Annotated in this window: 52 protein-coding genes and 6 tRNA genes (2 of these 58 cut by a window edge); 10 read left to right on the forward strand and 48 right to left on the reverse strand. The window is 45.8% G+C overall.

The genetic code is table 11. The annotated features are described in order from the left end of the window. Both KFE96_RS11400 and trpE read left to right on the forward strand, forming a co-directional pair. Positions 1-1328, forward strand: partial view of a SurA N-terminal domain-containing protein gene (locus tag KFE96_RS11400; RefSeq protein ID WP_255832714.1) — the 3' portion only. The gene continues 601 nt to the left of window position 1, outside the view; the window shows 1328 of its 1929 coding nt (coding positions 602-1929); the start codon falls outside the window, past its left edge; it ends in the stop codon at positions 1326-1328. A gap of 10 nt (positions 1329-1338) precedes the next feature. Further along, positions 1339-2829: an anthranilate synthase component I gene (gene trpE / locus KFE96_RS11405; protein WP_255832715.1), complete on the forward strand. Its 1491-nt coding sequence runs from the start codon at positions 1339-1341 to the stop codon at positions 2827-2829. Positions 2830-2838: 9 nt separating this feature from the next. On the opposite strand, the gene KFE96_RS11410 is transcribed toward trpE, so the two are convergent. Next, positions 2839-3882 (reverse strand): divergent polysaccharide deacetylase family protein, encoded by a 1044-nt coding sequence (locus KFE96_RS11410; protein ID WP_255832716.1) that lies wholly within the window; start codon positions 3880-3882, stop codon positions 2839-2841. Between the two features lie 112 nt (positions 3883-3994). On the opposite strand from KFE96_RS11410, the gene KFE96_RS11415 reads away from it, so the two are divergent. The 6 genes from KFE96_RS11415 (at position 3995) to lexA (ending at position 8819) form a co-directional block, all read left to right on the forward strand. Beyond that, complete coding sequence (locus KFE96_RS11415; RefSeq protein ID WP_255832717.1) at positions 3995-4573, forward strand: aminodeoxychorismate/anthranilate synthase component II; 579 nt, start codon at positions 3995-3997, stop codon at positions 4571-4573. A 5-nt stretch (positions 4574-4578) separates the two neighbouring features. After that, positions 4579-5616: an anthranilate phosphoribosyltransferase gene (gene trpD / locus KFE96_RS11420; protein WP_255832718.1), complete on the forward strand. Its 1038-nt coding sequence runs from the start codon at positions 4579-4581 to the stop codon at positions 5614-5616. Continuing rightward, the gene (gene trpC, locus KFE96_RS11425; RefSeq protein WP_255832719.1) at positions 5609-6409 is read left to right on the forward strand and encodes an indole-3-glycerol phosphate synthase TrpC; all 801 of its coding nucleotides are present in this window, start codon (positions 5609-5611) and stop codon (positions 6407-6409) included. Before trpD ends, trpC begins: the two co-directional genes overlap by 8 nt. After that, complete coding sequence (moaC, locus tag KFE96_RS11430; protein ID WP_255832720.1) at positions 6406-6882, forward strand: cyclic pyranopterin monophosphate synthase MoaC; 477 nt, start codon at positions 6406-6408, stop codon at positions 6880-6882. The genes trpC and moaC overlap by 4 nt, the downstream gene beginning before the upstream one ends. Continuing rightward, positions 6879-8072, forward strand: a complete 1194-nt coding sequence (glp, locus tag KFE96_RS11435; RefSeq protein WP_255832721.1) for a gephyrin-like molybdotransferase Glp — start codon at positions 6879-6881, stop codon at positions 8070-8072. The genes moaC and glp overlap by 4 nt, the downstream gene beginning before the upstream one ends. Before the next feature lie 75 nt (positions 8073-8147). Further along, positions 8148-8819 carry a transcriptional repressor LexA gene (lexA, locus tag KFE96_RS11440; protein ID WP_255832722.1) on the forward strand — a complete coding sequence of 224 codons (672 nt, stop codon included), beginning with the start codon at positions 8148-8150 and terminating at the stop codon, positions 8817-8819. Here the strand turns inward: lexA and KFE96_RS11445 are convergent, their stop codons facing one another. After that, entirely contained in the window at positions 8820-10814 is a 1995-nt protein-coding gene (locus KFE96_RS11445; RefSeq protein ID WP_255832723.1) for a ComEC/Rec2 family competence protein, read from the reverse strand. 223 nt (positions 10815-11037) lie between these two features. Between KFE96_RS11445 and gltX the strand changes: the two genes are divergently transcribed. Further along, the gene (gene gltX, locus KFE96_RS11450) at positions 11038-12441 is read left to right on the forward strand and encodes a glutamate--tRNA ligase (RefSeq protein ID WP_370650586.1); all 1404 of its coding nucleotides are present in this window, start codon (positions 11038-11040) and stop codon (positions 12439-12441) included. Positions 12442-12492: 51 nt separating this feature from the next. Then, entirely contained in the window at positions 12493-13779 is a 1287-nt protein-coding gene (locus tag KFE96_RS11455) for a citrate synthase (RefSeq protein ID WP_247021425.1), read from the forward strand. A gap of 149 nt (positions 13780-13928) precedes the next feature. On the opposite strand, the gene fabZ is transcribed toward KFE96_RS11455, so the two are convergent. From fabZ to clpX, 46 genes are all read right to left on the reverse strand, one after another. After that, positions 13929-14372, reverse strand: a complete 444-nt coding sequence (gene fabZ / locus KFE96_RS11460; protein WP_255832725.1) for a 3-hydroxyacyl-ACP dehydratase FabZ — start codon at positions 14370-14372, stop codon at positions 13929-13931. A 27-nt stretch (positions 14373-14399) separates the two neighbouring features. Then, on the reverse strand, positions 14400-14987 hold the full coding sequence (locus KFE96_RS11465) for an OmpH family outer membrane protein (protein ID WP_255832726.1): 588 nt from the start codon (positions 14985-14987) through the stop codon (positions 14400-14402). Between the two features lie 30 nt (positions 14988-15017). Next, the gene (gene bamA / locus KFE96_RS11470; RefSeq protein ID WP_255832727.1) at positions 15018-17636 is read right to left on the reverse strand and encodes an outer membrane protein assembly factor BamA; all 2619 of its coding nucleotides are present in this window, start codon (positions 17634-17636) and stop codon (positions 15018-15020) included. Positions 17637-17703: 67 nt separating this feature from the next. Beyond that, entirely contained in the window at positions 17704-18813 is a 1110-nt protein-coding gene (gene rseP / locus KFE96_RS11475; protein ID WP_255832728.1) for an RIP metalloprotease RseP, read from the reverse strand. Between the two features lie 12 nt (positions 18814-18825). Then, a complete protein-coding gene (locus tag KFE96_RS11480) occupies positions 18826-19986 on the reverse strand; it encodes a 1-deoxy-D-xylulose-5-phosphate reductoisomerase (protein WP_255832729.1) in 1161 nt (386 codons plus the stop codon). A gap of 11 nt (positions 19987-19997) precedes the next feature. Next, positions 19998-20810, reverse strand: coding sequence for a phosphatidate cytidylyltransferase (locus tag KFE96_RS11485; protein ID WP_255832730.1), 813 nt, complete (start codon positions 20808-20810; stop codon positions 19998-20000). Positions 20811-20822: 12 nt separating this feature from the next. Next, on the reverse strand, positions 20823-21563 hold the full coding sequence (locus tag KFE96_RS11490; RefSeq protein WP_255832731.1) for an isoprenyl transferase: 741 nt from the start codon (positions 21561-21563) through the stop codon (positions 20823-20825). Position 21564: 1 nt separating this feature from the next. After that, entirely contained in the window at positions 21565-22122 is a 558-nt protein-coding gene (gene frr / locus KFE96_RS11495; RefSeq protein WP_255832732.1) for a ribosome recycling factor, read from the reverse strand. Between the two features lie 6 nt (positions 22123-22128). Further along, positions 22129-22851, reverse strand: a complete 723-nt coding sequence (gene pyrH / locus KFE96_RS11500; protein ID WP_247021408.1) for a UMP kinase — start codon at positions 22849-22851, stop codon at positions 22129-22131. A 174-nt stretch (positions 22852-23025) separates the two neighbouring features. After that, positions 23026-23955 carry a translation elongation factor Ts gene (gene tsf / locus KFE96_RS11505; protein ID WP_255832733.1) on the reverse strand — a complete coding sequence of 310 codons (930 nt, stop codon included), beginning with the start codon at positions 23953-23955 and terminating at the stop codon, positions 23026-23028. 98 nt (positions 23956-24053) lie between these two features. Beyond that, complete coding sequence (gene rpsB, locus KFE96_RS11510) at positions 24054-24848, reverse strand: 30S ribosomal protein S2 (RefSeq protein ID WP_370650516.1); 795 nt, start codon at positions 24846-24848, stop codon at positions 24054-24056. 154 nt (positions 24849-25002) lie between these two features. Next, on the reverse strand, positions 25003-25755 hold the full coding sequence (locus tag KFE96_RS11515) for an NUDIX hydrolase (protein WP_255832734.1): 753 nt from the start codon (positions 25753-25755) through the stop codon (positions 25003-25005). After that, on the reverse strand, positions 25755-29267 hold the full coding sequence (dnaE, locus tag KFE96_RS11520) for a DNA polymerase III subunit alpha (RefSeq protein WP_255832735.1): 3513 nt from the start codon (positions 29265-29267) through the stop codon (positions 25755-25757). The genes KFE96_RS11515 and dnaE overlap by 1 nt, the downstream gene beginning before the upstream one ends. A gap of 22 nt (positions 29268-29289) precedes the next feature. Beyond that, on the reverse strand, positions 29290-29715 hold the full coding sequence (locus KFE96_RS11525) for a DUF1761 domain-containing protein (protein WP_255832736.1): 426 nt from the start codon (positions 29713-29715) through the stop codon (positions 29290-29292). A gap of 50 nt (positions 29716-29765) precedes the next feature. After that, positions 29766-30443, reverse strand: a complete 678-nt coding sequence (locus KFE96_RS11530; protein WP_255832737.1) for an ABC transporter ATP-binding protein — start codon at positions 30441-30443, stop codon at positions 29766-29768. Positions 30444-30447: 4 nt separating this feature from the next. Then, complete coding sequence (locus KFE96_RS11535) at positions 30448-31695, reverse strand: lipoprotein-releasing ABC transporter permease subunit (RefSeq protein WP_255832738.1); 1248 nt, start codon at positions 31693-31695, stop codon at positions 30448-30450. 14 nt (positions 31696-31709) lie between these two features. Further along, positions 31710-33023, reverse strand: a complete 1314-nt coding sequence (gene proS, locus KFE96_RS11540; protein WP_255832739.1) for a proline--tRNA ligase — start codon at positions 33021-33023, stop codon at positions 31710-31712. A 402-nt stretch (positions 33024-33425) separates the two neighbouring features. Continuing rightward, positions 33426-33683 carry a DUF1467 family protein gene (locus KFE96_RS11545; RefSeq protein ID WP_255832740.1) on the reverse strand — a complete coding sequence of 86 codons (258 nt, stop codon included), beginning with the start codon at positions 33681-33683 and terminating at the stop codon, positions 33426-33428. A 6-nt stretch (positions 33684-33689) separates the two neighbouring features. Beyond that, complete coding sequence (gene mce, locus KFE96_RS11550; RefSeq protein WP_255832741.1) at positions 33690-34094, reverse strand: methylmalonyl-CoA epimerase; 405 nt, start codon at positions 34092-34094, stop codon at positions 33690-33692. An 11-nt stretch (positions 34095-34105) separates the two neighbouring features. Further along, positions 34106-35785, reverse strand: coding sequence for a ribonuclease J (locus KFE96_RS11555; RefSeq protein ID WP_255832742.1), 1680 nt, complete (start codon positions 35783-35785; stop codon positions 34106-34108). Positions 35786-35791: 6 nt separating this feature from the next. Continuing rightward, the gene (locus KFE96_RS11560; protein ID WP_255832743.1) at positions 35792-36568 is read right to left on the reverse strand and encodes a type III pantothenate kinase; all 777 of its coding nucleotides are present in this window, start codon (positions 36566-36568) and stop codon (positions 35792-35794) included. A gap of 11 nt (positions 36569-36579) precedes the next feature. Further along, positions 36580-37329, reverse strand: a complete 750-nt coding sequence (locus tag KFE96_RS11565) for a biotin--[acetyl-CoA-carboxylase] ligase (protein ID WP_255832744.1) — start codon at positions 37327-37329, stop codon at positions 36580-36582. 35 nt (positions 37330-37364) lie between these two features. Continuing rightward, positions 37365-38816: an NADH-quinone oxidoreductase subunit NuoN gene (gene nuoN, locus KFE96_RS11570; RefSeq protein WP_255832745.1), complete on the reverse strand. Its 1452-nt coding sequence runs from the start codon at positions 38814-38816 to the stop codon at positions 37365-37367. 14 nt (positions 38817-38830) lie between these two features. After that, positions 38831-40360, reverse strand: a complete 1530-nt coding sequence (locus tag KFE96_RS11575; RefSeq protein WP_255832746.1) for an NADH-quinone oxidoreductase subunit M — start codon at positions 40358-40360, stop codon at positions 38831-38833. An 18-nt stretch (positions 40361-40378) separates the two neighbouring features. Then, the gene (gene nuoL, locus KFE96_RS11580) at positions 40379-42358 is read right to left on the reverse strand and encodes an NADH-quinone oxidoreductase subunit L (RefSeq protein WP_255832747.1); all 1980 of its coding nucleotides are present in this window, start codon (positions 42356-42358) and stop codon (positions 40379-40381) included. A 6-nt stretch (positions 42359-42364) separates the two neighbouring features. Continuing rightward, complete coding sequence (gene nuoK, locus KFE96_RS11585; protein ID WP_247021377.1) at positions 42365-42673, reverse strand: NADH-quinone oxidoreductase subunit NuoK; 309 nt, start codon at positions 42671-42673, stop codon at positions 42365-42367. Between the two features lie 12 nt (positions 42674-42685). Further along, entirely contained in the window at positions 42686-43330 is a 645-nt protein-coding gene (locus KFE96_RS11590) for an NADH-quinone oxidoreductase subunit J (RefSeq protein ID WP_247021374.1), read from the reverse strand. A 15-nt stretch (positions 43331-43345) separates the two neighbouring features. Beyond that, positions 43346-43834, reverse strand: a complete 489-nt coding sequence (gene nuoI, locus KFE96_RS11595; RefSeq protein WP_247021372.1) for an NADH-quinone oxidoreductase subunit NuoI — start codon at positions 43832-43834, stop codon at positions 43346-43348. 13 nt (positions 43835-43847) lie between these two features. Next, positions 43848-44867 carry an NADH-quinone oxidoreductase subunit NuoH gene (gene nuoH, locus KFE96_RS11600; RefSeq protein ID WP_370650587.1) on the reverse strand — a complete coding sequence of 340 codons (1020 nt, stop codon included), beginning with the start codon at positions 44865-44867 and terminating at the stop codon, positions 43848-43850. Between the two features lie 51 nt (positions 44868-44918). Beyond that, complete coding sequence (gene nuoG, locus KFE96_RS11605; RefSeq protein WP_255832749.1) at positions 44919-46943, reverse strand: NADH-quinone oxidoreductase subunit NuoG; 2025 nt, start codon at positions 46941-46943, stop codon at positions 44919-44921. A gap of 23 nt (positions 46944-46966) precedes the next feature. Continuing rightward, positions 46967-48247 carry an NADH-quinone oxidoreductase subunit NuoF gene (gene nuoF, locus KFE96_RS11610; RefSeq protein WP_247021366.1) on the reverse strand — a complete coding sequence of 427 codons (1281 nt, stop codon included), beginning with the start codon at positions 48245-48247 and terminating at the stop codon, positions 46967-46969. After that, positions 48247-48843, reverse strand: coding sequence for an NADH-quinone oxidoreductase subunit NuoE (nuoE, locus tag KFE96_RS11615; RefSeq protein WP_255832750.1), 597 nt, complete (start codon positions 48841-48843; stop codon positions 48247-48249). Before nuoE ends, nuoF begins: the two co-directional genes overlap by 1 nt. Then, positions 48840-50018: an NADH-quinone oxidoreductase subunit D gene (locus KFE96_RS11620; protein ID WP_247021363.1), complete on the reverse strand. Its 1179-nt coding sequence runs from the start codon at positions 50016-50018 to the stop codon at positions 48840-48842. Before KFE96_RS11620 ends, nuoE begins: the two co-directional genes overlap by 4 nt. Next, positions 50018-50632 carry an NADH-quinone oxidoreductase subunit C gene (locus KFE96_RS11625; RefSeq protein ID WP_247021361.1) on the reverse strand — a complete coding sequence of 205 codons (615 nt, stop codon included), beginning with the start codon at positions 50630-50632 and terminating at the stop codon, positions 50018-50020. The genes KFE96_RS11620 and KFE96_RS11625 overlap by 1 nt, the downstream gene beginning before the upstream one ends. Positions 50633-50718: 86 nt before the next feature. Next, positions 50719-51270 carry an NADH-quinone oxidoreductase subunit B family protein gene (locus tag KFE96_RS11630; protein WP_247021359.1) on the reverse strand — a complete coding sequence of 184 codons (552 nt, stop codon included), beginning with the start codon at positions 51268-51270 and terminating at the stop codon, positions 50719-50721. Further along, positions 51261-51626 (reverse strand): NADH-quinone oxidoreductase subunit A, encoded by a 366-nt coding sequence (locus KFE96_RS11635; RefSeq protein WP_247021357.1) that lies wholly within the window; start codon positions 51624-51626, stop codon positions 51261-51263. Before KFE96_RS11635 ends, KFE96_RS11630 begins: the two co-directional genes overlap by 10 nt. A 242-nt stretch (positions 51627-51868) precedes the next feature. Next, positions 51869-51945: transfer RNA gene (locus KFE96_RS11640), tRNA-Asp, on the reverse strand. Positions 51946-52098: 153 nt separating this feature from the next. Then, positions 52099-52175 (reverse strand) — tRNA-Asp (locus KFE96_RS11645). Positions 52176-52498: 323 nt separating this feature from the next. Continuing rightward, a tRNA-Asp gene (locus KFE96_RS11650) sits at positions 52499-52575 on the reverse strand. A gap of 86 nt (positions 52576-52661) precedes the next feature. Beyond that, positions 52662-52928 (reverse strand): hypothetical protein, encoded by a 267-nt coding sequence (locus KFE96_RS11655; RefSeq protein WP_255832751.1) that lies wholly within the window; start codon positions 52926-52928, stop codon positions 52662-52664. A gap of 96 nt (positions 52929-53024) precedes the next feature. Further along, positions 53025-53100 (reverse strand) — tRNA-Val (locus KFE96_RS11660). Positions 53101-53121: 21 nt separating this feature from the next. Continuing rightward, positions 53122-53197 (reverse strand) — tRNA-Val (locus tag KFE96_RS11665). Positions 53198-53222: 25 nt separating this feature from the next. Continuing rightward, positions 53223-53298, reverse strand: a tRNA-Val gene (locus tag KFE96_RS11670). Between the two features lie 155 nt (positions 53299-53453). After that, complete coding sequence (locus tag KFE96_RS11675; RefSeq protein WP_247021850.1) at positions 53454-53729, reverse strand: HU family DNA-binding protein; 276 nt, start codon at positions 53727-53729, stop codon at positions 53454-53456. 159 nt (positions 53730-53888) lie between these two features. Continuing rightward, positions 53889-56306 carry an endopeptidase La gene (gene lon, locus KFE96_RS11680; protein WP_255832752.1) on the reverse strand — a complete coding sequence of 806 codons (2418 nt, stop codon included), beginning with the start codon at positions 56304-56306 and terminating at the stop codon, positions 53889-53891. A 176-nt stretch (positions 56307-56482) separates the two neighbouring features. Next, positions 56483-57671, reverse strand: the 3' portion of a protein-coding gene (clpX, locus tag KFE96_RS11685) for an ATP-dependent Clp protease ATP-binding subunit ClpX (protein ID WP_247021847.1). Its footprint extends 80 nt past the window's final position; 1189 of the gene's 1269 nt are visible here — the last part of the coding sequence; its start codon lies off the right edge, out of view; its stop codon occupies positions 56483-56485.

The following is a 57671-nucleotide window of genomic DNA, read 5'->3' on the forward strand; positions in this document are numbered from 1 at the left end:
ATATCACTGACTTTTCAGCGCCGACAGATGAAGAGCTTCAGCAATATTATGAAGATAATAAAGCAGGATATATGACACCGGAGCGCCGCTCTTATCGTTATATCCTTGCAACACCAAATACATTTGCTGACCGTGTAGAAGTTGATGATGAGGCTCTTCAACAAGATTATAATGCCCGCATTAATGAATTCGTGCAGCCTGAGAAGCGCAAACTTCAACAGGTAACTTTTAGTGATAAAGCAGCAGCTGATGCATTTCTCGCTGTTGTAAACGCAGGTACAGACTTTGTTGAGGCTGGAGCCTCTGTTACAGAGTTTACTGCCGAAGAAATTAACCTTGGTGAATTTACCAAAGAAGACCTTGCTTCATTCTATAACCCAACAACCGCAGAAGAAGTATTCACTTTGTCAGACCAAGGCGTAAGCCGCCCTCTTCAGGGCATTGGTGGCTATAGCATTTATAAAGTTTCAGAAGTTGTTCCTGCTAACTCCCGTTCTTTTGAAGACGTAAAAGCAGAACTCGCTGAGACTTACCAAAAAGAACGTGCGATTGATTTGATGTATGATTTCCAGAAAGATCTGGATATCGAACTGGACGAAGAACCAAACCTTGATGCCCTCGCAGAAAAATTTGGCCTTAACTTGGCTCAAGTAACAAACATTGACGCTCGTGGTTTGGGAGAAAACGGCTTGGCAGCTGTAACAACCGCTGAAGAATATGCTGTTCTTTCAGACATTACCAAACGCGAACTTGGCGATGAGCCAGAAATCATGGATATTGATCCACGTGATAGTGACAAAGGTATTTTCCTTGCTGAACTAACTGAGATAAAAGCTCCTGAGCAGCGCTCGTTTGAAGATATGAAAGCTGAAATCAACACAACAATGATTGCGGCTCGTAAACTGGAAAAGGCTGGTGAACTAGCAGAACAGGCGAAAGCCCGCCTTGAACAAGGTGATGATGCGATCAAGGTTGCTGAAGAGCTTAACGGTATTTCTTTTGACGCTAAGAATGTAGCTCGTACCGCTGACGCTAATTCTAATCTCTCACAAAATATCCGTACGCTAATCTTTGACCTACCAAAGGGTCAGATTGATTTTGAACGCTCTGCGGGTAACGCAGGCTATGTTGTGGTTCGCGTTGATGAAGTGCGTCCAGGAAACCCTGAGGAACGCCCTACACAAGTAGCAGCTATTGTTACTGAGCTGAACGCTGCGATGACAAATGAGATTTTTGCACAGTATCAAGCTTATCTTCTCAACGAATATAAACCAACTGTGAACAATCAACTGAAACAACAGCTGTTCAACGACCAACCAATTCAGTAAATATTCAGGCATGTCTGATTTTAAAAAACGATACAATGATGGCCAGCCACAAGTAGTGTTCAACACTCTTGTGGCTGATCTCGATACACCGGTTTCTGCTTATATTAAGCTTTCCCAAAATGAAAAACACAGCTTCCTTCTTGAATCCGTAGAGGGCGGCGAAACACGTGGCCGTTATTCTATTATCGGCCTTAAACCCGATCTTATCTGGCGAAACGATGGCTCAGATACTGAGGTTTGTAGAAATGCAGACGAACCGGGTGAAAACACGTTTGAATCAATGCAAGGGCACCCCCTTCAATGCCTACGTGAAATTTTGGCAGAAAGCCTTATTGACCTACCACATCCCCTGCCCCCAATGGCCGCTGGCCTCGTTGGCCATATGGGATATGACATGGTACGCCAGATGGAAGATATCGGCACCGCCAAACCCGATCCACTTGGTATGTCTACCTCAATCTTTGTTCGCCCAACGGTTATGGCGGTGTTTGATAGTGTTACAAACCTTGTAACGTTAGTAACACCAGTACGCCCTAAAAATGGTATTTCCGCGGATGAAGCATTGGCACAAGCGGAAGCACGTATTGATGCAATGTTGGACCGCCTTGATGCACCACTTCCTCTCATGGCAAATGGTGCTGACATTTCGGAACAAGATGCTGTTTCTAATACCAGCCGAGATCAATTCCATGAAATGGTAACGAAGGCTCAGGAATATATTCTAGCAGGTGATATTTTTCAGGTAGTTCTCAGCCAGCGTTTTACCATGCCATTTGAACTGCCTCCATTTGCACTATACCGTGCGCTTCGCCGAACAAATCCATCACCATTTATGTATCATCTGGCTTTTGATGATTTTGCGATTGTTGGCTCAAGCCCAGAAATCCTCGTGCGACTACGGGATGAGGACGTAACCATTCGGCCAATTGCAGGCACACGAAAACGTGGTCTGACACCGGAAGAAGATGAAGCACTAGCCGCGGACCTGTTAGCAGATCAGAAAGAACTTTCAGAGCATTTGATGCTTCTTGATTTAGGCCGGAATGACGTTGGCCGCGTTTCTAAGCCAGGTTCAGTAGAGGTAACTGCCCGCAACACTATCGAACTCTATTCTCACGTTATGCATATTGTTTCCAATGTGGTGGGTGTACTTGATCCAAAATATGATGCAATTGATGCCCTATCTGCCGGCTTCCCAGCCGGTACGGTTTCAGGTGCTCCAAAAGTACGTGCAATGGAAATCATTGACGAGCTTGAAGTTGATGCTCGAGGCCCGTACGCCGGTAGCGTTGGTTACTTTAGCGCCAATGGCATGATGGACACATGTATTGTTCTCAGAACGGCAGTTGTAAAGGACGGCAAAATGCATGTGCAAGCAGGCGCTGGTGTTGTAGCAGACAGTGATCCTGAATCTGAATATCAAGAATGCCATAATAAAGCGCGTGCACTGGTAGTAGCTGCAAAAGAAGCTATCAGGTTTGCTCGCTCCAATCGCGGCTAAAAATAAACACTAATTAAATTTTGTAGAGGTGTCCGCTAGATGCGCGACACCTTCTTTTTCAGCTATCAACTGGCTGACTGGCACCAGCGCAATTCCTCGCTGATCCATATCTGCCGTCCACCGTTTTAATACAGTCATGGTTTCAGGATACGGGTGACCAATAACCACAGCATATCCTCTATGTTTAGCGATACGTTCAGCTCTCAGCGCCTGTTCCCAGATTAACTGTTCATCTCTATCGTTATCCAGAAAAATATCACGGGCAATCGTAGGTACGCCACTCGCTTTTGCAGCTCTTTCTGCTACTGTTTTTGGTGATGTGAGGCTGTCCAAAAACACCCAACCACCATTTTGCAGATGTGCCATAACCCGAACCATAAGAGCCGGGTCTTCAGTAAGCTTACTACCCATATGGTTATTCACCCCCACAAACCCTTCGAATTGATGCAAATTCCAATCTATTCGACGTTCAAATTCCTGTAATACCAAACCATCAATCAAGGCGTTTGGGCCCGGATCTGCGGCTGCATTATGAGGCTGCATAGGTAAGTGCACCATAAGCTCATGCCCTGCGTTTTTAACCGCTTCCGTTTGCCATTTTAACCCTTCTGCGTACGGCAAATAAGCAAGGGTCAGTGGGCCTTTAAGTTCAGCAAGTTTTATGCTGGCTTCTTCATCTAGACCCAAATCATCAATAACAATGGCAATTTTGGGTAAATTGGTTTCTGTCCAAACTGCTGCATTCTGCTGCCAAGCAGATTTTGAGGACACCTCTCGCGTCTCCGGCAAGCTTGGTTCGGATTTAACCTCAGGTAATGAAGGAACTGTAATTTGAATGGAGCTGCTGGCTTGCTCGGTAATTGATTGAGTAGGTTCCTCTTCAATTTCAATGGCCTCTTGCCCATTTTGAAGAATATCAACCATCGCATAAACAATAGCGAGCACCACACAGGCATAAAAAAAACCAGCAATCATGCCAAGTTTTCTGCGTTTTTCTGTATCCGTGAAAACAGAAGTAATTTTGGCTATATATGAAAAACTCTCTAACTTCACGGAAACTCACTTCTTTGTTTAGTATTTTTATGCCTTATAGTGTTCTCTGGCATTGACTTTCCAGATTAAAAAAGCATTGTCCAACTTTGTTATGAATCAGCGGACTATCCTAATGTATATCTTGATCGATAATTACGACAGCTTTACTTACAATTTGTATCATTATCTAACCGATCTTGGTGCTGAAATTGAAGTGTATCGTAATGATCAGATAACCGTAGAAGAAGTTCTGGAGAAAGAGCCAGAAGGCATCATCCTCAGCCCTGGTCCATGCACACCGAATGAAGCAGGTATATGCATGGCTCTGATAGATGCTGTTAAAGGCAAAACTCCATTGTTAGGGGTCTGCCTTGGTCATCAATCGCTTGGACAGATCTTTGGAGGTGAAGTGAAACGCGCTCCTTATGTTATGCACGGCAAAACAAGCCCTATTTCTCATGACGGTACAGGCATCTTCAAGGATATCCCATCTCCTTACACTGCAACACGCTATCACTCCCTACTTGTAGAAAGAGAAACGCTTCCAGATTGCCTTCAAATCACTGCCGAAACTGAAGATGGTTTGATTATGGGGCTTCAGCACAAAGAATATTCTCTTCACGGTGTACAGTTCCACCCGGAAAGTATAGCGTCTGAACACGGGCATACACTACTCAAGAACTTCCTTGATATCTGTAAAGCAGAGGCTTGATCCTTATGGCAGATCTTCGTCCCATACTCGCCCAACTCGCTGATGGCCACAGGTTATCAGTAGAAGAAAGCACGGCTGCATTCGATATAATCATGTCTGGCAACGCCGATCTTGCGCAGATGGCAGCTTTCATTATGGCTCTACGCGTGCGCGGCGAGACCGTAGACGAAATCGTTGGCGGAGCAAAAGTACTCAGAGCCAAAGCTGAAAAGCTGGATGCCCCTCTATTATCCGTTGATACATGCGGCACCGGTGGTGACGGCCACGGTACTTATAATATCTCAACGGCTTCCGCGTTTGTTGCAGCTGCAGCAGGCGCCACCGTCGCTAAACACGGGAACCGTTCAGTTTCTTCAAAGTCCGGCTCAGCTGATGTTCTCATGTCACTCGGTGCTTATCTGGAACTTGATAAAGCAGCTAATGAGCAAAGCCTTGAAGAAAATAACTATGCCTTCATGTTTGCCCCTGCCCATCACAAGGCAATGCGACATGTGGCACCTGCTCGTGGTTCATTACAGCTCAGAACGATCTTTAATCTTCTCGGCCCATTGGCCAACCCAGCACAAACAAAGCGCCAGATACTTGGTGTGTTTGATCGCAAGTGGTTACGCCCGATGGCTGAAGTACTATTAAAGCTTGGAAGTGAGCATGTTTGGGTGGTTCACGGTCATGATGGCCTTGATGAAATCACTAACACAACAACCACATCAGTAGCTGAGCTTAAAGGTGGTGTAATTACTGAATTTGATATGCACCCAGGTGATTATGGTTTAGAGACAGCTTCAATTGAAGACCTGAAAGGCGGCGATGCTGATGTAAACGCCGCAGCGATCAAAGATTTGCTTGCAGGCCAGAAATCAGCGTACCGGGACATTGTGTTGATGAACACTGCCGCTGCACTTGTGGTATCTGATGTAGCGCCTGATTTTGCCTCGGGCTTAAAACTCGCCGCTGATGCAGTTGATTCAAGTAAAGCTTTACAAACCCTTGAACAGTGGGTTGCCTACACTAATAAATTCCGCCCAGAGGACAATAATGGCTGATATTCTCGCAGAAATTTGTGACCGTAAACGCGAGCATGTTGCTTCGGTTAAATCTAAACTAAGCTTAGCTGAACAAGAAGCGCGCGCAAAAGAAGCTTCTGCGCCACGTGGTTTTATCAAAGCACTAGAGGCCAAGAAAACAGCTGGCGAATACGGTTTTATTTGTGAAATCAAAAAAGCAAGTCCTTCCAAAGGCCTTATCCGCCCTAATGATTTTGACCCGGCAACACTTGCAAAAGCTTATGAAGAAGGTGGTGCTGCTTGCCTGTCTGTCCTTACAGATATCCCTTACTTCCAAGGTGATGATCAATATCTGGTTCGAGCCAGAAATGCCGCAAGTATCCCTGCACTTCGCAAGGATTTTATGGTTGATCTGTATCAGGTTCCTGAAGCACGCGCCCTCGGAGCAGACTGTATCCTCATTATCATGGCCGCGCTTGATGATACGCTCGCTGCCGAAATGGAAACAGCTGCACACGAATGGGGTATGGATGCCCTTATTGAAGTGCATAATCAGGAAGAGCTTGATCGCGCCCTTAAGTTAAAATCAAAGCTTATTGGTGTGAACAATCGCAACCTTAAAACCATGGAAGTGTCGCTTGAGAACACACTATCTTTAGCGCCTAAATATGCGGCTGACCGCATTGCTGTAGCGGAGTCAGGCCTTCGTACAAATGAAGATTTAGCGCAGTGTGATGCCGTAGGTGCATCCACCTTCCTTATCGGCGAAACCTTTATGCGCCAAGATGATGTTGGTGCTGCAGTAAAAAGCCTCCAGAAAGGTGCCGCATGAGCAAGTTAACTCATATCGATGAAAAAGGCGCCGCCCACATGGTTGATGTGGGTGAGAAAACTGTTACTTCCCGGATTGCCATAGCTGAAACCTTTGTCACTATGGAAACTGAAACCCAAAAACTGATCTTGGGTGGCGGCCTCCCAAAAGGTGACGTGATCGCGGCTGTTCGTCTTGCTGGTATTATGGCTGCCAAGAAAACCAGTGACCTCATCCCACTCTGCCACCCTCTTCCCATCACGAGTGTGAAGGTAGATATAGAGCCTGTTGGCGATACACAAATTCGCATAGAAAGCCGTGTGAAAGTATCAGGACAGACTGGCGTTGAAATGGAAGCTTTGACCGCTTCAAGCGTGGCTGCCCTTACCCTTTATGATATGGCTAAAGCAGTTGATAAAGCTATGATTATTGGGGGTACTCGCCTTCTTTTGAAGGAAGGTGGTAAATCAGGAAAATATGAGGCTGGAGTATGATCTCTGTTGAAGAAGCATTTGCACGCATCGTTACCTCTGCTGATTTGTTGACGACAGAAAAAGTAAGCCTTCAGGATGCCTCTGGTCGTGTTCTTGTCGGGGCAATTAAAGCACGCCGTTCTCAGCCAGCATCCGATGTATCTGCAATGGATGGTTATGCTGTAAACAGCAGTGACCTCACCGGTTCTGAGGTTACGTTCACACTTGTAGGCACAAGCGCCGCTGGGGAGCCTTTCAACGGCGCCGTAAAAAAAGGTGAAGCTGTTCGTATTTTCACTGGCGCGCCTGTTCCAGCCGGTGCTAACCAGGTAGTTATTCAGGAAAACACAGGCCCCGCAGAAGGTGGCATATTCACCGATGATGGCTCTAATGCTGGAAAGCATATCCGCATGAAAGGATATGACTTTTCTGAAGGACAGATTGTGCTTGAAGCTGGCACCTTTATGACACCTAAGAGCATTGGCCTTGCAGCGAGTTCGGGGCATGCTTCTCTTATGGTTTATAAAGCTCCAACCATCGCTATTCTTGCAACAGGCGACGAACTAGCCAGCCCAGATGCCGATAAGTTTGAAGATTATCAAACAGTGAACAGTATCTCACCGCAGTTGAATGCCTTTATAAAAGATATCGGCGCTGAAGTACTAGATTTAGGCCATGCTGGTGACAGCATCGAAAGCCTAAAGGCCGCTCTCCAAAAAGGCAGGGATGCGGATGTACTGGTGACTATTGGAGGGGCCTCTGTTGGTGACCGTGATTTTATGCAACAAGCGCTTTCCGAAGAAGGCATGACGCTTGACTTCTGGAAAGTAGCCATGCGTCCAGGAAAGCCGCTCATTTACGGCAAGAATGGCAAGCAACATGTTTTGGGTCTGCCCGGAAACCCAGTATCCGCTTTTGTATGCGCTTATCTCTATCTGCGCCCACTTATTGACCGTTTGATGGGGCGTCCTGCTCCGCTTCCAACTGGTGTAATGTTACCGGTGGCAACAGACCTACCTACTAATGGCACGCGTCAAGATTATATGCGTGCTCGCCTAATTGGGGAAGCTGGTAACAGACACGTTGACCCCGCAGTATCTCAGGATAGCGGACACACCAGCGTTCTAGCTAACTCCGATGGCCTTATTGTGCGGGCTCCAAATGCCGATCCCGTTAAAGCGGGTGATTTGGTTCCATTCTTACCGTTTTAATCTAATGTTCTTGACGCCAACCAAAAGGTGAACTAAAAGAGAACATATAGAAAACAAAACGGCTGGAGACCAAGCATGCTTACAGCAAAACAGCATCAGCTTTTGCTCTTTATTTCAGACAAACTCGCAGAGACAGGCGTTTCTCCGTCCTTTGATGAAATGAAAGACGCGCTTGGCCTTAAATCCAAATCCGGTGTTCACCGTTTGATTAACGCTCTTGAAGAACGAGGCTTCATTCGCCGTATGGCAAACCGAGCTCGTGCACTTGAAATTCTCAAGATGCCAGAAGGCCAGCAAGAGACGCCTTCTAATGTAGTGGCAGGTAATTTTGGTAAATCGAGCCCTGCACCATCAGAACCTGAAACCCTTGATATTCCAATGCATGGTCGTATCGCAGCAGGTACTCCTATTGAAGCACTTGAAAACCAAGATAGTTTTGTTTCCGTGCCTGCAGGCATGATTGGTCGTGGTAATTGCTATGCTCTTGAAGTATCTGGTGATTCTATGATTGAGATGGGCATTATGGATGGTGATACTATTATTATTGAAAGTGCCGATACAGCCCGCGATGGCGAAGTGGTTGTAGCTCTTGTTGATCGCGAAGAAGCAACACTTAAAACCATTCAGCGACAAGGCAGAGATGTAGCTCTTATTCCTGCGAACCGTGATTATGAGACCAAAGTATATTCGGCAGATCGCGTACAGGTTCAAGGTAGACTTATCAGCCTGATGCGACAGTATCATTAATCATTCTTGCCAAGGCTTGATTTGATGTTCTGATACGCTCCATTTCATAATGGGAGTTATTGAATTTTCTTGATATGAGAGGCCTAGCGGGCCTCTTTTTTGTAAGTCGGCATTGGTTATAATTAATGCACCTGTTCTACAAAGTCTTTTGTATTTCGTTGGTATTATGATGATCTCGGCAATATTACAAACTGGCCTAACTGCATCAATCGTCTTTATAATACCCAAGTACCTATCACCTGTAAGCTCATAAAGGCATGCATCTTGATCACAGCTACGTTTTAATTGAACGATATCATCTTTAGATGTGGCCCAATATTTTAACCAAATCTTGTTTCTGAAATTATCCCTATATTTAGACGAGATAGCCATCTTATCATTATCGTGTACGGCAATAAAACTAGCGTTTCTATCTATAAGTATATCTGCAGGTTTGCGAAAACTGAGTAAAAAGACACCAGGCACCAAAATGAGCAAAGCGAAAAATACTCTCGGTTCTCTCACTAAAAGCATTCCCATAAAAATCAAAGTTAAGATTACGAACCCTATATCTGTAAGCTGATAGGTTTGTGCTGTAGCCCAACTAAAAGAAGCAGACCATGCAGCGATATCGCGAATAACCCCAATAGATAGACCAAGCGGAATGGTAAACGCCATTATTCCAAACAGCGTCCAACCTACCAAGATACACAGCAATAGTGGCATTACCAGAAATGAAACAAGTGGCAAGACAAGCACATTAGATATTAGCGCAATTACAGAGATTTCCTGAAAATGATACAAAGCAAATGGTAAAATACCCATCTGGGAAATCAGACTTGTTAGCATTACGGCAAAGATAGCCGTAAGAAATTTTCGCCATAAATTCTGTTGGCTTTGCCATCTTCGCCAAAGTTCAGAACGTGAAAACCATTCATAAAAGGCAACCAGCGAAGCAGTTGCTGCAAAGGAAAGTTGAAAACTGATACTAACTATATTCTCTGGCCAGATCAGCAGAATAACTATTGCAGCTATGGCCACACTTCTTAGTGAAATTACGCGTCGATCAGTTAATAATGCCATCATTGCCACCGATATCATGATGACAGCACGAATGGTGGCAACACTCGCACCGCTTATCATTAGATATATAACTACAAGCAAGAAGGTAGGAAGCACCGCAAACTTCCGAGGCATAACACGAAAAGCCAATGCCGGAATGAGGGCGAAAATATACTCAAAAACAAAGAAACCAATAGCTGCTACTAGGCCTATATGTAAGCCAGAGATTGCAAGCAGATGTGCCAATCCTGCCTTCCTTAAATTCTCTTTAGTCTCTTCAGACAAATATGATTTCTCGCCTACTAAAAGTGCTGCGGCAACAGCACCATTTTGCCCTCCTACCCTCTCATAAAGTAATTTAGCTGTTTGTTGCCTGAAGGCATCTATACTGTACTCCGCGTCGATAGTATCGTCTATCTGCACGGGAGAGACAGCAAAGCCTTGTGCATCAATTCCTTTAAAGAAAGCGTCTCTGGCAAAATTATAACCGTATGGAACAGCCGGGCCTGCTGGTCTCGATAAAATAGCTGAGATTTTTAGGCGTTGCCCTTGTTCGATCGATAGAGTTTTACGGTTTCGGATAGTGACTCTGGCAACAAATTGAGGACTATCATTTTCGACTGTAAGTCGAAGACTATTATCCGACCTTTCTTCCACCCGAATTACGGTTCCAGCCAGATTATAAAACTGACCATCTTTTATCGGAGTATCATTAAACCTAGGTTCTACGCTTATCTGGCTATTCAGCAAACCCAACATCACAATCAACGATAGCCCGGCCAGATATATTTGCTTTAGGAACTGCATCACAAGAACCAGAATACCGATAAAGATAACGTGATACTGCGTAACATTGCCACCTATAGGAAGGTAACAGGCCACCCCAAGCGTCATGGCAGCGACAATTAGCCGCCATTCCGGGTGAACATACGTTTCAAACCTACCTAAGCTCAATAAAACCGCCTCTATAAACAGAAAAGCTATTTATTTTAATAACGCATTAAACAGCTTATGCGAGCTTTTTAATCAAATTCGGGCGTATTTTGCTGCACTGCACATTTGTGTTCTTGAAAAACATATGCTACAAGCCTCACAAATCTTGGACGTCAGCTCCCCCGTATTTCTGCTGACATTTTGTAAATTTAAAAAGGTTTAGGCTCTGAGCGTGACTAAAAACATGCCCGAAACTGTTGTAACGCGTTTCGCACCCTCTCCGACTGGTTTTCTTCATATCGGTGGTGCTCGTACTGCACTATATAATTGGCTTCTTGCCCGTGCGAATAATGGTAAATTCCTTCTAAGAATTGAAGATACAGACCGCAAACGTTCAACAGACGAAGCGATTGAAGCTATCTTAAATGGCATGAAATGGATGGGATTGGACTGGGACGGTGACGCCATCAGCCAGTTTGATCGCGCCGATCGCCACCGTGAAGTTGCGGAAGCTATGCTCGCTAGTGGCCATGCTTATAAATGTTTCTCTTCACCAGAAGAAACAGCTGAGCTTCGCGATGCTGCTCGCGCTGAAGGTAAACCTTTCCGCGGAGACATGTGGCGCGAAAAGCAAGATCAAGCTCCTGCGGATACGCCGTATTCAATTCGTATCAAGATGCCACGCGAAGGTTCGCATGCTATTGATGATCAAGTTCAAGGGCGCGTAGAAGTTCAGAACGCGGAACTAGATGACATGATTATCATGCGTTCAGACGGCACGCCAACCTATATGCTTGCCGTTGTGGTAGATGACCATGATATGGGGGTAACCCATGTTGTGCGGGGTGACGACCACCTTAATAACGCATTTCGCCAAATCCCTATCTACAAGGCAATGGAATGGGATATTCCAACATACGCCCATATTCCTCTAATCCATGGTCCTGACGGTAAGAAGCTCTCAAAGCGCCATGGTGCACTGGGAGTGGAAGGTTATGAAGAGATGGGCTTCCTACCAGAAGCGATGCGTAATTATCTGCTGCGTCTCGGCTGGAGCCATGGTGATGAGGAAATCATCCCAACAGCAAAAGCAATTGAGTGGTTTACACTGCAGAATGTGGGCAAAAGCCCTTCTCGCTTTGATTTTGACAAGCTGGACTTCGTGAACAGCCACTATATGAAAGAATTAAATGGGTCAGAACTCTTGCCTTATGTGCAATCCGACCTAGAAGAACAAGTGGGACATACTCTTGATGCAACGGAAGTTGAGCGCTTAATCAAAGCGCTCCCAAGTCTTGCAGAAAGAGCAAAAAGACTACCGGACCTACATGAAGGAGCTTCTCTTTTCTGTAACACTCGTCCGCTAAGTCTGACAGACAAAGCAGCGAAGCAACTTTCTGGCGACACAGTGCCGATGCTTGGCTCGCTAACACCTGTTTTGGAGAAGGTATCACAGTGGAATGCTGATGATATCAAAGCTGCAATCGTTTCTTTTGCTGAGGCAGAAGAACTAAAACTGGGTAAAGTAATGCAACCTGTAAGAGCTGCCGTGACTGGAGGAAAACAGTCAGGTGATCTTGCTGAAACCCTGGAAATTTTGGGCCAGGAAGAAACTGTTGCGCGTTTGCGCGATGTGGTTGCTGCGTAACCCCAATTTGCCTCCGGGCGAGTTGTTAATTTTTATGAAGGAGTAAGGACCATGTCAAATGACACTCTCAAGCTAACCGGCGAAGGGCTAGACGTTGATCTACCGGTTATGGAAGGGTCAGTGGGTCCGAAGGTCATTGATATCCGTAAACTGTATGCTCAGTCAGACATGTTTACTTTTGACCCGGGGTTCACCTCTACGGCAAGCTGCGAATCTAAAATTACCTACATCGATGGTAACAAAGGTGAGCTTCAGTACCGTGGTTATCCAATTGAGCAACTAGCAGAGCACAGCGACTATATGGAAGTTTGCTATCTGCTTCTCTTTGGTGAGCTTCCGACTAAAGAAGAAAAAGCAAAGTTCGAGCACGATATTACACACCACACTATGGTGCACGAACAGCTTCATCGCTTCTTCAGCGGTTTCCGCCGCGATGCACACCCAATGGCTATTATGGTTGGTGTTGTTGGTGCTCTTGCTGCTTTCTATCATGACAGCACAGACATTGATGATCCACACCAACGTATGGTTGCCAGCTACCGCCTGATTGCGAAGATTCCGACAATCGCTGCAATGGCATATAAATACTCTGTTGGTCAGCCATTTGTTTACCCAGAAAATGATCTTTCATACGCTGGTAATTTCCTGAAGATGATGTTCTCCGTTCCTGCTGCGGAATACAAAGTGAGCCCGACGCTTGAGAAAGCAATGGATCTCATCTTTATCCTGCATGCTGACCACGAACAGAATGCTTCAACATCTACAGTACGCCTTGCTGGTTCATCTGGTGCGAACCCGTTCGCATGTATTGCTGCTGGTATTGCATGTCTATGGGGCCCTGCTCACGGTGGCGCTAACGAAGCATGCCTGAACATGCTTGAAGAAATTGGTACAGTTGACCGTATTCCTGAGTTCATTGCACGTGCGAAAGATAAAGCAGATCCATTCCGTCTGATGGGCTTTGGTCACCGCGTTTATAAGAACTTTGACCCACGCGCGACTGTAATGCGTGAAACAGCACACAAAGTACTTGAAGAACTTGGCGTAGATGATCCACTCTTCGATGTTGCAATGGAACTTGAGAAAATCGCTCTTGAAGATCCATACTTCGTTGAGAAGAAGCTTTACCCGAATGTAGACTTCTACTCAGGTATCATCCTGAAAGCTATGGGCTTCCCAACCAGCATGTTTACAGTGCTATTTGCTCTTGCGCGTACATCAGGCTGGATTTCACAGTGGAACGAAATGATTGAGGACCCAACACAGAAGATTGGTCGCCCTCGTCAGCTATTCACTGGCGCTCCAAAGCGTGACTACGTTCCAGTTGATAAGCGTTAGGCGTTAAGCTGAATTTAGATTTTTAAAAAGGGCTGGTTTACCAGCCCTTTTTTCATGCCTAGTACTTTACGATAAAAATCCTGCTTCAGGCATTAAAAAAGCCCAGCTAAAACTAACTGGGCTTTTTAACATTTAATTACTTTTTCTAATTATTCAGCAGATAGCATAGCCGTTAAACTTGCTGTTGCAGCTACATCGCCTTCAACCTCAGCTACAGCGTCAAACTTCCAAACGCTTTTCCCAAGCCCGCCACGGGTCTTGTTAAGCTTAAGATGCAATTGATCACCTGGACCAACCGGGCGACGGAATTTCACACCATCAATACCCATAAAGTAAACAACTTTACCTTTGGCATCATCACCAAGTACATCAACCGCAATTACACCAGCTGTCTGTGCCATAGCTTCTAGGATAAGAACGCCTGGCATTACTGGTTTTTGTGGAAAGTGCCCCTGAAAAAAGTTTTCATTGATAGTAACATTCTTAATGCCTACAGCGCTTTCACCAGGCACTACATCAACGATCTTATCAACCAAAAGGAAGGGATACCTATGAGGTATCGCTTCCATAATTTTAGCAATATCGAATTCCATTGCTTACACTCTACCCTAAATTAGAGATTACTGCTGCGCTGGTGCAGGCGTAGTTGTCGGCGCTTGCTTTGGCGGCAATTTTGTTAGTGTAACAGATGGCAGCTCTGCATCAAGCAGCTCAATAAACTCTGTAGTTACATCAAGACCTGGAGCGCTACCCATAACAAGGCGCTTAGGCAAAATCAGCTGTGCTTTGCGATCCTTTAAAATCTGACGAATAACAGGCTGACGTGCTCGTTCAACCTGAACAAGGGCTTCCTGGCGAACTTGATCAAACAAATATTCATATGCTTGAAGATTCTGTTGAGCAGCTACATATGTTTGCTCAATTTTCTTCTTTTCTTCTTCGTATTTATCATTGCCAATAATAGCCTTTTGCTTTTCTAGCTCAGCCATTTGCTGTTCAGCGGCACCACCACGAGAAATATATTGACGCAACTGCAGAATATTCTGACGAAGATCAGTTGTCTGTAGATTGAAATCCTTATACGCAGCAGCATCTTTTTCAACACGCTCATTATCAATGATAAATGTTTGTGCAGTCGCCGCTACGGTTAGTCCAGCAGCTGTAATAGCCCCAAGAATTGCAAGTTTTAGTGTTTTGATGAATGTCATCTTATTATTCCCATTTTCCCTATGAGCTTATTAGAACGTTGTACCAACGTTAAACTGTAATGTTTGTGGTCTGTCGCCAAGTTGCTGCTTGATTGTCTTTGCCAAATCAATTCGGAACGGACCAAAAGGCGACTGCCAGGAAACACCTACACCAATAGAAATACGTGGTGATGGAGAATTACCAGACAGACAAACTGTATCTTGACCAAATGTTACTGTTGGATCTTGTTCGCGAGCAAGCTGGAAGGCCTCAAAGTCAGCACGCGTGAACGTACATTCCGCTAGCTCTTCCTGAGCTCTGAACAAAGACCCTACATCAATAAAGGCTGACGCATTGATACCACTTTCTAGTGCTAGATCACCCAGCGGGAAGAATAGTTCCCCTCGGCCAATATAGAACGCAGTACCACCAAGTGACGATGCAGTATTGGCATTACCACCATTGAAGTTTCTTGGACCAATACCAGAGTTATCGAAACCACGAATACGTGGGCCACCAATATAGAATTTATCATTCACACGAACTGTTTGACCAAGACCAGTGATGAAGCCACCTTCACCACCCAAACGGAAGGTCCAGCCCTGCCATGGTGTCCAGTAATTATCGAAGTTTACCCGGTTTCTTAAGTAACGTACATCCCCGCCCAAACCAGCGAAATCCTGGTGGAAGTAGAACGAACTACCACGTGTAGGTCTAATGATATGGTTACGCGTATCGAAACCAACGGAATAGCCAATAATAGATTGGAAACGTGAGCCCAAACTATCAATGAAAGCACGAGATAGCGTAGGTACAGCGCGAGCTAGCTCCTCTGTCGTTGGTGTAGACAGCCCGTCTGCACTGAAATCTTCAATTTCAATGGTATTTGATTGGTTCGTATCATAAAGGTCGAGCAGTTCTTGACGCTCAATAGCATCAGCGTTCGCAAACTCGTTCTGAATACCAGTAAAGAAGGTATCAAAAATACCATTATTGTTATTGTTCGTAACAAACGAGTCCACCAAATCTACATTATCTCTACGTAGAGTGTAACGGGTGGAAAGCGTCCAAAACTCGTTAATAGCCATACCGGCGCGAAGTGAGAAACCAATAGAATCCTGGTTAAACGCTGCACCAAATCTTGAGTTATCGAACCTGCGGGCAAAGATATCAAAACCTGCGCTGATTCTACGCCCTAAGAAGTAAGGTTCGGTAAAGCCTAGGTCAATCTCTTGGCTTCGGCTTGAAAGACGCAGTCCAAGGCGAAGGTCTTGGCCCTTACCAAATAGGTTTCTTTGACGAATAGAGAAGTCAAAAATAAAGTTTTCAATACTTGAGAAACCGGCACCAACGTTAAGTTCACCAGTGGCTTGTTCTTCTACATTAACATCAAGAACAATACGGTCTGGTTTAGAGCCTTGAGAACGTTCAATCGTCGCATCACGGAAGAAGTTCAGGCGTTTCAAACGATTTTCTGAACGTGTCACACGAGCTGAGTTGAAGGCATCGCCCTCCTGCAGGCGAAACTCACGGCGAATTACCCTATCGAGAGTAGTTACGTTACCATGCACGTTAATCCGCTCAACATACACCCTAGGTGCATCAAGAATTTTAAATGTGATAGAAATCGTACGATCAGCGCGGCTACGATTAATTTGCGGGCGAATATCTACAAAAGCATAACCAAGGCGACCAGCCGCATCTGTAAGAGATTCGATAGATTGCTCAATCGCTTCGGCGTTATAAGTACCGCCCTCACGCATCCTAACAAATAGCCGGAATAGATTGGTGTCAATATCCCGGATTTCACTTTCAACCTTAATTTCACCGAAAGTGTATATCTCGCCCTCTTCAACAGAGAACGTAATGAAAAAGTCTTCACGATCCGAGGTCAGCTCTGAAACAGCTGATACAATACGGAAATCGGCATACCCCTCATTCAGATAATGATTGCGTAGTACTTGTTGGTCATACGCCAAACGATCTGGGTCAAATGTATCGTGGGATGTAAAAATCTTCCACCAACGGCTTTCTTTCGTCGCCATTACATCACGCAAGTCGCCGTCACCAAACACCTTGTTTCCAATGAAATTAATACGGCTTACCTTAGTTTTAGGACCTTCCTGAATTTCAAAAACAAGATCCACACGGTTTTGCTCTAGCTGAACAACTTTCGGTTCGATAATAGCAGCGAAACGACCTTTATTCCGGTATAGCTCCAGCATACGCTTTACGTCAGAACGAACTTTCGCACGTGTAAATACTGTACGTGGGCGAAGACGAGATTCTTCGGCGAGCTCTTCGTTATCAAGCTTCTTGTTACCCTCAAAGATAACACGGTTGATGATAGGATTCTCTACAACCCTCACAATCAACGCACCATTTTGTTCCTGGAAATCAACGTCAGAGAACAGCCCTGTAGCAAACAGGTTTTTCAAGCTGATATCAAGCTGCGTAGGATCAAAACGATCTCCAACCTTAACCGTGAGATACGATCCAATTGTTTCAGGCTCTACCCGTTCATTACCAGATACACTAATCTGGCGAATAACAGGAAGTTGTTGAGCAACAGGCTGTTGTTGAGCAAATGCTTGCCCACTTAGTGTTACTCCCCCGAGAACCAGAGCTAAACTACAGCTCTGTATCAAACGCAAAATATTTAAACGCAACGTTTCAGCCTATTCTTATTCTTGGCACAAACAACATACTTCATGGAACCCCGGCGGAGAAATTGGCCTAGAGCGCCATAGATTGCAAGTCATTCAGTGTCACAAACACCATAAAAATTAGCATTAAGGCCATTCCGGCAATAAAACTTGCCTCTTGAGCCTTCTTGCTAAGAGGCGAACCCTTAATCGCCTCCAACCCATAAAACACCAGATGTCCGCCGTCTAACACCGGAATCGGTAACAAATTAACAACGCCTAAATTAAGCGACAATAAGGCAAGAATTAGGATAAACCGCTCAAAACTAATAGCAGCAGCTTCCCCCACCATATTCGCTATTCTAGCTGGCCCACCCATCTCTTTTACTGAGCGGATACCAAGAATCATCTGCCCCATTGAGGTAAGCATGATGTCAGCTGTTGAAATAGTTTGGCGAACGCCCTCCCCAAGTGCATCCAGCGGGCCTAAATTCAAAACTTTCAATTGGCTGGAGCTAACACCAAGTCGTCCCAGCGGATACCTGTTTCCAAATCGATCTTCCATATACGTAATATCAAGCAAGACCGGGATTGCTACTTGCTGGCCATTCCGATCAACAACCACATCTATAGTTCGTCCAGGATTTAACCTTACCTGCCCCTGAATATCACTAAACCGGTCTATAGAAGACCCATTGACAGATAGAATACGATCTCCAGGTAGCAAACCTGCTTTTTCTGCAGCAGATTCAGCCTGAATTTGATTAATCACAGGCTCGGCAATTCTAATACCATATCCATAGGAGAAAGCTGCATACACAAGCACAGCAGCAATCAAGTTAACTGCGGGCCCAGCAAACACCACTAAAGCGCGTTGCCAAACTGGTTTATAATGGAAGCATTCGGCTTTTTCTTTTTCTGTAAGCCCTTCAGGAATATCACCGGGGTTACTGGCAGCTGACGCATCACCAAAGAACTTTACATACCCACCAAGCGGAATAGCACTAATTCGCCAGCGGGTACCTGATTTGGCGGTCCGGCCCCATATCTCTTTTCCCATACCGATGGAAAAAGTATCAACACGAATACCGAACAAACGCGCTACAGAATAATGGCCCCATTCATGGATAAAGACCAATACGCTAAAGCCGCCAAGGAAAGCGATAATAGTTAAAAACAAACCTGGACCTTCAGTTTCCATGCTTTCCTCGGATTACTTAGCATATACATCAAGAAACGAAGAAGCTAACCTCCTAGCTTCCTGATCAATTTCAAACACATTCGTCAGGGAATGTGGCGCTTTCATGTCAGATTTCTCAAGGGTCCTTGAAACAAGCTCTGGAACTGCAAGAAATGGTATATTTTCTTTGAGGAAAGCATCTACAGCCACCTCATTTGCCGCGTTTAGAACTGTAGTAGCAGCACCACCAATATATAAAGCCTCTTTAGCTAGTGCCAAACAGCGGAATTTATCATAATCCGGTTCCTGGAACGTCAATTGGCCTATTTCTGCTAAATTCAGCTTTTTTGCAGGTGTAGAGATACGGTCGGGCCAAGCAAGACATGACGCAATAGGCACAACCATATCTGGAGAGCCAAGCTGAGCCAACGTACTACCATCAATATATTCAACCATCGAATGTATAACGGATTGAGGGTGAACAAGGACATCAATCTGTTCTTTATCAACGGGGAACAAGTGATAAGCCTCAATTACTTCTAGGCCCTTGTTCATCATAGTAGCCGAATCTACTGAAATTTTAGCACCCATATCCCAATTTGGATGCGCAACTGCTAGGGCTGGCGTAATGTTTTTCAGCTCGGTTAATTCCCTATTTAGGAATGGGCCACCAGACGCAGTCAGAATCAATCTAGATACTGTTTGTGCGTGGTCTGCATCAAACACCTGAAAGATCGCATTGTGCTCACTATCAACGGGTAAAAGCGTTGAATTATGAGCTTCCAACTCTTTCATCATCAAGTCGCCTGCACACACAAGGCATTCTTTATTGGCAAGGGCGATAGTTGCCCCGCGCCTTACTGCGGTAAGTGTTGGCCTTAGTCCAGCTGCTCCAACGATTGCAGCCAAAACCATATCTGAAGGATAAGCTGCTGCCTCTAGCAAACCTTGTTCGCCAGCAGCAACTTCTATACCTGAACCTTGAAGACGTTCTTTAAGCTCAGTTAATTTGGTTTCATCCCCAATCACAGCAAGGTTAGCGTTGAACTCCAATGCCAGCGCGGCAAGTTCCGCTACTCTGCTAAATGCGGTTAACGCCCGTACCTCAAATTTACCCGGATGCTTGCGGATAAGTTCCAGTGTGCTTTGCCCTACTGAACCAGTAGCCCCCAATAAACTTATCGTTTTTGTCATTATTCTTCGCCTTAACTCACAGACAAATAATTAAGGGCTATAACTGCAGCTGGTGCAGCAAAGACCAAGCCATCAACACGATCAAGGATACCACCATGGCCAGGGATCAGGGCACCAGAATCTTTAATACCAAAACGGCGTTTAATTGCACTTTCGTATAAGTCACCAATCTGAGCAATAAATGCTAGTACAAACCCAGCGAAAGAAAGAAGATAAATATCATTCCAAGCAAAGACCCATGAGATCACAGCAGATACTAAAGCAGCTAATAGCATGCCTCCTATAAGTCCCGCCCAGGTTTTCTTAGGGCTAACTTTGGGGGCTAGTTTAGGGCCGCCAATGGATTTGCCCGCGAAATAGCCGCCAACATCCATAGCCCAAACCGAAATAAACACCCAAAACACAAGCAATCCATGCGCATCTTGCATGCGCAGTAGAGCAATACTGAACAGCGCCACAAACAAATAGACAGCACCAATGAACGTAGCTTTACTTTTAGCTCCTTCAACAGGACAGATTAACCCGATAGCCAAGAAACAAACCACTATCAGGCTAATAATCTCCTCCGCGTATCCATGCCAAGTTATTTCAGACGATATAGCTATTGCTGGCGCAAAAAGGGTTACGGCAATTAAAGTCCCATGAGAAAGTAACGAATTATTATCCGTCATTTTATTCCACTCAAGCGACATTAAAACGCCACCAAGCACAAGAAATCCATAGAACCACCAGCCGCCCAGATAAATTACACCCAATACTATTGGGAGCAGCGAGACAGCTGAAACCACTCTTTTAAAAAGATTATCTGAAAGTCCTAGAGGCATTGCTGAATGTCTTTACGGCCTGCCGCCATAACGGCGATCTCTTGAAAGAAAGGTTTCTACAGCTTCACTAAAATGCTGTTTAGTAAAATCAGGCCATAATGTATCAAGGAATAGAAACTCTGTGTAAGCGCTCTGCCAAAGAAGGAAATTAGAAAGCCTCATCTCACCACTTGTTCTGATCATCAGATCGGGATCAGGTAAATCTGATGTAAACATAAGTGAATTCAGGGTATTTTCATTAATCTCTTCAGGCTTAATGGTGCCATTTTGCACCATCACAGCAAGCCCTTTGCTAGCCTCAACGATTTCCTCACGGCTTCCATAGCTAAGTGCAATGGTAAAAGTAAGTCTCGTATTATTAGCAGTCAACTCTTCGGCCTGAAGGATTCTTTCCTTAATATCCTCAGAAAGTCGACCACGGTTACCAATAACATTAAGTCTGATATTTTCTTTATGAAGCGATTTAACTTCTTTGGACAGATATAGCTTCAGCAAACCCATTAAATCGCTTACTTCTTCCGCTGAACGGTTCCAGTTCTCGGAAGAAAAAGCGTAAATGGTTAGAAACTCTACACCAGCCTCTACTGCCCCTTCGATGGCTTCCCTCACGGCTTCCGCGCCGCGTTTATGGCCCAGCGCTCTGGGAAGCTTACGCTTTTGGGCCCAGCGCCCATTGCCATCCATAATGATAGCAACATGTTTAGGCGCTGAAGATTGACCCGTTTCAGTAATCGGAGAAGCAGAAAAAGCCATGCTATACCTGCATGATCTCTTTTTCTTTCACGCCGAGCATTTCATCAACCTGCCCAACAAATTTGTTAGTTAGGTCCTGAACTTCATCGGCGTACATTTTATGATCATCTTCGCTGATAGATTTATCTTTTTCAGCTTTCTTTAACGTGTCCATACCGTCGCGGCGTACGTTACGGATAGCGATACGAGCTTGTTCAGCATATTTAGCTGCAACTTTCGCCAGTTCTGCACGGCGCTCCTGATTAAGTTCAGGAATTGGCACACGAACAAGTTGTCCGTCCAGCATTGGGTTCAAACCAAGGCCTGCATTACGAATAGCTTTTTCAACAGCTGAAGCGTTTGCTTTATCCCAAACCTGTACTGAAAGCATACGTGGCTCTGGAACAGATACAGTACCAACCTGATTAATAGGCATATTGGCGCCATATACATCTACAACCACAGTATCAAGAAGGCTTGTGCTCGCACGGCCTGTACGAAGGCCAGCAAATTCGCTTTTCAGTGATTCAGTCGCACCGTTCATGCGGCGCTCAATATCGTCTAGATCAATATCGCTCATTTATTTTTACTCCTCACCCACGACTGTACATGTGCCACCACCCTGCAGCACATTTACAAGTTCATCTTGGGCATGAATAGAAAAGACAACAATTGGAATATTATTTTCACGGCTAAGGGAAATCGCAGAAGCATCCATTACCTTCAGGTCTTGCTTCAACACATCCATATAGCTCAAATTCTCATAGCGAACAGCGTTTGGATCTTTCTTAGGATCGGCATTATAAACACCATCCACCTGCGTACCTTTAAGAAGGGCATTACAGTTCATTTCAGCAGCTCTTAGAGCAGCAGCTGTATCGGTCGTGAAAAACGGGTTACCGGTACCCGCCGCAAAGATCACTACCCGGCCCTTTTCAAGATGGCGAATGGCACGACGGCGAATATATGGTTCGCTTACACTTGCCATCGGAATAGCAGAGAGAACACGTGTATCAACACCGATTTTCTCAAGGGCATTCTGAAGCGCCAGTGCATTCATAACCGTCGCTAACATGCCCATATAATCCGCTGTAGAACGGTCCAAACCTTCAGCTGCACCCTTGAGGCCACGGAAGATATTACCGCCACCTACAACAACACATACTTCTGTTCCAATTTCGCGCGCTTGCTGAATTTCACCAGATACACGGGCAGCAGTTTCAGGGTCGATACCATATGAGCCATTGCCCATAAGCGCTTCGCCCGAAAGCTTAAGTAGAACGCGTTTATATTTTGGTTCTGTAGACATAATTGTCCCCCCTGACACCAACATAGGCTGTTGGCAGCTTAGCCTCAACTAATGTTGTTGGCTAGTTAAGTTTTCATCTTTATTTTTAATCGCTTGAGCCCAACAAGCGATGTAGTGGTCAAAAAAAACCCAGAGGAAAGTCCCCTGGGTCTTTTTTATTGATTTGCACGAATATTATGCGCCTGCTACAGCAGCAACTTCCGCAGCGAAATCTTCTTCTTTTTTCTCGATACCGTCGCCAACTTCCATACGAACGTATGAAACTAGCTCGATGTCTGTACCAGCTTCTTTAGCAGCAGCTTTCACAACGTCAGCGATTTTAGTTTCGCCATCAATTACGAAGGTTTGGTGCAGAAGAACGATTTCTTCAAGGTACTTACGCATACGACCAACAATCATCTTTTCGATGATATTCTCAGGCTTACCAGATTCGCGAGCCTTATCCATCTGAACTTGCTTCTCACGCTCTAGAATTGTTGGGTCTAGATCGTCTTCAGAAAGAGACGCTGGGTTTGCAGCAGCAATATGCATCGCAAGCTGTTTACCTAGTGGCGCAAGAACATCTGCAGAAGCAGAAGACTTAAGACCAACTAGCACAGCAATTTTACCCATGCCGTCAGCTACAGCACCGTGGATATATGAAGCAACCATGCCTTCTTCAACTTCAAGAGTTGCAGCGCGGCGGATGTTCATGTTCTCACCAATAGTTGCGATATTATCAGTTAGTACTTCACCAACTTTTTTATCAGCACCAGGGTAAGCAGCATCTTTAATTGCTTCAGCGTCTGTAGCGCCAGTTCCAAGAACAACGCCAGCAAGGTCAGCAACAAAGCTCTGGAACTGTTCGTTACGAGCAACGAAATCAGTCTCAGAGTTTACTTCAATAACAGCAGCTTTAGCGCCAGCAGCTTTCATAGCTACAAGACCTTCAGCAGCAACACGGCTAGATTTCTTTGCAGCAGCAGAAAGACCTTTAGTACGTAGCCAATCAACAGCAGCCTGTAGATCGCCGTCTGTTTCAGCTAGTGCTTTTTTACAATCCATCATGCCTGCGCCAGATTGTTCACGCAGTTCTTTAACGAGAGCGGCAGTAATTTTTGCCATTGGAGTTCCCCTTCAAGATCTCACACTCAGTGTAATTAGATAAGTGCTCCGGGCTATAACCAGCCACCCGGAGCGGATACAATAGAATTGTTACTGAATTATGCTGTTGCTTCTTCAGTAGCTGCTTCTTCTGCAGGAGCGGCTTCTTCAGCTACTTCTTCTGCAGCTTCTTCAGCGGCACCAAGGTCAACGCCTTGTGCAGCAAGATCAGCTTGAATACCGTCAAGAACAGCATCAGAGATCAGATCAGTATAAAGACGAATAGCGCGTGTTGCGTCGTCGTTACCTGGAACTGGGTAATCAATGCCGTCTGGCTTAGAATTTGTATCGATAACACCAACAACTGGAATACCAAGACGCTTAGCTTCAGCAATTGCAATGTCGTCACGGTTAGTGTCAACAACAACGATAATGTCTGGAAGACCGCCCATGTCCTGAATACCGCCAAGAGAAAGCTCTAGCTTGTCGCGCTGGCGAGTCATCTGAAGAGTTTCTTTCTTAGTCAGGCCTGTGTGCTCTTGGCTAAGAACTTCATTAAGCTCTTTAAGACGCTTAATAGACTGGCTGATTGTCTGCCAGTTTGTAAGCATACCACCGAGCCAACGGTGATTTACATAGTATTGGCCACAACGCTGGGCAGCTTCTGCAACGATTGGAGAAGCTTGACGCTTTGTACCAACGAAAAGAACGCGACCACCACCTGATACTTTATCACGAACAGCTTGAAGCGCGCGTGTCAGGTATGGAACTGTTTGAGAAAGGTCAATGATATGAATGCCGTTGCGCTCGCCAAAGATGAACGGAGCCATCTTAGGATTCCAACGGTGTTTCTGGTGACCAAAGTGTACGCCTGCTTCTAGAAGGGCGCGCATATCGACTACTGGCATTGCCATGCTATATACTCCTTTTCCGGTTAAGCCTCCGCAGGGATGCGCCTCATCTTTGAGACACCGGATGGCCGATCAACAACTCGAAGAACTGCCTTCCCTACGTGTGAAGTCGCGGCCCATATAGGCCGGTATTATATAAAGATCAAGTGTTTTCTGCTTATTTTGCAGCTTCTACAGCCATCTCTTTCATAGTGGCCTGTGTAACGCCGTAACCGCATTCTTCAGAAATGGTCAATTTCATACCATTTTCATCCATACCAATTACCGGAAGCGTGCGAACGACTTTCGCATCCTCGGCTTGTTCCAGCGCTTCTTCGACAGAGCTAGCCCGTGCAAGTTTCATAAGATTCAAACGGGTCGGGAACATAAGCGGCACTTTATCATGATCCCACTCATCTAGAATAGCACGAGGGCTTACCCAGCGAAGTGAAATCGCTTCATTACCATCATGCTCAGCTGTTTGTCCGTTATGAGGAACAATGTAAAAATGTGTATCAAAACGGCGTGGGATTGGCTCGGGTGTTACCCAGTGGGCGAAATGCACAAGCTTTGAAGTAGCCAACTGATCTCCATTTTCAGAGAGTAACTCTACGAGTTTCCTACCTGATGGCTGTGTATCTCTATCAACTACCGAATAATAAATACCCGCTTCTTCATAAAGCTCTCTTAAAACAGCAACCTTGAACGCAACATCCTGTTCATTGGTTTCACTATCTGTATAACGTTCAACAAACTCTGGTTCGCTATCTGCCACATCTACTTTACCGCCAGGGAATACAAATGCTCCCGGTGCAAACTTCATGGTTTTAGCGCGCTCTGTCATTAAAACTTCGAGCCCAGCTTCACCGTCTCGAACAAGTAAAACAGATGCTGCAGGAAGCGGTGTTACTATTTTCTGACCATTAGCCATTAAATTTCCTCTACTGAAAGAACCCCCATTTCAGCGGCAATGGCCTGTTTCAGCTCCGGTGTCACCTTATATTTACCTGTAAGCCTGAATTCTGCGAAACGCTTGTCTTCAGCAACAGGCACACGAACTATAACAGCACCTTTCCCCCCTGCCTTACGATCTAGGGCAGCTTTAATGGAAGGAAAGGCATTCGCTTCTTCAACTTCAATAAATAAGCCCTTGGATGATTGCGATGCTACATGCTCCAGCGATTCCATACCGCGACAGGAAAGACCAATACTATCATCATCATCACGCTTACGTATCTGAACAGAGACCACCATTGGCGCGCCCTCTTCTACCAACTGGCGCATCCGGTCCAAGTCATCTTCAAAGGCCATAAGTTCAAACGCATCTGTTCGATCAGAAAGCGTCAGACGACCAAACTTATTACCACGCTTTGTCATGCCTTCACGATACCCAAGAATAGCACCAGCCATACGCACGGTTTGTGTAATCAAGCCCGGATCAGTATATACCTCTTTCGCTGGCACAATACGTTCGCGCTCAAGTACTGTTTCGTATGTATCCAGCGGATGCGCTGAAATGTAGAAACCAATAGCTTTACGTTCTTCATCAAGCTGCTCTGTATCAGTCCAGCTCTTCACGATCGGAAGCGTTGGCCGTTCAACCGTTGCTGCTAAATCACCACCGAACAGGCTTACCTGACTACTTTCTCGCTCTTTAGCCTCCATTTGAGCTGTACGCATCAAAATTTCAGCTGCAGCATGCGCCTGCGCACGATTTGGTAATAAACCATCAAACGCGCCAGCCGCGGCCAAACGCTCCATTTGGCGTTTATTCACCAATTTCGGGTCAATACGCTCAGCGAAATCAAACATATCTTTATACGGGCCATTGGCTTTTCGCTCTTCAACGATAGCTTCCATAGCCTTCTCACCAACCCCTTTGATGGCGCCAAGCGCATAGCGAACCGCTAGGTTATGCCGAGGGTCTTCACCGCCTTCACAGTAAACCTCCGGCGCGGCCTCCACAGTAAACGGGACATCAGAATGGTTGATGTCTGGTAGAAGGAGCGGAATTTCCATCCGCTGCAATTCCATTTTGAAGGCCGCAAGCTTATCCGTATTCCCCATATCGAGCGTCATGATCGCCGCCATAAACTCAACAGGGAAATTCGCCTTCAAATATGCCGTATGATAGGAAACAAGCGCATAAGCAGCTGCATGCGATTTGTTAAAGCCATATGATGCGAACTTGGTTACGAGATCAAAGATATAGCTGGCTTTTTCGTAATCGATACCACGCTCAACGGCCCCTTCACAGAAACGGCCTCGCTGCTTATCCATTTCTTCTTTAATTTTTTTACCCATCGCACGACGCAGGATATCCGCCTCGCCAAGGCTGTAGCCTGACATCACCTGTGCAATCTGCATCACCTGTTCCTGATAGATGATTACACCATATGTCTCGCCCAAGATATCTTCGAGGATCGGGTGTGGGTATTCCACTTCTAGTCGGCCGTGCTTACGGTCCACATATGTAGGGATATTATCCATAGGTCCGGGGCGATATAGCGCCACAATCGCGATAATATCTTCAAATTTATCGGGCTTCAGGCCTTTAAGCACGGCACGCATACCTGTACTCTCGAGCTGGAATACGCCAGCACTCTCTCCTGCTTGCAACAGCTCATATGCAGGGCCATCTGTAAGCGGCACTTCAGCTAGATCAATATGAATATCGCGTGCTTTGATATATTTTACGGCACGATCAAGCACCGTGAGCGTTTTCAAGCCTAGGAAATCGAATTTCACAAGCCCTGCAAGCTCTACCCACTTCATATTGAACTGAGTTACAGGCATGTCTGACTTGGGATCTCGGTAAAGCGGCACTAGTTGGTCAAGTGGTCTGTCCCCGATCACCACCCCCGCTGCGTGCGTTGATGAGTGCGCGTAAAACCCTTCGAGTTTCAATGCGCGCTCAATAACCTTAGCGGTGAGTTCATCACTATCCACTTCCCGCTGCAATCGAGGCTCGCTATCCAAAGCCTCCTGCAATGTCATTGCATTACCGGGGTCATTTGGGATCATCTTGGAAAGTCTGTCAGTGGCGCCGTGATGCTGCTGCAATACACGACCACATGATTTCACAACCATTCTAGCTTGCAGCTTACCAAAGGTAATAATTTGCGCTACGCGGTCGGCCCCATATTTTTCCTGCACATACCTGATAACGAGTTCACGTTTATCCTGACAGAAATCAATATCGAAATCGGGCATGGAAACACGTTCGGGGTTAAGGAACCGCTCAAACAGCAGTGAAAAACGAAGCGGGTCCAGATCGGTAATTTTCAATACCCAGGCAACCACTGAGCCTGCACCGGAACCACGGCCAGGGCCAACCGGAATATCATGATCTTTAGCCCACTGGATAAAATCGGCAACGATAAGGAAGTATCCCGGGAACCCCATTTGATTGATAATACCAAGCTCGAAGTCAAGCCGTTCCCAGTATTCTTTTTCCCATTCCTGATCTTTGCCCGCCGTTAAGCCTTCTTCTTTGGCTTTAAAGTCAAGCCTTTCACGAAGACCAACTTCAGATTCCTGTCTGAGCATATCAGCTTCAGACACATCCATACCTTGGGTAAAGTTAGGCAGAAGCGGGTCGATAGGGTCAATTTTTATACGACACCGTTTTGCAATATTTACTGTATTTTCATAAGCTTCCGGAAGATCTTTAAATAATTCCTTCATTTCCTCTGCTGTTTTAAAACGGTATTCAGCATTCAGCTTACGTCGGTCTGTTACTGCAACATAGGTACTATCTGCCATACAGAGAAGTGCATCATGGGGCTGATACATGTCTGGTCCGGCAAAATACGGCTGGTTTGTTGCCACAATAGGAACATTGTGTTCATAAGCCAGATCAAGAAAGACTTCTTCCGTTTCTTCTTCAAATTCTTCACCGTGTCGCTGAAGCTCGACATATAGGCGGTCACCGAAATATTCTTTCAACTGGAGAAGTAAGTTTTCGGCATCTTCATTTTTACCATCACGAATAAGGCGACCAATAGGGCCATTTGCCCCGCCGGTAAGACAGATAATACCTTCTGAAAATCCGTTAAAACCACTAACAGGGAACTGCACCCCTACCTGAACATCACTTTCCAAGTGCGCCTTGGAAACGATTTTCATTAGGTTTTGATATCCCTCTTCGTTTTGCGCAAGCAGCACCAATGCCTCTGGCTGCTCCTTAACTTTGCCACCCTTCTTATTTTCCCGATATGGGTTTTTAACAGTAAGTGTAACACCGATAATCGGCTGAATCCCCATACCAGTCCCGGCGCTTGAAAACTCGAGGGCGGCAAACATGTTGTTGGTGTCAGTCATGGCTACCGCAGGCATTTTATGCCCTACACACTGCTTCACCAAATCCTTTACATGGATTGCACCTTCTGAAAGCGAATAAGCGGTGTGCACACGCAAATGAACAAAGTCTGCGTAGTTCATAATAACTCCAAACGCGGTAAGATTAACGCCAAACGGCCATCATTGCGCCGATAAGCGCCATTGCAACAGTAACATTGCCCATATGAATAAGAAAATGCTTTATGCTTTTGTCTTCAAAAGCATAATTCGGGAACGTCGCGCCCCCAACAAGCACAAGAGAAACAATTGCACCAAGTACAGCACCGCCAGCAATAGTAAGTTCTGCGAAGGAAGATTGAGACATCAACCAAGCCAAACCAAAACTCATCACGATAGCGGCAATAAAACTCTTACCCATTGCGGCGGCTGGGCTAGGACCTTCTTTAAGATCCTCTTCAGTCAGCCCCATTTCACTCATCCAGGCTTTCCCAGCGATAGGGCCATACCATACCCCACCTACGAACATATAGATTACAGCGCCAACAAGAACAGTTAGCCAGTTAATTGTATCCAGATTAAGGTCGATCATGATATTTCCTCCCGAGATTTAGGAAAGAGTACCTATTAACCTTCCAACACTCAAGCAGGTGTTAGCATTCCATCATGTAAATATACTTTGCGGTCAAGCTTTTCAGCCAGTTTCTTGTCATGTGTTGCGATCACCGCTGCTAACCCTCGTTCCCTCACAGTTTCTAAAAGTAGCGTAAGAACCCGGTTGGCAGTTTCTTCATCAAGGTTTCCTGTTGGTTCATCTGCCAGCAGCAATACAGGATCAGTCGCGACCGCACGCGCAATAGCAACGCGTTGTTGCTCTCCCCCTGATAGCTTAGAAGGTAAATGATCAAGCCTTTCAGCAAGCCCTAAACGAGCTAAAAGCTCTTCTGCTTTTTTGTTAGCCTCTTTAGCTCCCACCCCGGCCACGCGGAGCCCCATAGCAACATTTTCAAGAGCAGAAAAATCAGGCAACAAGTGGTGGAATTGGTATATAAAGCCCAGTTTTTCTCTCCGTAGTGCACTACGCATATCATCAGATTTTGCTTCTACCGCAGCACCACCAATTTCTAGAGAGCCTTTGAATTCACTATCAAGCAAACCTGCAATCTGTAGCAAAGTTGATTTACCAGAACCGGATGACCCCAGAAGAGCCACCAGCTCGCCCTGTTTCACTTCAAGATTAATGCCTTTAAGGACATCAATCTTTTTATGTCCCTGTACAAAAGAACGACTAATATTTGTAAGTCTAAGTGCAGACGTCATTTTTCTACTCATGTCGAAGAATAGTAACAGGATCAAGGCGTGAAGCACGGAACGCAGGCAATATTGTAGCAAGGAATGAGAGCACCAAAGCCACTACAATGATTAGGATAGTTTCTGTCCAATCAACATCGGCCCGAATTTCAGAAATCCAGCGGGTTGCTGGATCCCAGGCATTAAATCCGAATGCCCATTCAATAAACTCTTTAATACCAACTATGTTTTCAATGATAAGCGCCGCTAAAGCTCCACCTAACAACACGCCAAACGCACCAACAGAAAGGCCAACAATAAGGAATATTTTCCGGATAGAGGCTTGCCTTGCTCCCATTGTTCTCATGATAGCTATATCGCTGGATTTATCTTTCACGAGCATAACGAGGCTTGATGAAACATTGAACACTGCAACAACAATGATAAGGCATAAAATCAAGAACATAGCGATACGTTCTGTCTTCAGCGCCTCAAGAAGTGATGGGTTAAAGGAACGCCACCCGAACACATAGGCCTTACCGCCTACAGTTTGTTCCAGCAAAGGTAAGAAACCGTCTATCTGATCAGGATCTTCGATATAGATATCCATCTTAGATATAGCGTTACCCATTTGAAAGAAACGCTGGGCTTCATCTATTGGCATCCCGACAAAACTATCATCGAATTGGAAAAGCCCAATTTCTACGAGAGCGTCCACCCGATACCCGAGATAACGCAATGTAGAACCAAAAGGTGTCGAAACGGTATTAGGGCTTACAACAGTAACTGTATCACCAACAGTAACGCCCAATTTACGAGCGAGCCTGAACCCTAAAACTAGTCCAGGAGTATCAGCGTCATTGTTTAGCTGACCTGCAAGAACTTTTACATCACCAAGGCCATCTTCCGTCAGTTGCTCAGGCGGCAAACCACGAACGATAGCCCCCGTTGAACGCCCGTCGCGAGTAAGCATCACTTGATGCTCTGTATAATATCTTACCTTAACAACACCAGGTAAGACCTTAGATTTATTATAAATATCATCATAACTAGAAAGACGACCGCCGTACCCCTGCACGACGGCATGTCCCTGATAGCCAAGGATGCTTTCAATAAGACCAGCGCGGAAACCATTCATTACAGACATCACAACAATCAGTGCTGTGACCGCAAGCATAATAGCAATTACAGAGAGAATTGTATTAAGGGAGATGTAACCATCTTTCGGTGGACGCAGTAAATACCGCTTTGCAACACCCCATTCAAACCCTCTCTGCAGCAATTATTTTCTCCGAACTACGCTGTAAATTTGGCGAGAAGCGCTTCTTTAGTAAGCTCTTCTTTTTCACCTGTTTTGCGATTTTTAAGCTCAACTACGCCATTTTTAAGGCCGCGTGGTCCTACAGCAACCTGCCAAGGCAAACCAATAAGGTCCATATTCTTAAACTTGGCGCCTGCACCGTCTTTCGTGTCATCAAACAGCACTTCAATACCGGCTTCCTCAAGTTCTGCATACAAGGCATCACAGAAAGCTGTACATTCTTCATTCTTGGCACCGAGGTTCATCAAACCAACCTTAAAAGGAGCAACAGCTTCAGGCCACACTATACCGTTTTCATCATGGCATGCTTCAATGATACCACCCACGAGACGAGATACACCAACGCCGTATGAACCCATCTGCACGTTCAGCATTTCGCCTTCTGGGCCCTGAACACTTGCTTTCATAGGCTTGGAGTATTTATCGCCGAAGAAAAAGATATGCCCAACTTCAATACCGCGACCGCGGATTAGATTCTCGCCTTCAACTGGGCAATCATCTTCGTTGTGCATTTCTTCTGTAGCCGCGTATGGTGTCGTCCATTCATTCACAATTGCCTGAAGGCCCTCAGCATCAGCAGGGAAATCAACCAAAGATTCCATACCTTCAAAATCTTTATGGAAGAACACTTCACTTTCGCCCGTTTCGGCTATCACGAGAAACTCATGAGATAGATCACCGCCAATTGGGCCAGTATCCGCACGCATCGGAATGGCTTTAAGTCCGAGCCGTGCAAATGTACGCAGATAGGCTACGAACATCGCATTATAACTGTTAACGCCCTCTTCCGGTGTCAGATCAAAGCTATAGGCATCTTTCATCAGGAATTCACGACCACGCATAACACCGAAACGCGGACGGATCTCATCACGGAATTTCCACTGAATATGATAAAGATTCTTTGGAAGGTCTTTATAACTGTGAATTTCACGGCGGAAGATATCTGTGATCATCTCTTCGTTTGTCGGGCCAAACAGCATATTGCGGCCATGACGGTCTTCGATGCGGAGCATTTCTTTTCCATAATCATCATAACGACCGCTTTCTTCCCAAAGTTCTGAGGACTGGATGGTCGGCATCAACACTTCAAGAGCGCCGGCGCGGTTTTGCTCTTCACGTACAATATTTTCGATTTTTTTAAGAACACGTAAGCCCAGAGGCAGCCAAGAATAGATCCCTGCGGCACCCTGGCGGATCATGCCCGCACGTAGCATTAATCTGTGGGAAGCGATTTGAGCCTCAGAAGGGTTTTCCTTGATGGTCGGCAAAAAATAGCGACTTAAACGCATGACCTTACTTCTCTTAATTACAATGAAACAATGTGGCGAAAGCCTTTTGTTTCTTTTGCCGCTATGCAGTTCAATTGGCAAATAGAATCTTTGGGAATTAGAAAAAAGCCCAAGAAAACTGCCTTTCGTGAAAAGAAACTGCTACCTCCTGCTAAAACCTGTTGCAAAATTGTCTCACTACTAAAAAAGCACATGAGCGAGAACCTTAATTTTTCATTAAGCTTAATGACAAGCTTGCGCTGGCTGGCATAAGTTCTTGCCACTGAGTTCGATAGAGGACACACCATAGTGGCCCACGCTCAGGGAGGAAAATAGATTGAGAACTGCCAATGAGCAGATCCAACAAAAAAAGCGAAGCTTCATTGCTTCGCTTTTTTTGTTTTTTGATTAAGATTACAGCCCTTATGAAGGCTTCATGCCTCTAAAGCTGATCAGTCCTGAAGTCGCCAAATAATAATACCCAACTGTCACCAGTATAGCTACGATGGTGGTCCAGAACATTTTCTTCTTCAGATTTGGATTAGAAGGAGCACTAGGTACAGTACCTTCTGTTATTTCCTCATCGGTTTCGTCTTGTGCCCTCACACCAATAGGCAGCGCAGCAAAAAAGACCATCCACCAGGAAATAACAAACACCAATATAATTGTCGCTATGTTCATCAGCTTCTAAACCTGTTCAATTTCCACCAATGTTCCACTGAAATCCTTCGGGTGAAGGAATAGTACCGGCTTACCATGTGCTCCAATTTTAGGTTCACCAGATCCCAAAACACGAGCGCCCTCTTCCACCAATTTATCACGTGCAGCCATAATATCTTCCACCTCATAACATATATGGTGCATGCCACCTGAAGGGTTCTTCATCAGATAATTAGCAATGGGGCTATCTTCGCCAAGCGGCAATAGAAGCTCAATCTTGGTATTTGGTAAATTTACAAAAACCGTTGTAACCCCATGATCAGGCAAATCGAGCGGTTCTGAAACATTTGCGCCAAGTACATCTCTGTACTGTTTAACAGCAGCATCCAAATCTGGAACAGCTATTGCTACATGATTTAATCGTCCAATCATTGGCCCATCCTCTATTCTAAATCCATATCTCGTTCGTAGGTAATCAACGTGGCTACGCCTGGGTTTTTCCCTATTTCAGTGCGGCAGAACCTTCTAATGGTAATTCTGCAAGTTTCTTCGATATCTCTATTTGCTTTTAAGCCTCTGGCATTCAGGCGCTCGATCGCTGTTTCAACAGCATCAATTATTGCGTCCTGAAAAACCGGATCATACCCCTTCGGAATCCCAAGCATAGCAACTGCAGGCTCCGCTAGCAGCACACCATCATCATCCAGTATAAGACTAACAGTAATAAACCCGCTCACAGCAGCCCTGCGACGCTCAACAATCGCGTTATCATCAACAGACGAGATATATTTCCCGTCCAGTGCCAAACGACCAACAGGCACTTCATCAACCAGATGAATACCGTCCACCGTAATCTCAAAAATATCGCCATTCTTTGGCACACATGTATGCTTCACACCCATTTCACGAGCGAACTTTGCATGACGTATCAAATGCCGTGCTTCACCGTGCACAGGAATAGCCGTTTGCGGCTTTACCCATTCATACATTTGCTTAAGGTCAGCCTGCCCAGGATGACCTGATACATGAATAAAAGCATCTTTCTCTGTGATAACGTTGATCTTTTTTGATGATAAATTATTAAACAAGCTTCCCAAAACCAGTTCATTACCAGGAATAATTTTTGAAGAAAAGATAACCGTATCATCTGGGCTTAGATGAACATTCTTGTGCTCATCCCGGGCAATACGGGCAATTGCTGCCCTCGGTTCGCCTTGGCATCCGGTACAAGCAATCAAAATACGATCACGTGGGATATCCGAGATATGCTCTTCGTCAACAAGCGGCGGAAAATCTTTAAAATAACCAGTTGCTCTACCTGCATTATAAACACGGTGCATAGAACGTCCCATAAGAGCTAAGCTACGGCCTGTAGCCTTAGCAACTGCACCAATTGTTTCTAACCGCGCAACATTAGAGGCAAAGGTGGTAATCACTACCCTGTTCTTCTGTCCTTTTGCCACTTCGATCAGGTTTTGTTGCACATCTGCTTCAGAACCTGAACTTTCTGGATTAAAGACATTTGTACTGTCCCCAACAAGTGCGAGAACACCCTCTTCGCCTAGCTGAGTAAGTGTATCGGCTGGGCATGCCGGCCCAATAATTGGGTTAGCATCAAGTTTCCAATCACCTGTATGGAAAATCGTACCACTTTCTGTACGTATAACAATGCCGTGCCCTTCCGCGATAGAATGCGCAAGAGGAACATACGTCACATCAAATGGCCCAATATCATAAGCCTGAGATGGCTCAACAATTATGAGCTCGACTTCATCAAGAAGGCCTGCTTCGTTCAACTTGTCTTTAACTAGCTCGGCGGTAAAAGCTGTAGCATAAACCGGACAACGGAACCGATCCCACAGATAAGGTACCGCCCCAATATGGTCTTCATGACCGTGGGTTAATACCAAGCCAGAGATATGCTTCTTCTCGTCCTCAATAAAGGCAGGATCAGGGAAAATAAGGTCAACACCAGGAGTATATTCTCCCCCAAACATCATACCGCAGTCTACCATCAACCATTTGCCTTTATGGCCATATAAGTTGAGGTTCATTCCAATTTCGCCTGAACCACCAAGCGGCAGAAAATAAAGGCTTTTATCTTTTGGTTTTAGGTAGGCCATATATGCTTATTTATTGTTATTATCAAAAATTATACGAAGACCTTCGAGAGTCAGGTCACTACTAACTTCATCAATGGCATCGGTCCAGTCAGCGAAAACAGGTGCCAAGCCCCCTGTCGCAAGCACTTTCATATCTTCTGAGTGCTCTTTCTTCAGGCGCTGCACAATGCCTTCAATCATCCCAATATAGCCCCAGAAAATACCATACTGCATAGCTTCCAGCGTGGTTTTACCCGTGCAGCGATCATCTTCTGGCGCGGTTACGGCAATCCGAGGAAGTTTTGCGGCGGCTTGATGAAGAGCAGAAAGAGAAAGATTGATACCAGGGCAAATCAGGCCGCCAAGGTAAGCGCCCGTTTCCCCGACCACATCAAAAGTTGTTGCCGTACCAAAATCTACCACAACAAGTGGCCCACCATACATATCATTGGCTGCTACTGCATTCACGAGCCTGTCTGCGCCAACTTCCCCTGGGTTGGTAACATCAACCTCAACACCGATATCCACACCCGGATCACCCACCACAAGAGGCGAGGTATTAAAATACTTCTCACAGAGCTGCTTTAGCGGCCTCACCACCTGCGGTACCACACTGGCAATGATCGCACCGTGCACGTCTTTAGGGGAACGATCATGAAGAGCCATCAAGTGGCTGATCCAAACCATATATTCCTCTACAGTTCGCTGATCCACCGTAGATAAACGCCAAAATTCCACTGTCTTCTCGCCTTCAAGCAAAGCAAAAACAGTGTTGGTATTTCCTACATCAATGGTTAGCAGCATAACTCTACCCTCTAATTACCAGATAAACTTGGGAAGATATCAGCCGCATATATAGTCTGTTCTTCACCAGTTGGAACTGAAATTTTTAAACCACCATGGCTATCAAGGCCCAAAAGTGTGCCCTCAAATGTATCTCTAGTGGTTCTAATCTCTCTCTTTTCGCCTAAACCCCAAGCATTTTCAGTCCATTCTCGCCCAATAGGTTCAAACTGGCCTACTATCCAGCTATCTAATCGTTTTTTCATATTATGAGCGAGGAGCTGAAGCGCATCTCTTACTTCAACAGTTTTCTTCGTCTCTTCAAAAAACGAGGTAGCTTTAAAAGCAGCGTCCGTCGGGCTATGTAACAAATTCATACCGATGCCGATAATCACATGATCGAGATAGCCATTACTTCCGGCAGAACTTTCAATCAAAATACCGCTGGCCTTTTTGTGATTAATCAGGATGTCATTTGGCCATTTACACTGCACTTGCTCGTTTTCAAGCCCCAGGCCAACGAATGTCTCTCGTACAGCAAGAGCAGTGATAAACGGCAATGCACCAGCATCTACAGGCTTGATATGTGGTGCGAACAGTAAGGAAGTGTATAGATTACCGGGCTTTGATGTCCAAACCCTACCTTGACGCCCTCTGCCAGCATCTTGCGTACCAGCAACAAGCCATACCGGGCCTTTATCACCAGTAGTTGCTAGCTCCGTCGCCTTAATATTCGTGCTATCTAAGCTATTAAAAAAGCGAGCCCCGACACCATGCGGCATCGAGGCTCCCCAATTTTCAAAAGATGGTATGTTCACTAGAACAACAGCGCCTTAGACGCCCAACCAGCCGCTGTAATTAGCGGTGCAACAAGCAGAATATAACTCACTGGTGAGTTAATCAGCGCAGACACACCAATCACAAACGATACAGAGCGGCCATGGTTGCCATCAAAGCTCGCAGCTGGTTCATCAAAGAACATGATCTTAACAACGCGCAGGTAATAGAATGCACTTACCACACTAGCGAGGAGACCAATCAGAGCCACTGGCCACAGGCCTGCTTCTACAGCTGCAAGGAACACATACCACTTACCCCAGAAACCAGCGAGGAGCGGGATACCTGCAAGTGAGAACATAAAGATCGCGAGTGCCACTGCCATCGGCAGGTTGTTACGAGACAGGCCGGCAAGGTCAGAGATATTCTCAACCATACCTTCGCTGCGGCGCATAGTAAGTACTGATGCGAAAGTACCTAGCGTCATGGTTAGATAGATCGCGATATAGATCAGCACGCTTTCAACACCAGCTTGTGTACCTGCCGCCAAACCAACAAGGGCATAACCAATATGGCCGATAGAAGAATAGGCAAGCAGACGCTTAATGTTTGTTTGAACAAGCGCAATGAAAGCACCAACAAGCATAGAAGCGATTGAGATAAAGATCACAATCTGTTGCCACTCATGCATAAGACCAGGGAATGCACCAACCATCACACGGATGAAGAGCGCGAGTGCTGCTACCTTAGGCGCTGCAGCAAAGAATGCCGTTACAGGGGTTGGAGAACCTTCATAAACATCCGGCGTCCACATATGGAATGGAACTGCAGATACTTTGAATGCAAGGCCAGCCAGCATAAACACAAGGCCAATAACCGCACCAATATTAGATGCACCTTCTGTTTTCAGAACCTGAGCAAGAGCATCAAAGTCTACTGTACCAGTAAAGCCGTAAATCAGCGAAATACCATAAAGCAGCATACCAGAACTTAGTGCACCAAGAAGGAAGTATTTCAGGCCCGCTTCTGTAGAGCGTGTACGGTCACGGTTCATTGCCGCCAGTACATAGAGAGATAGAGACTGAAGCTCTAGGCCTACGTAAAGAGACATAAGACTGTTCGCCGAAATCATCAGCAACATACCGAGAGACGCAAGCATCACCAGAATTGGGAATTCAAAACGAGCGATTTTATGGTCTTTTAGGTATGTGGTTGAGATCAGAAGCACAACCGCGCCGCCAGCATACACCAGCGTTTTCATAAACACTGCAAATGCATCAGAGATAAACATGCCGCCAAAAGCAACCTGACGTTCACCACCGACATTCACCAGCATCACAATCGCACATACAATAAAGCCCACGATTGTTAGATTAGAAATCTGGTTATAGCTCTTGTCACCCTGAAATACACCCAGCATCAAAAGAGCCATCGCCCAAACTGCCATGATAATTTCTGGCAAAGCAACGAATAGATTTAATTCACCGTTCATCGGTCAAAGGCTCCTTAGCGTGCAGCAGACTGCGGCGCAGGTGCCGCAGCATGCTCAGTGTTTGCTGAGAAATGAGTTTCAATCAAGCTGTTAACAGATGTGTGGATTGGCTCAAGGAAGCTGTTCGGATACACACCCATCCAAATAACGATAGCAATTAGCGGTGCTATGATGATCTTTTCACGTAGATTTAGATCAGGCATTGCTTTCACATCGTCTTTATCAAGCTCACCGAAGATAACACGGCGAACGAGGTAAAGCATATAAGCAGCCCCCAGGATCACACCTGTTGTTGCACCGAAGGCCACCCAAGTGTTCACAGTATAAGCACCGTTAAGAACAAGGAATTCACCCACAAAACCGCTTGTACCAGGAAGGCCAACAGAAGCCATCGTGAAGATCACGAATGTAGCAGCATACATCTTCATATTAATTGCAAGGCCACCGTAACGAGCGATTTCACGTGTATGAAGGCGATCATAAATCACACCAACACACAGGAAGAGCGCACCAGATACAATACCGTGGCTAAGCATAGTGAAGATGGCACCTTCAATACCGTTTGGATTCAGAAGGAAAATACCAATTGTCACAAAACCCATGTGAGCAACAGAAGAATAAGCAATCAGCTTTTTAATATCTTCCTGAACAAGTGCGACAAGTGATGTGTAAACAATCGCTACAATCGATAGTGCAAACACAAGCCAAGCAAAATGCTCTGTCGCTTCAGGGAACATTGGAAGACTGAAACGCAAGAAGCCGTAACCACCCATTTTCAGAAGAACACCCGCAAGGATTACAGAACCACCAGTTGGTGCCTGTACGTGTGCATCAGGAAGCCAAGTGTGAACCGGCCACATCGGCATTTTCACCGCGAATGAAGCGAAGAACGCAAGCCACAGCCAGTTTTGAACATCCGTATCAAAACCATGTGTCATCAGCGCTGGGATTTCAGTCGTACCTGTTTCAATGAACATATAGAGCACAGCAACAAGCATCACCACAGAGCCTAGAAGTGTATATAAGAAGAACTTAAAGCTTGCATATACACGGTTCGCGCCGCCCCAAACACCGATAAGAAGGTACATTGGGATCAGACCGCCCTCGAAGAACACATAGAAAAGGAAAATATCCAGTGCAGAGAATACACCGATCATCAGTGTCTCTAACACCAAGAAGGCAATCATATATTCCGCTACGCGGTTCTGAACGCTATCCCAGCTTGCAAGAACAACGATTGGCATAAGGAAGGCTGAAAGTACGACGAACAGCATGGAAATACCGTCCACACCCACGTAATACTTAATGTCTTCGCCAACCCAGTTATATTTTTCAACAAACTGGAAATCTGCTGTTGTGCTATCGAAGCCAGCCCAAAGTAGAATACTGAGCAGGAACGTTGCAACCGTCGTCCACAGAGCAACCTGACGGATGTTCCGCTTCTCAATTTCTTTATCCTGATGCTTAATCATCATGATAATCGCCGCACCAATAAGCGGGATAATCATCATGAAGCTGAGCAGGTGATTTTCAATAAATAACATTTGTCTATTCCCCTGCCCTTAATGCCCGGCGCCGCTGCTTATGCCGCTGGCCATAAACCAGGTCACGATAGCAGCAAGGCCAACAATCATGGCAAATGCATAGTGATAAACATATCCGGTTTGAAGCTTGCGTACCTTAGCAGCAACCATTGCAACCGCAGCAGACACACCGTTCGGACCAAAACCATCAATGGTTTGCTCATCACCGCGTTTCCAGAAGATGCGGCCAAGAGCAAAACTAGGCTTCACGAACAGGAAGTCATACAGCTCATCGAAGTACCACTTATTAAGTAGGAAATCGTAAAGCAGGTTGAATGTTTTTGCAGTGCGCTGCGGCAGATCAGTTTTACGTGCGTAGAACCATGCAGCAAGCAGAAGCCCAACAATCATAGCGATCATCGGCGCAAGCTTTACAGCGCCTGGAACGTGGTGAGCTGCTTCCATAATAGGAAGGCTTTCACCGTGAGACATTACTTTCACAGAAAGATCAACCGCACCATTCCAGAAACCAGCTACGTCATGACCAATAAACGCTTCTTTAAACGTCATACCCGCGAATACTGCACCAAAGGCAAGTACTGCAAGTGGGAAGCGCATCTGGAACATCGGGCCTTCATGAGCATGATCATATGTATGAGCATCCGCGCGGCTTTCACCAAGGAATGTCATGAACCATAGGCGCCAGCTATAGAAGCTTGTCATAAGTGCTGCAACCACAGTCATGAAGAAGGCAAACTCACCAACACCAGAATGTGCTGCGAACGCTGCTTCAATAATCAGGTCTTTTGAATAGTAACCGGATAGAAGCGGTACACCCGTAATAGCCAAATTACCGATGAACATAACTGTTGCAGTGAATGGGATCTTCTTAAGAAGGCCCCCCATATTGCGCATATCTTGCTCATGGTGCATTGCGTGGATCACCGAACCCGCGCCTAGGAATAGAAGTGCCTTGAAAAAAGCGTGTGTGAAGAGGTGGAATACACCGCCGCCAAACGCCCCAACACCAAGTGCCACAAACATGTAACCAAGCTGCGAACAAGTTGAATAAGCGATCACACGTTTAATATCATTCTGAACAAGGCCAACAGTCGCTGCGAAGAAGGCCGTTAGAGCACCAACAACCGTTACAACAGCCATCGCGTCTGGCGCTTCTACAAACACTGGGCTAAAGCGAGCAACAAGGAACACGCCCGCTGTTACCATTGTAGCAGCGTGAATAAGCGCTGATACAGGTGTCGGGCCTTCCATCGCATCAGGTAGCCATGTGTGCAAACCAAGCTGAGCTGATTTACCCATTGCACCAACAAATAGAAGCAAACAAACAACTGTAAGCGCATGATAGTCATGGCCTAGGAAGCTCATTGTAGCGTCTTTATATTGGCCAACATTCGCGAAGATCACATCGAATTCTACTGATCCGAAAAGAAGGAATGTTGCGTAGATACCAAGTGCAAAACCAAAGTCACCAACACGGTTTACAACAAACGCTTTGATAGCAGCTGCATTTGCTGTTGGTTTCTTAAACCAGAAACCAATAAGCAGATAAGAAGCTACGCCAACACCTTCCCAACCGAAGAACATTTGAACCAGGTTGTCAGATGTAACAAGCATCAACATCATGAATGTGAAGAGCGACAGATACGCAAAGAAGCGTGGTTTGTGCGGATCTTCTTCCATGTAGCTCGTTGAATATAGGTGAACCAGTGCAGAAACTGAGTTCACAACAACAAGCATCACAGCAGTGAGTGCATCAACACTTACTGACCAATCAAAGGAAAGTGTACCTGATGTAACCCAGTTAAATAGCGTTACAGGATATTTGTTGCCGTCAAGGGCAACATCCAGGAACACCATCCAAGAAAGTGCTGCAGAGATAAAGAGCAAACCAGTTGTAACAATCTGGCTGGCTTTATCGCCGATTTTTGAGCCGAAGATACCAGCAATCAAGAAGCCGATAAGCGGCAAGAAAACAAGAGTTTTAATGGCAAATTCCATTGTCCCTTACCCCTTCATCTGGTTGATATCTTCAACCGCAATCGAACCGCGGTTACGGAAGTAAACTACAAGGATCGCAAGACCAATTGCAGCTTCAGCAGCAGCAACTGTCAAAACGAACATGGCGAATACCTGACCAACCAAATCATTCAGATATGTAGAGAAGGCTACCAGGTTGATGTTAACTGCAAGAAGCATAAGCTCTACAGACATCAAAATAATGATGACGTTCTTTCTGTTTAGAAAGATACCGAAAACCCCGAATACAAACAGGATTGCGGCGACCGTCAGATAATGTCCTAACCCAATTGTCATGGACTTCTGGCCCTACCCTTTCTTCGTTGGCATAGGAACACCTTTACCAACTTCTACATCAACAAGTTCAAATGCATCTTCAGGACGACGAGCAACCTGCTCAGCAATATTCTGACGCTTCACGCCAGGACGTGTGCGGTGTGTAAGAACAATCGCACCAATCATTGCCACAAGCAGGATCAAACCAGCTGTCTGGAAGATGAAGATATAATCTGTGTAAATAATCTGACCGAGCGCTTTAGTGTTTTCCACTTCTGTAGCCGCAGGCGCCTGCGCCGCGATATTTGAAGCCACATCCGGGCCAAAGTGCCAAGCGGAACCGAGAACCACTAGTTCAATCGCTAGAATAGCACCAATAAGCGCGCCAATCGGCAGATACTGCAAGAAGCCCTGACGCAGTTCAACAAAGTTGATATCAAGCATCATCACCACGAAGAGGAAGAGCACCGCTACAGCCCCTACGTATACGATCACAAGCAGCATCGCGAGGAATTCAGCACCCATCAGAACGAACAGTCCTGCGGAGCTGAAGAAAGCCAGAATAAGCCAAAGAACACTGTGTACCGGGTTTTTCGCAGAAATCACGAGCGCACCAGCTGCCACAGTAACAAAGGCAAATAAGTAAAAGGCTAATTCAGTTAAGCTAAGGCTAAGCATTAATCTATTCCTTCCTTAGCGGTACGGCGCATCAGCTGCGATGTTCTGAGCGATCTCACGCTCCCAACGCTCACCGTTAGCCAGTAGTTTTTCTTTGCTGTACAGCAGTTCAGCACGTGTTTCCGTCGCGAACTCAAAGTTCGGACCTTCAACAATCGCATCAACTGGGCACGCTTCCTGACAAAAACCACAGTAAATACACTTGGTCATGTCAATGTCGTAGCGTGTTGTACGGCGAGAACCATCTTCACGAGGCTCAGCTTCAATCGTAATCGCCTGAGCCGGGCAAATTGCTTCACACAGTTTACAAGCGATACAGCGTTCTTCACCGTTTGGGTAACGGCGAAGAGCATGTTCACCACGGAAACGTGGGCTTAGCGGGCCTTTCTCGTATGGATAGTTGATCGTAGCTTTAGGCTTGAACATATACTTGATCGAAAGCCAGAAAGCCGCGAAGAACTCTTTCAAGATCAGGCTTTTAACTGTTTGTGCAATAGCAGACATCTAATCAGCCCTCCTATTGACCAGGCAGCAGGTCAAACGCGACCATGAAGCCGGCGTAGAACACTACGAGGAATAATGATAATGGCAGGAATACTTTCCAACCAAGGCGCATCAACTGGTCATAGCGGTAACGCGGTACAAACGCCTTCACCATTGCAAAAGTCCAGAAGAAGAAACAAATCTTGATAAACAGCCAGAAGAATCCTGGGATAAAATCAAGTGCAGGGATTGGCGCATACCAACCACCGAAGAACAGGATTGCCATCACAGCAGACATCAACAGGATGTTTGCATATTCACCAAGGAAGAAGAGCGCAAACGCCATAGAGCTGTATTCAACCTGATAACCAGCCACGAGCTCAGCTTCCGCTTCAGGAAGATCGAATGGAGGGCGGTTAGTCTCAGCGAGAGCAGAGATATAGAAAATCAGGAATACAGGTGCGAATGGAATGAAATACCAGTGGTGAATACCGCCAGCCTGCGCAAGCACTACATCGTTAAGGTTCAAGGAACCTACGGCGAGAAGAACACATACAAGCACGAAACCAATAGATACTTCGTACGATACCATCTGCGCGGCGGAACGAAGTGAACCAAGGAACGCATAACGGCTGTTTGATGCCCAACCTGACATGATAATACCGTATACCCCAAGGCTTGAAACCGCCAGAATGTATAAGATACCAACGTTCAGATCAGCGAGTGCCATACCGTCACCAAACGGGATAACCGCCCAAGAGATAAGCGCAAGCACGAACGTAATCATCGGGGCCATTAAGAAGATCGCTTTGTTTGCGCCTGTCGGAATAACTGTTTCCTTCAGGAACAACTTAAAGCCATCCGCAAATGACTGGAGAAGACCAAACGGGCCAACCACGTTCGGACCACGGCGCAGCTGCACAGAAGCCCAAATCTTACGGTCGAAATAAACTGCGAAAGCAACTGCGATAAGCAGCGGGAACACAATCGCGAGAATAATTGCAACAATCGTCACGAAATAGAACAAACCAGTTTGCTCCACTCCGAGTAACATCCCTAACCAAGTAGTAGGGAACCATTCAAAAAATGCTTCAACCATTGGTCCCTAAGCCTCCTGACGAGCATCAATGCACTCTGACATTACAGAGCTAGCCCGCGCAATTGGGTTGGTTTGATAGAAGTTTGTTGCTGAAAGAACAAATCCATCTTTACCAAGTTCACCCTCAACACCAAAGTCGCCCCACTCTTCTGCTGGTAGCGTATCAACAGTTGCAACATGTGGAACAGCTTCCACAAGTTTTGCCTGAAGGTCAGATGCTGAATTAAATGGAAGTGTTTCACCGATTACATCGCTAAGCGCACGAAGGATCGTCCAGTCCTCACGGGCATCACCCGGAGCATTGGCTGCCTTAGCAGCTTTCTGAACACGACCTTCAGTGTTGATATATGTACCGGCTTTTTCGCTATAAGCAGCTGCAGGCAGGATAACATCAGCGTTTTTAACGCCCTCGTCACCGTGTGTACCTACGTAAACAGTGAAAACATCTTTAAGAGCAGTTGTATCAAACTCATCGGCGCCAAGAAGGAAAGCAGCTTTAAGCTTGCCCGCTTCAGCGTCCGCAAGAATTGATTTCACGCCGCCTTCTGTTGTCAGACCAAGATCAAGGGCACCAACACGACTTGCAGCAGTGTGAAGAACGCCAAAGCCGTTCCAGCCTTCCTTGACGCAGTATTTGTCAGCAACATCACGTGCCATCTTAAGTACCGCAGAACCGTTTTCACCACGAAGAGCAGCCTGACCAACAATAATCATTGGCTTCTCTGCAGCTTTCAGCAGTTTCGAAATCGCGTGGCGACCGCCTTTTGCTGATTTAAGAAGGCTCGCATCATCACCGAAATCTTCAACATCATAAGTAAGATCCGCTGAAGGACCGATATTAAGGACTTTCAAGCTGCCTTTGCGAACTGTCTTACGGATACGTGCATTAACAAGCGGTGCTTCTTTGCGAGGGTTTGTGCCCACGAGAAGAATAAGATCAGCATCTTCAATGCCTGCAATACCAGAATTCATGATGTAACCTGAGCGAACAGATGCATCTAGTGCAGCACCGTCCTGACGCGCTTCAATGCGGTCAGAGCCAAGTGAGCCTAGAAGACCTTTAAGAGCAAACATGCTCTCCATGTCAGCGAGATCACCAACAATACCAGCTACTTCAGTACCTTTAGCACCTGCAACACCAGTTTTAATAGCCGCAAATGCTTCGTTCCAAGATGCCGGCTCAAGCTTATCACCCTTACGTACGTATGGGCGGTCCAAACGGCGCTTTTTAAGGCCGTCATAAGCAAAGCGAGTTTTATCGGAAATCCACTCTTCGTTCACATCATCATGGATACGAGGCAGAACGCGCATTACGTAGCCGTCTCTAGTATCAATATTGATGTTAGAACCAACCGCATCCATCACATCGATTGACGGCGTGGAGGATAGCTCCCAAGAACGTGCAGTAAACGCGTATGGCTTACTTGTAAGTGCACCAACCGGACAAAGGTCAATTACATTACCTGACAGTTCAGTATCCAGAAGGCCATCAAGGTAAGTCACCACTTCCGCGTTTTCACCGCGGCCTAGCGCACCCATGTCATCAACACCGCCGATTTCATCGCTGAAACGCACACAGCGCATACAGTGAATACAGCGTGTCATGGTGGTCGCGATAAGCGGCCCCATGTTTTTATCTTCAACCGCGCGCTTGTTTTCATCAAAACGAGCGTTACCTGCACCAAAAGCTACAGATTGGTCTTGAAGCTCACATTCACCGCCTTGGTCACAAATCGGGCAATCAAGTGGGTGGTTAATCAGCAGGAATTCCATCACACCTTCACGTGCTTTCTTAACACGCTCAGTATTTGTGTGGATTACCATGCCATCACCCGCAGGCATTGCACAGCTTGCAATCGGCTTAGGCGAACGCTCCATGTCAACAAGACACATGCGGCAGTTACCGGCAATCGACAGGCGTTCGTGATAACAGAAGCGCGGAACCTCAATTCCTAACTTCTCACACGCCTGAAGGACTGTTGTCCCGGCATCTACGGTAATTTCATTACCATCAATAGTTAGCGTGGGCATTGAATTCTCCTGGCCTCGCGCTCTTACTCAGCAGCTTTTGCTTGGTAGGCATCAATACGAGCTTCCACTTCATCACGGAAGTGGCGCATCAATCCCTGAATTGGCCAAGCAGCAGCATCACCAAGTGCACAAATCGTATGGCCTTCAATCTGTTTAGTAACATCAAGAAGGGTATCAATTTCTGATTTGTCAGCTCTACCTTCTACAAGGCGTTCCATAACGCGCCACATCCAGCCTGTACCTTCACGGCAAGGCGTACATTGGCCACAACTTTCGTGCTTATAGAATTCAGAGAGACGAGCAATCGCTTTCACAATATCAGTGGATTTGTCCATCACGATAATTGCAGCTGTACCAAGGCCAGACTGCACATCACGAAGGCTATCGAAATCCATCAATACCGTGTCACAAATTTCTTTTGGTAGAACTGGTACAGAAGAACCACCAGGAATGACTGCAAGAAGATTATCCCAGCCGCCGCGAACACCGCCAGCGTGCTTTTCGATAAGCTCTTTCAGTGGAATACCCATTTCTTCTTCCACGTTACAAGGATTGTTAACGTGACCAGAAATACAGAAAACTTTTGTACCTGTGTTGTTCGGGCGACCAAGACCCGCAAACCATGAAGCACCGCGACGCAGGATTGTTGGAACAACTGCGATGGATTCAACATTGTTTACAGTGGTTGGGCAGCCCCACACACCAACGTTTGCAGGGAAAGGAGGCTTCAGACGAGGCTGGCCTTTCTTTCCTTCAAGACTTTCGATAAGTGCAGTTTCTTCACCACAAATATAAGCCCCTGCTCCGCGGTGAACGAATACATCGAAATCATATCCGGAACCACAAGCGTTTTTACCAAGGAAACCCTTCGCGCGTGCTTCTTCAATCGCTTTTTCAAGTGCTTCAGCTTCACGGAAGAATTCACCACGAATATAGATATAAGCCGCAACGGCACGCATTGCGAACCCAGCGATCAAACAACCTTCAATAAGTTTATGAGGGTCGTGACGCATCATATCACGGTCTTTACAAGTACCTGGCTCGCCTTCATCGGCATTCACAACAAGGTAAGATGGGCGTCCATCTGATTCCTTCGGCATGAATGACCATTTAAGGCCTGTAGGGAAACCCGCACCGCCACGACCACGAAGACCAGATTCTTTGATTTGCTCAATAATCCAGTCCTGGCCTTTAGCGATAAAGTCTTTTGTACCCTGCCAATCACCGCGCTTCATAGCTGCGTCAATATCAGCGCTTTCATCGCCGTAAAGGTTAGTAAAGATGCGATCCTTATCAGCAAGCATTATGCATCTCCCTCTTTATCACCTTTAAGCGTCGTAGCGCCGCCTACTGGAGCACTTGTCTGACGATCAACCTGTGGCCCTGGTTTAACCGCATCTCCTTTAGCGAGCTTATCGAGAATATCGACAATGCTTTCTGGAGAAAGGTCTTCGTAGTAGTCGTCATCAATCGCAACAACAGGTGCATTCACACAAGCACCAGCACATTCAACTTCTGAAAGTGTGAACATACCGTCTTCTGTTGTCTGGCCTTTCGTGATGCCAAGACGCTTCTTACAAGCGCTCATGATATCATCCGAACCACGCAACCAACATGGTGTTGTGCCACAAACCTGTACATGGTGTTTACCAATCGGCTTGTGATTATACATAGAGTAGAATGTCGCCACTTCCTGAACACGGATTGGCGGCATATCAAGATACTTCCCGATATACTCCATGATTTCCTGTGTCACATGGCCACCATTCTGGCGCTGCGCCAAATCCAGCAGAGGCATAACAGCAGATTGCTGCTTACCTTCAGGATATTTAGCGATGTGTTTTTGCGCTACCGCCTCATTTTCAGACGTCCACGCAAATGCTTTTGAAGCCGCACTCATCGGTCAACCTCACCAAATACGATATCCATAGCACCAAGGACAGCAGGTGCATCAGCAAGCATATGGCCGCGACATAGCAGATCCATAGACTGAAGGTGCACAAACCCAGGAGCACGGATTTTACAGCGGTACGGACGGTTGGAACCGTCTGATACCAGATACACACCAAACTCACCCTTAGGCGCTTCAACAGCGGCGTAAGCCTCGCCTTCCGGCACACGGAAGCCTTCAGTATAGAGCTTAAAGTGATGAATTAGAGATTCCATAGACGTCTTCATATCAGCGCGGCGTGGAGGAGCGATCTTATTGTCTAGAGACATAACCGGTCCTTCAGGCATCTGCTCGATACACTGACGAATAATTTTGATACTTTCGCGAATTTCAGCAAGACGCATCATGAAACGGTCGTAACAATCACCCGCGTTACCAACCACCACTTTAAAGTCCATCTTGTCATAAACTTCATATGGCTGAGATTTACGCAGATCCCATGCTAGGCCCGTACTGCGAAGCATGGGACCAGTCCAACCCCACGCCAGTGCTGTTTCAGCGTCTGCAACACCGATATTCACGTTACGCTGTTTAAAGATACGGTTATCAATAAGGAGCGTTTCAACATCTTGTTGAACCTGCTCATACTCATCAGCCCACTTCAGGATATCCTCTGCCATACCCGCTGGCATATCCTGGTGAACACCGCCAGGGCGGAAGAAAGCTGCGTGAAGACGAGCGCCACAAATACGCTCATAGAATTCCATCAGCTTCTCACGTTCTTCAAAGAGCCAAAGAATTGGTGTAAGTGCACCAACGTCCATCGCATGCGTAGTAATGTTCAGAATGTGGTTCAGCACGCGGCCGATCTCACTGAACAATACACGAATATACTGGCCCCGGATCGGCACTTCAGCATCAAGCAACTTTTCAACAGCAAGAACAAATGCATGTTCCTGGTTCATTGGAGCTACATAATCAAGACGATCAAAGTACGGCATCGCCTGAAGATACTGCTTCTGCTCAATCAGCTTTTCTGTACCACGGTGCAGAAGACCAATATGCGGGTCTACCCGTTCAACGATCTCACCGTCTAGCTCCATAACCATACGGAGTACACCGTGTGCTGCAGGGTGCTGTGGACCGAAGTTCAGGCAATAGTTTTTAATATCTACATCAGCCATTATTTCTTCTCCGCCTCAGCTTTTTCATCACCAGGCAATACATATTTGGCTGTTTCCCAAGGGCTCATGAAATCGAAGTTACGGTTTTCCTGAGTAAGCTGGGTAGGCTCATAAATAACACGCCCCTCTTCCTCAGAATAACGACACTCAACATAACCCATAACAGGGAAATCTTTACGAAGTGGGAAGCCTTGGAAACCATAGTCAGACAACATACGGCGCAGATCTGGGTGATCTGAGAAGAAAATACCGTACATATCCCAAGCTTCACGCTCAAACCAGTTTGCTGCCGGATAAACCTCAACAGCGCTAGGCACCGGAGTATCTTCATCCGTTTCCACTTTCACGCGGATACGCTGGTTAAACTGAATACTAAGAAGGTGATAAACCACATCAAAGCGCTTGGAGCGCTCTGGATAGTCTACCGCCGTTAGGTCAATCAGCTGTTTAAAACAACAGTCCGGGTTATCACGAAGATAGGTAAGCACCTTCTTAATGTGATCAGCACGGACAGTAATAGTAAGCTCCCCGAACGAAACGCTCGTGGAGATTACGTCATTTTCCAGACTGGTCGCGATTGCCTCGCCCAAATCTATCAATGCTTTATCGGTCATGCGCTCGCGCGCTCCTCTTACATAAGCGGCCCGATGGGCCACACATACATGAGGCCGATCCGGAGAATACCGGGTCGGCTATGATGTTATCTTTCGAGAGTACTAATACGGCGAATTTTGCGCTGCAGCTGCAAAATTCCGTAGATGAGTGCTTCAGCAGTTGGAGGACAGCCCGGCACATAAATATCTACCGGCACAATACGGTCACAACCGCGAACTACTGAATAAGAATAGTGGTAATATCCACCACCATTCGCGCAGCTACCCATAGAAATAACGTAGCGCGGCTCAGGCATCTGGTCATAAACCTTACGCATCGCTGGCGCCATCTTATTAGTGAGCGTACCCGCAACGATCATCACATCACTCTGGCGCGGGCTACCACGCGGAGCAAAACCGAAACGTTCAACGTCATAACGAGGCATGCTTGAGTGCATCATTTCAACAGCACAACATGCCAAACCGAAGGTCATCCACCAAAGAGAGCCGGTACGCGCCCAGGCAATCAGATCTTCCAAATTGGCAACAACGAACCCCTTATCCTGAAGTTCGTCATTAAGACCTTGGAAAAACTCTGTCTCTGCCGGGTTCTTACCACCCTCTGCAACAGCAGGATGACTGGATTGTACTACTCCCATTCCAGCGCTCCTTTGTTCCATTCATACACGAAACCAACAGTCAGCACTCCGAGGAAGATCATCATTGACCAGAAACCGAACACACCAATTGAACCGAGAGCTACCGCCCAAGGGAATAAGAATGCCACTTCAAGGTCGAAAATAATGAAGAGGATAGCAACAAGATAGAAACGTACATCAAACTGATGACGGCTATCTTCGAATGCTTCAAATCCACATTCGTACGCTGACAGCTTTTCTTCATCAGGGTTCTGGCGTGCAATAAGCACAGCAGCGCCCACGAAGACTAATGAAAATACAATAGCGATCCCTAGAAAGATAAGGATCGGAAGATATTGGATGAGCAACGACTCCATGGGAGTCCCTTTTTGTTTATTGGCCCTAAATTACAGCGCTCTTTTAATGGGGTTAACCCAATCAGTAAAGAGAGAATTTTGCCTCATTGAACACAGAAATAAGTTTATGCCCTCTTTTTAGTAAAGAAAAGCTTACATTCCGCTTTTACGGAATTTTACAAGAACGGATTGTGGAGAGTTTTATCAGTACAAAACGAAAAAAGCGCACCACAATTAAGTGACGCGCTTTCCAAACAAACAAGTGGCGCGAGTGACGGGACTCGAACCCGCGACCCTCGGCGTGACAGGCCGATACTCTAACCAACTGAGCTACACCCGCGCTTTGCTTGTGGGCCAGTATTTAGAATTTCCTGACCACCATGTCAATCAAAGAAATACATTTTTTGGATTTTTTTTGTGTGAGAACAAATAGTTACGTCAGAATCAAAAAAGCGTGCCACACTGAAGTGACACGCTTTTATTTTGAAGCAAGTGGCGCGAGTGACGGGACTCGAACCCGCGACCCTCGGCGTGACAGGCCGATACTCTAACCAACTGAGCTACACCCGCGCTTTGCTTGCGGAGCGGGTTTTAGAATTTCCCACACCTCATGTCAATCAAAGAAAGTGCTTTTTTATATTTTTTTTAGGCGCCCAAAAGGAAGCGTCCTTAAAGCTACAGGAAACAGTAACTTTTCTGAAAGATTACTGACTACATCTATCGCTGTTTCCATACATGGAAAAAGCGCACATCCAGTTATTACTACCTAAAAGGAGAGATTCGACACAAAATTAAGAACAGACATAGCACGCAAATCGATCTGTACCGTGAGAGCATATAAAAATAAAAAAAGCGCGTCACACTGAAGTGACACGCTTTTATTTTGAAGCAAGTGGCGCGAGTGACGGGACTCGAACCCGCGACCCTCGGCGTGACAGGCCGATACTCTAACCAACTGAGCTACACCCGCGCTTTGCTTGCGGAGCGGGTTTTAGAATTTCCCACCCCTCATGTCAACGCTCATTTTCATATTTCTTCAACAAAAATGATTTTTCTCTATAAAAGTACAAAAGCACCAACCAAGGCAGGCAAAATTAACAGTAAAAAGAGCAAACTAGACAATCCCAATTTCTTAAGCAAATCAAAAGCCAAGATCGGTAAGTTCAGCACAGGATGATAAGACCCTATTATTCTAACGAAGGCTCCAACCTTCCTTACCGCCGATGCATCTTGATCATACATACGGTCTCTCGGGTCTTCTGGAGCCCAGGAGGCCTCATAGACAATATCAGACGGATTGGAGGCTGAATCTTTATCAGACATACGTCATCTCGCATAAACCAATACTAGCATAGACATAGCTTAACCGGGCTACTGTACTCAATTAGCGAAATAAATTTAAACTGTAAGGAAATAAAGTGGTGGGCGATGACAGGCTCGAACTGCCGACCCTCTCGGTGTAAACGAGATGCTCTACCAACTGAGCTAATCGCCCACTTTATAAATGAAGAGAAGATGGTGGGCGATGACAGGCTCGAACTGCCGACCCTCTCGGTGTAAACGAGATGCTCTACCAACTGAGCTAATCGCCCTTCTCTTCCGAGAGCAACTTTTGAATGGTGGGCGATGACAGGCTCGAACTGCCGACCCTCTCGGTGTAAACGAGATGCTCTACCAACTGAGCTAATCGCCCATTCAAAAGTGCGTTGCACCCCACGCTTCCGTGTGGCGTGAGCGGGGTTTTACGGCGTAACGCTCATCCTGTAAACCCCTATTTTACATTTTTTTGAAAAGAAAAACGGCCGCAGGTTTCCCCACGGCCGTTTCTGCAAAATACACGTAAACCAATTAAGCGTTTACAGCGTCCTTGAGACCTTTACCAGCCTTGAACTTAGGCTGCTTAGAAGCAGGAATATCGATCTCTTCACCTGTACGTGGGTTACGGCCCTTTGTTGCAGCACGTTGTGCTACAGCGAATGTACCGAAACCAACAAGACGAATTTCTTCACCAGAAGAAAGTGCGCCAGTGATTGAGTCAAACACAGCGTCTACTGCTTTACCAGCATCAGCTTTAGATAGATCAGCTGCTTCCGCAACCTTTGCGATCAAGTCATTTTTATTCAAGGTATCCCCCTCTGAGTTGAAGAGCGTATTTCGACATTTTTCCGAAATGCGAACGCAGTTTAAGCGCGTTGTTTTCCATATGTCAAAATAAAAAACCGCAGAAAACTGCGGTTTTTAATCTTTTTTTTCTTGAATTTTCCTGAATAGCTATCAAGGAGGCTAATGAGTCGTTAATTCAGATACATCAGACGCGTTTTCTTTCGCATCTGCAGCATGCTCATCATCCTCATCCCACTCTATAGGTTCAAGCGGCTTAACGAGTGCATGTTCCAAAACTTCATCAATCGTAGAAACCGCAACGATTTCAAGGCCTTTCTTAACATTTTCAGGGATTTCAGCGAGATCTTTTTCGTTATCTTTCGGGATAAGAACTTTAGAAACACCACCCCTTAAAGCGGCCAAAAGCTTCTCTTTAAGACCACCGATCGGTAACACCCGGCCTCTCAAAGTCATTTCACCGGTCATGGCAATATCTTTGCGAACAGCAATCCCTGTAAGCACAGAAACAATGCTTGTACACATAGCTCCACCCGCTGAAGGGCCATCTTTTGGCGTCGCTCCCTCAGGAACGTGGATATGAATATCCTTTTTCTCAAACATTTTTGGATTGATTCCAAAATCAACGCATCTGGAATGCACGTAAGAACGTGCAGCCTGAATTGATTCTTTCATCACATCACCGAGCTTACCGGTGGTTTTAATCAATCCCTTACCTGGAACCGTAACAGCTTCGATAGCTAATAACTCGCCACCAACCTGGGTCCAGGCCAGACCTGTTGTTAAACCAACCTGATCTTCTTCCTCTGTCTGACCGAATCTATGGCGGCGGACACCGGCATACTGAGCCAGATTTCGTGAAGTCACGCTTATCTTATCCTTAGAGCCGTCAACAATCTCTTTCACAGCTTTACGTGTAAGTTTTGCGAACTCCCTTTCAAGCGAACGTACGCCAGCTTCTCGGGTATAATAACGAATCACATCACGAATAGCGCCATCGGAAATAGTCCACTCACCCTCTTTCAAGCCGTGATCTTCAACTTGCTTAGGAATCAGGTGACGCTTAGCGATTTCAACCTTTTCATCTTCCGTATACCCAGAAAGCTGGATGATTTCCATCCGGTCCAGAAGAGGTTTCGGCATATTCAAGGAGTTTGCAGTTGTCACAAACATCACATTCGACAAATCATAATCTACTTCGAGATAATGATCGTTGAACTTCGCATTTTGTTCAGGATCCAACACCTCAAGTAAAGCAGAAGCTGGATCACCTCTAAAATCCTGACCCATTTTATCAATTTCGTCGAAAAGGAAGAGAGGGTTCGTTGTCCCTGCCTTTTTCATGGACTGCATAACTTTACCTGGCATGGAGCCAATATAAGTACGTCTGTGACCGCGTATTTCTGATTCGTCACGAACACCACCCAACGAGAAGCGAATAAATTCACGTCCCGTCGAACGAGCAATAGACTTACCAAGTGATGTTTTACCCACGCCTGGCGGCCCAACTAAACAAAGAATCGGCCCTTTGAGTTTTTTGGCGCGCTGTTGAACTGCCAGATATTCAATGATTCGTTCTTTAACTTTTTCAAGGCCATAGTGATCAGTATCTAAAACTACTTCCGCCTGTTTGATATCTTTCTTAACGCGAGACTTTTTGCCCCACGGCACTGATAGCATCCAATCCAGGAAGTTTCTTACAACTGTAGCTTCAGCTGACATTGGGCTCATGGATTTGAGTTTTTTCAATTCCGCCAAGCATTTGTCACGCGCTTCTTTAGTAAGCTTGGTTTCGGCTATTTTTTCTTCAAGTTCCTGAATTTCTTCGCGGCCATCATCGCCCTCACCCAGTTCTTTCTGAATAGCTTTAAGCTGCTCATTCAAATAATATTCACGCTGAGTTTTTTCCATTTGGCGTTTCACACGACCGCGAATCTTTTTCTCCACCTGAAGAACACCGATTTCGCTTTCCATAAAGCCAAAGATTCGTTCAAGACGCTCAATAATGGAAACAGTTCCAAGAAGTTCCTGTTTATCATCAATTTTTAAAGCTAAATGTGATGCGATTGTATCTGCGAGTTTGCTGGGGTCTTCTATTTGATTCACAGTCGCCAATACTTCAGCTGGAATCTTCTTATTCAACTTCACATACTGCTCAAACTGCGTAATTACCGAGCGGGAAAGCGCTTCAATCTCCGCTGGATCAGCCGTTTCACCGGCTAAAAGCGTACCCGTCGCGGCAAAATAGTCATCTTCGCGTGTAAATTCATTGATCTGTGCACGATTAAAGCCCTCTACAAGGACTTTCACAGTACCATCTGGTAGCTTTAAAAGTTGGAGCACGGATGCCACAGTGCCGATTCTGAACACATCATCAGATGTTGGATCATCCTCGGAAGCATCTTTTTGAGCAACAAGCAAAATTTGTTTGTCTTTCGCCATTACTTCTTCAAGTGCGCGGACAGATTTATCACGGCCAACAAAAAGAGGGACGATCATGTGAGGAAAAACAACAATATCCCTGAGCGGTAGCACAGGTAGTTCAATTTGATTCGTAGTATCTTCTGGAGAATCGGTCATAGGAATATGCCTATTAGAGTTTATTTATCTTATGTATCAGTTTAAGGCAGTTTCTAGAAAAACAGAAAGAAAAAGACGCTAAATGCGCCTTTAACACCTAAATTACATGCTTTAGTTATAAAAATAGGGGCTGAACCACCTGATTCACCCCCTTTAAACAACTTACTAGTCGTAAATTACGCTGATTGATCAGCTTCCTCACGTTTTTCAGAGTAAATAAGCAAAGGAGTCGCTTTTCCGTCTACCACATCGCCATTAATCACGATCTCTTCAACACCTTCCATAGAAGGCAGATCAAACATGGTATCAAGAAGCGTGTTTTCCATGATAGAGCGCAAACCACGAGCACCCGTCTTGCGCTCAATCGCTTTACGAGCAACAGCAAACAGCGCATCATCTGTATAGTTCAGCTTAACATCTTCCATATCAAAGAGTGCTTGATACTGTTTAAGAAGAGCATTTTTCGGCAAAGACAAAATCTTCACTAACGCATCTTCATCCAGATCTTCCAGTGTTGCAATAACAGGGAGGCGGCCCACAAATTCAGGAATCAAACCAAATTTCAAAAGATCTTCAGGTTCTGTTTCCTTGAATAGTTCACCAACACCGCGCTCGTCAGGGCCAGCGACTGTTGCACCAAAGCCAATAGACTTACCCTGCATACGATTAGTGATCACTTTATCGAGGCCAGCGAACGCTCCCCCACAAATAAAGAGGATATTCGTTGTATCAACCTGCAAGAATTCCTGTTGAGGATGTTTGCGTCCACCCTGTGGTGGAACACTTGCAACAGTACCTTCCATAATTTTCAAGAGCGCTTGTTGAACACCTTCGCCGGATACATCACGCGTAATCGATGGATTGTCTGCCTTACGACTGATTTTATCCACCTCATCGATATAAACGATACCGCGCTGCGCACGTTCAACATTATAATCTGCCGCCTGAAGAAGCTTCAGGATAATATTCTCAACATCTTCACCAACATAACCAGCTTCAGTAAGCGTTGTTGCATCTGCCATTGTAAACGGCACATCAAGAATACGGGCCAGTGTTTGTGCAAGCAGCGTTTTACCACAACCTGTTGGTCCAACCAGTAGAATATTAGATTTAGAAAGCTCTACTTCAGTTTTTGAACCAGTTGCGTGATTAAGGCGCTTATAGTGGTTATGAACAGCGACAGCGAGAACCTTCTTCGCTGCAGCCTGCCCGATCACATAATCATTCAGAACTTCAAGGATCTCAAGCGGGGAAGGAACACCTTCACTTCCCTTACTCAGCGAACCCTTACTTTCTTCTTGAATAATATCGTTACACAGCTCAACACACTCATCACAGATAAAGACCGTTGGTCCTGCGATCAGT

It is taken from the genome of Kordiimonas sp. SCSIO 12603, from assembly GCF_024398035.1.
In the GTDB taxonomy this organism is placed as follows: domain Bacteria; phylum Pseudomonadota; class Alphaproteobacteria; order Sphingomonadales; family Kordiimonadaceae; genus Kordiimonas.

Excerpts from the sequence above, each read along its gene's own strand:
- KFE96_RS11590 (WP_247021374.1), bottom strand. The coding sequence starts at position 43,330 with ATGCTTAGCCTTAGCTTAACTGAATTAGCCTTTTACTTATTTGCCTTT.
- nuoF (WP_247021366.1), bottom strand. The coding sequence starts at position 48,247 with ATGCTTGCTGATAAGGATCGCATCTTTACTAACCTTTACGGCGATGAA.
- trpC (WP_255832719.1), top strand. The coding sequence starts at position 5,609 with ATGGCTGATATTCTCGCAGAAATTTGTGACCGTAAACGCGAGCATGTT.
- KFE96_RS11490 (WP_255832731.1), bottom strand. The coding sequence starts at position 21,563 with ATGGCTTTTTCTGCTTCTCCGATTACTGAAACGGGTCAATCTTCAGCG.
- KFE96_RS11630 (WP_247021359.1), bottom strand. The coding sequence starts at position 51,270 with ATGGGAGTAGTACAATCCAGTCATCCTGCTGTTGCAGAGGGTGGTAAG.
- nuoG (WP_255832749.1), bottom strand. The coding sequence starts at position 46,943 with ATGCCCACGCTAACTATTGATGGTAATGAAATTACCGTAGATGCCGGG.
- KFE96_RS11525 (WP_255832736.1), bottom strand. The coding sequence starts at position 29,715 with ATGATCGACCTTAATCTGGATACAATTAACTGGCTAACTGTTCTTGTT.
- KFE96_RS11465 (WP_255832726.1), bottom strand. The coding sequence starts at position 14,987 with ATGACATTCATCAAAACACTAAAACTTGCAATTCTTGGGGCTATTACA.
- mce (WP_255832741.1), bottom strand. The coding sequence starts at position 34,094 with ATGATTGGACGATTAAATCATGTAGCAATAGCTGTTCCAGATTTGGAT.
- KFE96_RS11545 (WP_255832740.1), bottom strand. The coding sequence starts at position 33,683 with ATGAACATAGCGACAATTATATTGGTGTTTGTTATTTCCTGGTGGATG.
- tsf (WP_255832733.1), bottom strand. The coding sequence starts at position 23,955 with ATGGCAAAAATTACTGCCGCTCTCGTTAAAGAACTGCGTGAACAATCT.
- pyrH (WP_247021408.1), bottom strand. The coding sequence starts at position 22,851 with ATGTCTACAGAACCAAAATATAAACGCGTTCTACTTAAGCTTTCGGGC.
- KFE96_RS11530 (WP_255832737.1), bottom strand. The coding sequence starts at position 30,443 with ATGACGTCTGCACTTAGACTTACAAATATTAGTCGTTCTTTTGTACAG.
- KFE96_RS11655 (WP_255832751.1), bottom strand. The coding sequence starts at position 52,928 with ATGTCTGATAAAGATTCAGCCTCCAATCCGTCTGATATTGTCTATGAG.
- lon (WP_255832752.1), bottom strand. The coding sequence starts at position 56,306 with ATGACCGATTCTCCAGAAGATACTACGAATCAAATTGAACTACCTGTG.
- KFE96_RS11575 (WP_255832746.1), bottom strand. The coding sequence starts at position 40,360 with ATGTTATTTATTGAAAATCACCTGCTCAGCTTCATGATGATTATCCCG.
- KFE96_RS11485 (WP_255832730.1), bottom strand. The coding sequence starts at position 20,810 with ATGCCTCTAGGACTTTCAGATAATCTTTTTAAAAGAGTGGTTTCAGCT.
- nuoH (WP_370650587.1), bottom strand. The coding sequence starts at position 44,867 with ATGTTACTCGGAGTGGAGCAAACTGGTTTGTTCTATTTCGTGACGATT.
- fabZ (WP_255832725.1), bottom strand. The coding sequence starts at position 14,372 with ATGGAATTCGATATTGCTAAAATTATGGAAGCGATACCTCATAGGTAT.
- KFE96_RS11560 (WP_255832743.1), bottom strand. The coding sequence starts at position 36,568 with ATGCTGCTAACCATTGATGTAGGAAATACCAACACTGTTTTTGCTTTG.
- KFE96_RS11415 (WP_255832717.1), top strand. The coding sequence starts at position 3,995 with ATGTATATCTTGATCGATAATTACGACAGCTTTACTTACAATTTGTAT.
- nuoI (WP_247021372.1), bottom strand. The coding sequence starts at position 43,834 with ATGTCTGCTATTGCACAAACAGTTAAAAGCCTGATCTTGAAAGAGTTC.
- KFE96_RS11480 (WP_255832729.1), bottom strand. The coding sequence starts at position 19,986 with ATGACAAAAACGATAAGTTTATTGGGGGCTACTGGTTCAGTAGGGCAA.
- KFE96_RS11515 (WP_255832734.1), bottom strand. The coding sequence starts at position 25,755 with ATGGCTAATGGTCAGAAAATAGTAACACCGCTTCCTGCAGCATCTGTT.
- rpsB (WP_370650516.1), bottom strand. The coding sequence starts at position 24,848 with ATGGCAATGCCAGTAGTCGATATGCGCGCCCTTCTAGAAGCAGGCGTA.
- KFE96_RS11555 (WP_255832742.1), bottom strand. The coding sequence starts at position 35,785 with ATGGCCTACCTAAAACCAAAAGATAAAAGCCTTTATTTTCTGCCGCTT.
- moaC (WP_255832720.1), top strand. The coding sequence starts at position 6,406 with ATGAGCAAGTTAACTCATATCGATGAAAAAGGCGCCGCCCACATGGTT.
- KFE96_RS11625 (WP_247021361.1), bottom strand. The coding sequence starts at position 50,632 with ATGACCGATAAAGCATTGATAGATTTGGGCGAGGCAATCGCGACCAGT.
- nuoE (WP_255832750.1), bottom strand. The coding sequence starts at position 48,843 with ATGAGTGCGGCTTCAAAAGCATTTGCGTGGACGTCTGAAAATGAGGCG.
- trpD (WP_255832718.1), top strand. The coding sequence starts at position 4,579 with ATGGCAGATCTTCGTCCCATACTCGCCCAACTCGCTGATGGCCACAGG.
- KFE96_RS11565 (WP_255832744.1), bottom strand. The coding sequence starts at position 37,329 with ATGCCGCATGGTGTCGGGGCTCGCTTTTTTAATAGCTTAGATAGCACG.
- frr (WP_255832732.1), bottom strand. The coding sequence starts at position 22,122 with ATGAGCGATATTGATCTAGACGATATTGAGCGCCGCATGAACGGTGCG.
- KFE96_RS11635 (WP_247021357.1), bottom strand. The coding sequence starts at position 51,626 with ATGGAGTCGTTGCTCATCCAATATCTTCCGATCCTTATCTTTCTAGGG.
- nuoL (WP_255832747.1), bottom strand. The coding sequence starts at position 42,358 with ATGGAATTTGCCATTAAAACTCTTGTTTTCTTGCCGCTTATCGGCTTC.
- gltX (WP_370650586.1), top strand. The coding sequence starts at position 11,038 with ATGCCCGAAACTGTTGTAACGCGTTTCGCACCCTCTCCGACTGGTTTT.
- nuoK (WP_247021377.1), bottom strand. The coding sequence starts at position 42,673 with ATGACAATTGGGTTAGGACATTATCTGACGGTCGCCGCAATCCTGTTT.
- rseP (WP_255832728.1), bottom strand. The coding sequence starts at position 18,813 with ATGGAAACTGAAGGTCCAGGTTTGTTTTTAACTATTATCGCTTTCCTT.
- trpE (WP_255832715.1), top strand. The coding sequence starts at position 1,339 with ATGTCTGATTTTAAAAAACGATACAATGATGGCCAGCCACAAGTAGTG.
- glp (WP_255832721.1), top strand. The coding sequence starts at position 6,879 with ATGATCTCTGTTGAAGAAGCATTTGCACGCATCGTTACCTCTGCTGAT.
- KFE96_RS11455 (WP_247021425.1), top strand. The coding sequence starts at position 12,493 with ATGTCAAATGACACTCTCAAGCTAACCGGCGAAGGGCTAGACGTTGAT.
- KFE96_RS11620 (WP_247021363.1), bottom strand. The coding sequence starts at position 50,018 with ATGGCTGATGTAGATATTAAAAACTATTGCCTGAACTTCGGTCCACAG.
- lexA (WP_255832722.1), top strand. The coding sequence starts at position 8,148 with ATGCTTACAGCAAAACAGCATCAGCTTTTGCTCTTTATTTCAGACAAA.
- nuoN (WP_255832745.1), bottom strand. The coding sequence starts at position 38,816 with ATGAACGGTGAATTAAATCTATTCGTTGCTTTGCCAGAAATTATCATG.
- dnaE (WP_255832735.1), bottom strand. The coding sequence starts at position 29,267 with ATGAACTACGCAGACTTTGTTCATTTGCGTGTGCACACCGCTTATTCG.
- proS (WP_255832739.1), bottom strand. The coding sequence starts at position 33,023 with ATGCGTTTAAGTCGCTATTTTTTGCCGACCATCAAGGAAAACCCTTCT.